The organism is uncultured Roseovarius sp. (assembly GCF_913057115.1).
Classification (GTDB): domain Bacteria; phylum Pseudomonadota; class Alphaproteobacteria; order Rhodobacterales; family Rhodobacteraceae; genus Roseovarius.
On sequence record NZ_CAJXNN010000002.1, the window covers coordinates 1 to 57,001 of the forward strand.

At 57.7% G+C, this 57,001-nt stretch carries 55 protein-coding genes, 1 tRNA gene and 3 pseudogenes (1 of these 59 cut by a window edge); 23 read left to right on the plus strand and 36 right to left on the minus strand.

What is annotated here, in order from left to right:
• The 3 genes from QZ498_RS01125 to QZ498_RS01135 form a co-directional block, all read right to left on the minus strand.
• The coding region (locus tag QZ498_RS01125; protein WP_294619387.1) for an HlyD family type I secretion periplasmic adaptor subunit at positions 1–1,293 on the minus strand (1,293 nt) is incomplete at its 3' end.
• A 14-nt stretch (positions 1,294–1,307) separates the two neighbouring features.
• Positions 1,308–3,038: a calcium-binding protein gene (locus tag QZ498_RS01130; protein ID WP_294619389.1), complete on the minus strand. Its 1,731-nt coding sequence runs from the start codon at positions 3,036–3,038 to the stop codon at positions 1,308–1,310.
• Positions 3,035–4,807 carry a type I secretion system permease/ATPase gene (locus QZ498_RS01135; protein WP_294619391.1) on the minus strand — a complete coding sequence of 591 codons (1,773 nt, stop codon included), beginning with the start codon at positions 4,805–4,807 and terminating at the stop codon, positions 3,035–3,037. Before QZ498_RS01135 ends, QZ498_RS01130 begins: the two co-directional genes overlap by 4 nt.
• Before the next feature lie 266 nt (positions 4,808–5,073).
• On the opposite strand from QZ498_RS01135, the gene QZ498_RS01140 reads away from it, so the two are divergent.
• Positions 5,074–6,933: an ATP-binding protein gene (locus tag QZ498_RS01140; RefSeq protein ID WP_294619393.1), complete on the plus strand. Its 1,860-nt coding sequence runs from the start codon at positions 5,074–5,076 to the stop codon at positions 6,931–6,933.
• Positions 6,934–6,970: 37 nt separating this feature from the next.
• Positions 6,971–7,363 carry a response regulator gene (locus tag QZ498_RS01145; protein ID WP_294619395.1) on the plus strand — a complete coding sequence of 131 codons (393 nt, stop codon included), beginning with the start codon at positions 6,971–6,973 and terminating at the stop codon, positions 7,361–7,363.
• 114 nt (positions 7,364–7,477) lie between these two features.
• Here QZ498_RS01145 and QZ498_RS01150 read toward each other — a convergent pair whose 3' ends face one another.
• The 5 genes and pseudogenes from QZ498_RS01150 to QZ498_RS01170 all read right to left on the minus strand — a co-directional run.
• Positions 7,478–7,657: a helix-turn-helix transcriptional regulator gene (locus tag QZ498_RS01150; protein WP_367117613.1), complete on the minus strand. Its 180-nt coding sequence runs from the start codon at positions 7,655–7,657 to the stop codon at positions 7,478–7,480.
• Positions 7,654–8,007, minus strand: coding sequence for a response regulator (locus QZ498_RS01155; RefSeq protein ID WP_294619398.1), 354 nt, complete (start codon positions 8,005–8,007; stop codon positions 7,654–7,656). Before QZ498_RS01155 ends, QZ498_RS01150 begins: the two co-directional genes overlap by 4 nt.
• 312 nt (positions 8,008–8,319) lie before the next feature.
• Positions 8,320–8,546 (minus strand): annotated as a pseudogene (locus tag QZ498_RS01160) (transposase); the annotation flags it as partial.
• Positions 8,547–8,677: 131 nt separating this feature from the next.
• Positions 8,678–8,821 (minus strand): annotated as a pseudogene (locus QZ498_RS01165) (IS3 family transposase); the annotation flags it as partial.
• Positions 8,822–8,862: 41 nt separating this feature from the next.
• Positions 8,863–9,266 (minus strand): annotated as a pseudogene (locus tag QZ498_RS01170) (transposase); the annotation flags it as partial.
• Positions 9,267–9,581: 315 nt separating this feature from the next.
• On the opposite strand from QZ498_RS01170, the gene QZ498_RS01175 reads away from it, so the two are divergent.
• The gene (locus tag QZ498_RS01175; RefSeq protein ID WP_294619400.1) at positions 9,582–10,337 is read left to right on the plus strand and encodes a winged helix-turn-helix domain-containing protein; all 756 of its coding nucleotides are present in this window, start codon (positions 9,582–9,584) and stop codon (positions 10,335–10,337) included.
• A gap of 34 nt (positions 10,338–10,371) precedes the next feature.
• Here QZ498_RS01175 and QZ498_RS01180 read toward each other — a convergent pair whose 3' ends face one another.
• The gene (locus QZ498_RS01180; protein ID WP_294619402.1) at positions 10,372–11,001 is read right to left on the minus strand and encodes a response regulator transcription factor; all 630 of its coding nucleotides are present in this window, start codon (positions 10,999–11,001) and stop codon (positions 10,372–10,374) included.
• A 277-nt stretch (positions 11,002–11,278) separates the two neighbouring features.
• Between QZ498_RS01180 and QZ498_RS01185 the strand changes: the two genes are divergently transcribed.
• Positions 11,279–11,785 (plus strand): oxidoreductase, encoded by a 507-nt coding sequence (locus QZ498_RS01185; protein WP_294619404.1) that lies wholly within the window; start codon positions 11,279–11,281, stop codon positions 11,783–11,785.
• 9 nt (positions 11,786–11,794) lie between these two features.
• Complete coding sequence (locus tag QZ498_RS01190) at positions 11,795–14,386, plus strand: ATP-binding protein (RefSeq protein WP_294619406.1); 2,592 nt, start codon at positions 11,795–11,797, stop codon at positions 14,384–14,386.
• Here the strand turns inward: QZ498_RS01190 and QZ498_RS01195 are convergent.
• The 4 genes from QZ498_RS01195 to QZ498_RS01210 form a co-directional block, all read right to left on the minus strand.
• The gene (locus QZ498_RS01195) at positions 14,355–14,852 is read right to left on the minus strand and encodes a hypothetical protein (protein WP_294619408.1); all 498 of its coding nucleotides are present in this window, start codon (positions 14,850–14,852) and stop codon (positions 14,355–14,357) included. The two genes, QZ498_RS01190 and QZ498_RS01195, sit on opposite strands and share 32 nt — an antisense overlap.
• Before the next feature lie 460 nt (positions 14,853–15,312).
• A complete protein-coding gene (locus QZ498_RS01200) occupies positions 15,313–15,741 on the minus strand; it encodes a BLUF domain-containing protein (RefSeq protein ID WP_294619410.1) in 429 nt (142 codons plus the stop codon).
• A gap of 233 nt (positions 15,742–15,974) precedes the next feature.
• The gene (locus tag QZ498_RS01205) at positions 15,975–17,240 is read right to left on the minus strand and encodes a GAF domain-containing sensor histidine kinase (RefSeq protein WP_294619412.1); all 1,266 of its coding nucleotides are present in this window, start codon (positions 17,238–17,240) and stop codon (positions 15,975–15,977) included.
• Positions 17,241–17,478: 238 nt separating this feature from the next.
• Positions 17,479–17,751, minus strand: a complete 273-nt coding sequence (locus tag QZ498_RS01210; protein WP_294619414.1) for a hypothetical protein — start codon at positions 17,749–17,751, stop codon at positions 17,479–17,481.
• 171 nt (positions 17,752–17,922) lie between these two features.
• Here QZ498_RS01210 and QZ498_RS01215 point away from each other — a divergent pair, with 171 nt between their 5' ends.
• The gene (locus QZ498_RS01215) at positions 17,923–18,165 is read left to right on the plus strand and encodes a hypothetical protein (protein WP_294619416.1); all 243 of its coding nucleotides are present in this window, start codon (positions 17,923–17,925) and stop codon (positions 18,163–18,165) included.
• Between the two features lie 357 nt (positions 18,166–18,522).
• Here QZ498_RS01215 and QZ498_RS01220 read toward each other — a convergent pair whose 3' ends face one another.
• From QZ498_RS01220 to QZ498_RS01240, 5 genes are all read right to left on the minus strand, one after another.
• The gene (locus tag QZ498_RS01220) at positions 18,523–18,657 is read right to left on the minus strand and encodes a hypothetical protein (protein ID WP_294619418.1); all 135 of its coding nucleotides are present in this window, start codon (positions 18,655–18,657) and stop codon (positions 18,523–18,525) included.
• 511 nt (positions 18,658–19,168) lie between these two features.
• Entirely contained in the window at positions 19,169–19,753 is a 585-nt protein-coding gene (locus QZ498_RS01225; protein ID WP_294619420.1) for a GNAT family N-acetyltransferase, read from the minus strand.
• Entirely contained in the window at positions 19,750–20,148 is a 399-nt protein-coding gene (locus QZ498_RS01230; RefSeq protein WP_294619422.1) for a ketosteroid isomerase-related protein, read from the minus strand. The genes QZ498_RS01225 and QZ498_RS01230 overlap by 4 nt, the downstream gene beginning before the upstream one ends.
• Entirely contained in the window at positions 20,145–20,606 is a 462-nt protein-coding gene (locus tag QZ498_RS01235; protein ID WP_294619424.1) for a low molecular weight phosphatase family protein, read from the minus strand. Before QZ498_RS01235 ends, QZ498_RS01230 begins: the two co-directional genes overlap by 4 nt.
• Before the next feature lie 7 nt (positions 20,607–20,613).
• Positions 20,614–21,093, minus strand: a complete 480-nt coding sequence (locus QZ498_RS01240) for a UPF0262 family protein (RefSeq protein ID WP_294619426.1) — start codon at positions 21,091–21,093, stop codon at positions 20,614–20,616.
• Positions 21,094–21,340: 247 nt separating this feature from the next.
• Between QZ498_RS01240 and QZ498_RS01245 the strand changes: the two genes are divergently transcribed.
• Positions 21,341–23,635, plus strand: coding sequence for a DUF1963 domain-containing protein (locus tag QZ498_RS01245; protein ID WP_294619428.1), 2,295 nt, complete (start codon positions 21,341–21,343; stop codon positions 23,633–23,635).
• Positions 23,636–23,962: 327 nt separating this feature from the next.
• Here QZ498_RS01245 and QZ498_RS01250 read toward each other — a convergent pair whose 3' ends face one another.
• The 13 genes from QZ498_RS01250 to hisD form a co-directional block, all read right to left on the minus strand.
• Positions 23,963–25,507 (minus strand): trimethylamine methyltransferase family protein, encoded by a 1,545-nt coding sequence (locus QZ498_RS01250; protein WP_294619430.1) that lies wholly within the window; start codon positions 25,505–25,507, stop codon positions 23,963–23,965.
• Positions 25,508–25,642: 135 nt separating this feature from the next.
• Positions 25,643–25,795 (minus strand): hypothetical protein, encoded by a 153-nt coding sequence (locus QZ498_RS01255; RefSeq protein ID WP_294619432.1) that lies wholly within the window; start codon positions 25,793–25,795, stop codon positions 25,643–25,645.
• A complete protein-coding gene (locus QZ498_RS01260) occupies positions 25,792–27,159 on the minus strand; it encodes an MmgE/PrpD family protein (protein ID WP_294619435.1) in 1,368 nt (455 codons plus the stop codon). The genes QZ498_RS01255 and QZ498_RS01260 overlap by 4 nt, the downstream gene beginning before the upstream one ends.
• Before the next feature lie 3 nt (positions 27,160–27,162).
• The gene (locus tag QZ498_RS01265) at positions 27,163–27,963 is read right to left on the minus strand and encodes a crotonase/enoyl-CoA hydratase family protein (protein ID WP_294619437.1); all 801 of its coding nucleotides are present in this window, start codon (positions 27,961–27,963) and stop codon (positions 27,163–27,165) included.
• Between the two features lie 97 nt (positions 27,964–28,060).
• A complete protein-coding gene (locus QZ498_RS01270) occupies positions 28,061–29,617 on the minus strand; it encodes a class I adenylate-forming enzyme family protein (RefSeq protein WP_294619439.1) in 1,557 nt (518 codons plus the stop codon).
• Between the two features lie 14 nt (positions 29,618–29,631).
• Positions 29,632–30,822, minus strand: a complete 1,191-nt coding sequence (locus QZ498_RS01275) for an acyl-CoA dehydrogenase (RefSeq protein ID WP_294619441.1) — start codon at positions 30,820–30,822, stop codon at positions 29,632–29,634.
• 10 nt (positions 30,823–30,832) lie between these two features.
• On the minus strand, positions 30,833–31,702 hold the full coding sequence (locus QZ498_RS01280) for a nitrilase-related carbon-nitrogen hydrolase (protein WP_294619443.1): 870 nt from the start codon (positions 31,700–31,702) through the stop codon (positions 30,833–30,835).
• 69 nt (positions 31,703–31,771) lie between these two features.
• Positions 31,772–32,653 carry a glycine betaine ABC transporter substrate-binding protein gene (locus tag QZ498_RS01285; protein ID WP_294619445.1) on the minus strand — a complete coding sequence of 294 codons (882 nt, stop codon included), beginning with the start codon at positions 32,651–32,653 and terminating at the stop codon, positions 31,772–31,774.
• Between the two features lie 39 nt (positions 32,654–32,692).
• On the minus strand, positions 32,693–33,421 hold the full coding sequence (locus QZ498_RS01290) for an ABC transporter permease (protein ID WP_294619447.1): 729 nt from the start codon (positions 33,419–33,421) through the stop codon (positions 32,693–32,695).
• 11 nt (positions 33,422–33,432) lie between these two features.
• Positions 33,433–34,569 (minus strand): ABC transporter ATP-binding protein, encoded by a 1,137-nt coding sequence (locus QZ498_RS01295; RefSeq protein ID WP_294619449.1) that lies wholly within the window; start codon positions 34,567–34,569, stop codon positions 33,433–33,435.
• A gap of 18 nt (positions 34,570–34,587) precedes the next feature.
• Positions 34,588–35,238 carry an ABC transporter permease gene (locus QZ498_RS01300; protein ID WP_294619451.1) on the minus strand — a complete coding sequence of 217 codons (651 nt, stop codon included), beginning with the start codon at positions 35,236–35,238 and terminating at the stop codon, positions 34,588–34,590.
• A 91-nt stretch (positions 35,239–35,329) separates the two neighbouring features.
• A complete protein-coding gene (locus tag QZ498_RS01305; RefSeq protein WP_294619453.1) occupies positions 35,330–36,319 on the minus strand; it encodes a GlxA family transcriptional regulator in 990 nt (329 codons plus the stop codon).
• A gap of 388 nt (positions 36,320–36,707) precedes the next feature.
• Positions 36,708–38,012: a histidinol dehydrogenase gene (hisD, locus tag QZ498_RS01310; RefSeq protein ID WP_294619455.1), complete on the minus strand. Its 1,305-nt coding sequence runs from the start codon at positions 38,010–38,012 to the stop codon at positions 36,708–36,710.
• Positions 38,013–38,167: 155 nt separating this feature from the next.
• Here hisD and QZ498_RS01315 point away from each other — a divergent pair, with 155 nt between their 5' ends.
• A complete protein-coding gene (locus tag QZ498_RS01315; RefSeq protein ID WP_294619458.1) occupies positions 38,168–38,566 on the plus strand; it encodes a c-type cytochrome in 399 nt (132 codons plus the stop codon).
• Here the strand turns inward: QZ498_RS01315 and QZ498_RS01320 are convergent, their stop codons facing one another.
• Entirely contained in the window at positions 38,567–39,037 is a 471-nt protein-coding gene (locus tag QZ498_RS01320) for a DUF2948 family protein (RefSeq protein ID WP_294619460.1), read from the minus strand.
• Complete coding sequence (gene murA, locus QZ498_RS01325; protein WP_294619462.1) at positions 39,034–40,302, minus strand: UDP-N-acetylglucosamine 1-carboxyvinyltransferase; 1,269 nt, start codon at positions 40,300–40,302, stop codon at positions 39,034–39,036. The genes QZ498_RS01320 and murA overlap by 4 nt, the downstream gene beginning before the upstream one ends.
• Positions 40,303–40,553: 251 nt before the next feature.
• Between murA and QZ498_RS01330 the strand changes: the two genes are divergently transcribed.
• From QZ498_RS01330 to QZ498_RS01360, 7 genes are all read left to right on the plus strand, one after another.
• Positions 40,554–40,628: transfer RNA gene (locus tag QZ498_RS01330), tRNA-Thr, on the plus strand.
• A gap of 152 nt (positions 40,629–40,780) precedes the next feature.
• A complete protein-coding gene (locus tag QZ498_RS01335; RefSeq protein WP_294619464.1) occupies positions 40,781–41,827 on the plus strand; it encodes a rod shape-determining protein in 1,047 nt (348 codons plus the stop codon).
• A 38-nt stretch (positions 41,828–41,865) separates the two neighbouring features.
• Positions 41,866–42,792 (plus strand): rod shape-determining protein MreC, encoded by a 927-nt coding sequence (gene mreC, locus QZ498_RS01340; protein ID WP_294619466.1) that lies wholly within the window; start codon positions 41,866–41,868, stop codon positions 42,790–42,792.
• Entirely contained in the window at positions 42,785–43,357 is a 573-nt protein-coding gene (locus QZ498_RS01345; protein WP_294619468.1) for a rod shape-determining protein MreD, read from the plus strand. Before mreC ends, QZ498_RS01345 begins: the two co-directional genes overlap by 8 nt.
• On the plus strand, positions 43,354–45,273 hold the full coding sequence (gene mrdA / locus QZ498_RS01350) for a penicillin-binding protein 2 (RefSeq protein WP_294619470.1): 1,920 nt from the start codon (positions 43,354–43,356) through the stop codon (positions 45,271–45,273). Before QZ498_RS01345 ends, mrdA begins: the two co-directional genes overlap by 4 nt.
• Positions 45,270–46,409 carry a rod shape-determining protein RodA gene (gene rodA, locus QZ498_RS01355; RefSeq protein WP_294619471.1) on the plus strand — a complete coding sequence of 380 codons (1,140 nt, stop codon included), beginning with the start codon at positions 45,270–45,272 and terminating at the stop codon, positions 46,407–46,409. The genes mrdA and rodA overlap by 4 nt, the downstream gene beginning before the upstream one ends.
• Positions 46,410–46,413: 4 nt before the next feature.
• A complete protein-coding gene (locus QZ498_RS01360; RefSeq protein ID WP_294619472.1) occupies positions 46,414–47,349 on the plus strand; it encodes a glyoxylate/hydroxypyruvate reductase A in 936 nt (311 codons plus the stop codon).
• Here the strand turns inward: QZ498_RS01360 and QZ498_RS01365 are convergent.
• The 3 genes from QZ498_RS01365 to QZ498_RS01375 are packed head-to-tail and all read right to left on the minus strand — an operon-like array spanning position 47,343 to position 49,595.
• Complete coding sequence (locus tag QZ498_RS01365; RefSeq protein ID WP_294619473.1) at positions 47,343–48,671, minus strand: MATE family efflux transporter; 1,329 nt, start codon at positions 48,669–48,671, stop codon at positions 47,343–47,345. The genes QZ498_RS01360 and QZ498_RS01365 overlap by 7 nt on opposite strands.
• Positions 48,664–49,173: a PaaI family thioesterase gene (locus tag QZ498_RS01370; protein WP_294619474.1), complete on the minus strand. Its 510-nt coding sequence runs from the start codon at positions 49,171–49,173 to the stop codon at positions 48,664–48,666. The genes QZ498_RS01365 and QZ498_RS01370 overlap by 8 nt, the downstream gene beginning before the upstream one ends.
• Complete coding sequence (locus tag QZ498_RS01375; RefSeq protein WP_294619475.1) at positions 49,173–49,595, minus strand: PaaI family thioesterase; 423 nt, start codon at positions 49,593–49,595, stop codon at positions 49,173–49,175. Before QZ498_RS01375 ends, QZ498_RS01370 begins: the two co-directional genes overlap by 1 nt.
• A gap of 119 nt (positions 49,596–49,714) precedes the next feature.
• Between QZ498_RS01375 and QZ498_RS01380 the strand changes: the two genes are divergently transcribed.
• The 8 genes from QZ498_RS01380 to QZ498_RS01415 all read left to right on the plus strand — a co-directional run.
• A complete protein-coding gene (locus tag QZ498_RS01380; RefSeq protein WP_294619476.1) occupies positions 49,715–50,083 on the plus strand; it encodes a MerR family DNA-binding transcriptional regulator in 369 nt (122 codons plus the stop codon).
• A 209-nt stretch (positions 50,084–50,292) separates the two neighbouring features.
• Complete coding sequence (locus QZ498_RS01385; protein WP_294619477.1) at positions 50,293–50,697, plus strand: MerR family DNA-binding transcriptional regulator; 405 nt, start codon at positions 50,293–50,295, stop codon at positions 50,695–50,697.
• Between the two features lie 27 nt (positions 50,698–50,724).
• Positions 50,725–52,521, plus strand: coding sequence for an acyl-CoA dehydrogenase C-terminal domain-containing protein (locus QZ498_RS01390; protein ID WP_294619478.1), 1,797 nt, complete (start codon positions 50,725–50,727; stop codon positions 52,519–52,521).
• A 21-nt stretch (positions 52,522–52,542) separates the two neighbouring features.
• Positions 52,543–52,755, plus strand: a complete 213-nt coding sequence (locus QZ498_RS01395; protein WP_154150026.1) for a hypothetical protein — start codon at positions 52,543–52,545, stop codon at positions 52,753–52,755.
• A gap of 18 nt (positions 52,756–52,773) precedes the next feature.
• Positions 52,774–53,910, plus strand: a complete 1,137-nt coding sequence (locus QZ498_RS01400; RefSeq protein WP_294619479.1) for an acyl-CoA dehydrogenase family protein — start codon at positions 52,774–52,776, stop codon at positions 53,908–53,910.
• A gap of 295 nt (positions 53,911–54,205) precedes the next feature.
• Positions 54,206–54,841 (plus strand): glutathione S-transferase family protein, encoded by a 636-nt coding sequence (locus tag QZ498_RS01405; protein WP_294619480.1) that lies wholly within the window; start codon positions 54,206–54,208, stop codon positions 54,839–54,841.
• 15 nt (positions 54,842–54,856) lie between these two features.
• The gene (locus QZ498_RS01410) at positions 54,857–56,068 is read left to right on the plus strand and encodes an acetyl-CoA C-acetyltransferase (protein WP_294619481.1); all 1,212 of its coding nucleotides are present in this window, start codon (positions 54,857–54,859) and stop codon (positions 56,066–56,068) included.
• A 25-nt stretch (positions 56,069–56,093) separates the two neighbouring features.
• On the plus strand, positions 56,094–57,001 hold the 5' portion of the coding sequence (locus QZ498_RS01415; RefSeq protein WP_294619483.1) for a 3-hydroxyacyl-CoA dehydrogenase NAD-binding domain-containing protein. 1,288 nt of this gene lie beyond the right edge of the window; only the first 908 of its 2,196 coding nucleotides appear in the window; the start codon lies at positions 56,094–56,096; its stop codon lies off the right edge, out of view.

A 57,001-nucleotide genomic window follows, 5' to 3' on the forward strand; every position in this document is an offset into this window, starting at 1 on the left:
GAAGGGCTTGACGAGATAGGAGAGCGCCGTGCGTTCGGCGGTGGTGACATAGACTTCGACCGGCATGCCCGGGCGCAATTCCTTGCCCCCCAAGAGGGCTAGCTGTTCGTCGGACACATCCACCTTGATAGAGTAGAAATCACCCGGCATCTTGGGGTCACTTGTTGCGGCAGCGGCCACGTAGGACACGGTGCCCTCGATCTCGGGGGTTTCGTTTTGGTCGAACGCGACAAAGCGCATCCGGGCCGTATATCCGGTTTCGACCTGTTCAATGGACACTGCCGGGACACGTGCAGTGAAGACCAGCTCGGCCTCTTCGGGGACAATCGTCGCCAAGATCTCGGCGGGGCTGATGACGCCGCCCACGGAGTTGACGTTAAGATCGTTGATCAGGCCCGAGATCGGTGCCCGGATTACGGTGCGCGAAAGGGTATCTTCGATCACGAAGCGCTTTTCGTTGAGTTCCGATAGCTGTGTTTCGATCTCGCGCAGTTCGCGCTGAGCGTCAGTGCGTAGTTTTTCCTGCATGGAGAGGATTTCCAGTTCAAGTTCGCTGACCCGGCTGCGAGCACGACCGAGCGCCGAGAGGATCTCGCCACGTTCGCCGCGCAGCCGTACATTGTCACGCTCGATCGAGAAGGCGACGTTGCGCACGGTCAGGCGACGCTCGGAGAGGTCTTCGACGCGAGCGCTTTCGGCCTGCACCAAGGTGATTTCATCCTGCTTGGCGTCGAGGCGCGCTTCGAGGCCGTCGATTTCGGTGCGGACCTGCTCGATCCCGAGCTCGATCTGTTCCTTGCGGCTGAAGAAGGACGAGACGTTGCCCTCGAAGATCCGATGCTCACCGACATAAATTGCTCGTAGTGCGGCGGGAGGCACAATCAACTCGTCCAGACCCGTAGGCATCGAGAATTCCTCGCGCAGATCGCGCTGCGCCTCAAGCCGGCTTTTGCGAATGGCCAGTTCAGCGATCTTGCCATGAAGGATGGCACGTTCGGTCCGGGCGGATGTATCATCCAGTCGCAAGACGATGTCGCCCGCCTTGACGTGATCACCGGCGCTGACGGGAATGTCCTTGACGATGCCGCCATCGCGATGCTGGACCACACGCAGGTCGCGATCAACGGAAACCTCACCGCTGACGACAACCGCGCTGACCAAATTGGCATTTGCAGCCCAGCCGAACACGGCGGCGACCAGAAGCCCGGCCATTAACATACCGACGATGACGCGGCCACGGATGGAATAAATCGCATCTTTGGCGGCACTCGGGTCTTTGATCATACGTGACATCGATTCTCTCCTGCTCACGACGTGAAGTCGTCTGATTGCTTGTGGCCCAGGTCACTTGAGACCCAGAGTTCTATTTCGGCGTCGCCCGCATCTTGCTCGAGACGCAGATCAATCCTGCGGATCATCAGCTCATCCTGCTCATCCTGGCGGAAGCCGGGACGCCCATTTTCCTCGGCCGCGGCTTCCGGCTCGAAGGACGTGATGCGCGCCTCGAAATCAGAGCCATCGTTCTTGAAATCGCGCTTGTCATCGACCTGTTGCAGGTCGGACAGAGCAAGACGGATATCGTCGGCAAGAACCAACGTATCCTCGTGACTGAAGTCGCGGATCTGGAAAACGGTTTCAGATACGCTGGCGCTCGAAGGCGTGAAGAAGCCGGAAAGATCGAAAACCTCTGCCCCATCACCCGCCGTAAAAATCTCGATACCATCGAAGGTATCAGTGGGGCCGTCAGCCCGCGTGACCGTGCCGGCCGCCATATCCACATGTGCGTCCCGAGCCGAGGCTGCCAGGTCAAGGATGTCGTCACCCGTACCCCCGTAAACCTGATCAGCCTCCAGATCATCAGCGAGGAGAATGGTGTCATTGCCCGCATCACCGAAAAGGAGGTCTGCACCGTGCCCGTCCTGGAGAACATCATTATCCAATCCGCCGGTCAGGATGTCATCCCCGGCCCCTCCATGAAGGCGGTCTTCACCATGGCCACCTGCAATGCGGTCATCCCCGTCACCACCATTTACGGTGTCGTTGCCATCTGCGCCGATCAAGAAGTCATCGCCCGCATATCCGACTAGATCATCGGACCCCTCGCCTCCGTAAACGAGATCCGCGTCCTCGCCGCCTTCGATATGGTCAGGCGTATCCAAACCATAGACGATATCACCACGCGCCATCATCGGATCGTCGAGGCAATCGTCATTGGCTGCATCGTGCTGGTCGCAGGTTTCGGACGCGTAGTCGTCCTCGGCGGCATCATCGCAGGATGTCTCGTCATGGGCGTTGGAGCCATCCGAGTGGTCATCCTTGTCGCCGCAATCCGTGGCGTCATGGCAGTCCGCATCTTTCTCGCATTCCTCTTCTTCGCGCTCCTCTTCCTGGTTGACTACTGGGTCTTCAGCTGGCTGATCGCCGTCGTCTTCCACCCCGGGCAGATCATCATCATCTTCTTGCTCGTCAGGTTCATTGTCTTCCTGCGGAGATGGGGTAGTGCCCCCGCCGCCACCGCCCGGACCTGCCGGGCCGTTGCCTCCGCCGAATGGCGGTATTACGCTGCCCGTACCGCCGCCAGGTTCAGTACCGGACGGGGCGGCGGCTGCAGATGACGAGAACTGGAAAGTAGGTAGTGTGGGTTGAAGACTGGAATTTGATGGCGACAAGACCGATGATGGCGTAGATTGTGCCAACGCCGGAGCCGCGCCGTCCTGATCAGCCCGAGCAGAGGCCTCAAACAGATCGGCGTTTCCATAGGACATACGACCGCTGTTGTCGGCCGACGAATTGTCCGTCTCGCAGATGGGTGCCGCGCCATCGTCACCTAGAAGGGGCTCCTCAGATGCGGATTGCGCCGCAACCTCGGACCCGCCGAACAAGGTTTTGATGTAGGCGACCAGGCCAAACAGCACCGTCACACCCATGCCGATCTTGCGCTTGGGAATGGCCGTCACCGTCTGGCGGATTCCCTCCATCGCGGTCAGACGCTCTTTGCCTGGCGTCAGGACCTTTTTGGCTGAGTTTACCTCGATCATGTCCCGGTGTCCTCTGGCGTCGGGGCAGCCTGCATGGTGGCGCTCGTTTCACGGAGGGGCTTGGCGGAATGCACAGGGGCCGGCTTGACGCGCATGATCTCGGATTTGGGGCCAAAGCGGCTGAGCGCGCCATCCTGAACAACACCCACCAGATCGACGTTCTCGAGCGCGCTCGGGCGGTGGGCGACGACGATCACGATACCGCCACGATCACGAATGCTCTGGATCGCCTGGCTGACCGCGCGCTCACCCTCGGCGTCGAGGTTCGAGTTCGGCTCGTCCAGCAGCACAACGAACGGATCGCCATAGAGGGCCCGCGCCAGGGCGATACGCTGGCGTTGACCGCCCGACAGGCTAGTGGCGTTCGACCCCAGTTCGGTTTCGTAGCCGTCAGGCATGGCGAGGATCATCTCATGAACGCCCGCTGCGCGTGCCGCCGCAATGACCTTTTCGGGGTCGGGATCGGCGAGGCGCGAAATGTTTCGGGCAATCGTCGTATCGAAGAGAGTGTAGTCTTGCGGCAGGTAGCCGAAGCTGCGCGAAATCGCGTCTTCGCCCCATTGCACCAGATCCGCACCATCCAAGCGGACATGGCCGCGCAGAACAGGCCAGACACCAGCCATCGCCCGCATCAGCGAGGATTTACCGCCGCCACTGGGACCGATTAGGCCAAGCGCTTGCCCTGCTTCGAGCTGAATGGTCACATCCGACAACAGCACACGACCGGATCCGGGGGCCACAACAGTGATTCCTTCGGCCGAGAAGCACCGCTTGGGATCGGGCATCTGCAGAGGGTTTGTTTCCTCGGGGAGGGCCGCCATCGTTTGGCGAACCGTAGACATTGCGTTGCGAGCGGCGATCAAGTTCTTCCAGTTCGCGATAGTCGAGTCAATCGGCGCAAGAGCACGGGCCGAAGCAACCGAGGCGGCGATAATCGCGCCCGCTGTCATCTCGCCCATGATCGTGAGATAGGCGCCCAGGCCCAGCACTGCCGATTGCAGCATCATGCGCAGCACCTTGGACAGGGCGCCCACGGTGCGGGTCACGTCGCTGGAGCCGGACTGCAGAGACAGGTGCGCTTCGTTGGCCTTTTCGAACTGGGCCAGAGCCTGCGACGAGAAACCCATCGCCTTGATAACATCCGCGTTGCGGGCGTTGGCTTCGGCCACCGAGCTGCGCTGGACGGCGGCGCGGCTGACCTGGGCATTGGCTTTGCGGGTCATCAGTTCGGTCAGGACAGTCATCAGCGTCAGTACCACAGCACCGCCGATGGCCAGCGCCCCGAGATACGGGTGGAGCACGAAAACAAAGGCCAGAAACACCGGCATCCACGGCAGATCGAACAGCGACACGAGCGCAGGTCCCCCGAAGAAGTTGCGCAGGGTGTCGACGGTGCGGCCGCGCTCCATCGCCTCTGCCACGGAAAACCCATAGCGCGGCATGTCGATACTCATGCGGTGTATATCCGGCGCGACCTTGGTATCGAAGCGCGCCCCGACCCGATGCAGGATTTGCGACCGGATCACATCCAGACCCCCTTGGAACATGTAGAGGCCCAGTGCCAGCACTGAGATCAGCGCGAGCGTGGGTATGCTGCCGCTCATCAAAGCGCGATCATAGATCTGCATCATGTAGAATGCACCGGTCAGCGCCAGGATGTTGATGATCCCGGACAAACCAAAGACGTAAAGAAACACCGGCCGCAGCCCTGCTGTCAGGCGGGCAAGGCGTGCATCCTTTTCAGACTGTCGTGCAGAGGATCGGGCCATGTCATGTGCTCCTTTGGGTTAGACGTTTCCCAAAGCTTATGACGCAAAGCCGGGGATCAGCCCTCCACGCTATGTCGGATCAAAGTTCCGACTTTCGTCGGTGACGGCACTGGGACCGTCGACAGGGCGCGACCGGGTCTTTTGGACAGAAACTGGTACGAGCACAAAGGAGTATGGGACTTTGGTCTAATACAGCATCAGACCGTCCGCTCTGTTCGAACAACACCTATAGTTTATTGAAAAGCTAACAAATCGCAGGAGGCGTCGTGAGCGCGCATATAAAAAACCCCAAACGCCAGATTTCCGAATTGTCTAGCCGCGGCGCGGAATTGACCCGTACCAAGAGATGGATCTGGCCACTGCAACGACAAATTGCAGCGATGCTTGTGATGGCGATTGCTATTTTCGCGACGGTTATCCAGTTATGGAACTATCGCACCTTTATGAGTACCGAAATTGAGCGGACGCAGGAAAAGCACCTTGTGATCGCGCAAAACATGTCGCTATCGCTATCACGCTATGTCACCGACGTTGCGCGCGTGTTTGCTCATGCAGCCCAAGAAATCAGCAACAATGACAGTCAGATCACGCGAGACATCCATCTAACTTTGCTGAATACGCTGAATGTGGAGAGCATGGTTCTATTGCCGGCTTTCGGGGAGGTGTCAGCGCCACGCATTAGGGTTGGTAAGGATCTACCTCTGCCGGAGGAAGTGGTACTGGATGATCTGCGCTTGTCCCCCGACGCGATGCTGAACGGGGTTCAGATCTCGGGGCTGCAGCAGATCCGCGGCGAAAGATACTTTATTTTGGGATACGAACTCCCAGATCAGCGGTTGGCGATCGGCTATATGAATACCGATTATATCAAGGAGATTCAGCAGGCGATCGCCTTTGGCGAATTCGGACATTCGGCGATCTTTGACCAGTACGGGCGCGCCGTTGCGCACCCATCCCCCAAGGTCGAAGAGAACATGGTGGATGCCTCAGGTATCTCGGCAGTGCGGCGGATGCTGAACCGCGAAACCGGCGTCGAGGTTTTCTTTTCACCTCCCATGCAGATGGACATGATCGCGGGGATCACCTTTGTTCCAGAGACTGGCTGGCCTGTGATGGTCCCGCAGCCGATCTATGAATTGTCGGACGCAGTGAATGGCAGCCTGTCGAAATCTTATCTATTGGCGTTGTCGATGGCCGTCCTTCTGGGTAGCGCAGGATGGGTGGTATCCCGCAGACTTGCTCGTCCGGTCCGGCGGTTCACCGAGATAAGTAGCAAGATCAGCGACGGGGATTACACCGTCACCCTGCCCTACGAGGAAAGCTCTTCGACCGAGATGTGTAAACTCAACGAGTCGCTGAAGTCGATGATCAACCAAGTGCGCAGCTCGGACAACAAACTGCGGGAGGCGCTGAGGCTGGAAGAGGAAGAGAATAAGCGCAAGAGCGACTTTCTGGTGATCGCCGGGCATGAACTGCGCACGCCGTTAAGCGGAGTGTTAGGCATGCTGACAATCTGCCGCGAGCAAAGGGACGACGAGGACTTTGACAAATATCTGGATGTGGCGTGGACGTCGGCAAGAGCATTGAACGGGCTGGTCGATCACATGGTGGATTTCGCCGAGGGCACAACCGGGTCTATCCAGCTTAAGAAGATGCCGTTCGATATCGAAGCAAAGTTGCGTGAGATGGAGGCGCTCTATAAAAGCCTTGCCCGGAATGCCGGACTGGATTTCCAGCGCACAGGACTTGGCGATGGCAGCACGATGATCGTATCTGATCCTGAACGCCTGTCGCAGATAATCTCGAAGATTATGGAAAACGCGATCAAGTTCACCAAGGACGGCGGGATTTCGCTGAATTCAGAAATTCTACAGCAGGACGAGCGCAAATTGCTTAAGATCACTATAAGCGATACAGGTATCGGGATCAAAGAGTCAGAGCTAGAGCGTATTTTCATGCCCTTCGAACAGGTTGAAGCGTCCTTTACAAGATCCTATTGCGGAATGGGAATTGGGCTGTCTGTGGCGCAGGAAATCTCAAAAATGCTTGGAGGCAGCATCACCTGCGAAAGCAAACTGCACGAAGGAACACGGTTTGAGATATGGATCCCTATCGAGTTGGCATAACCTCTCGCTCGACGCGATTGACGGATCGATAACGCCGATGGTTAATCAGCGAAAGATCCTTGTTGTCGACGATGACGCTATCAACCGAATGGTTGTCCGCGTTCTGATGGAGCGCCGGAATTACAGTGTGGTCGAAGCCGCGAGTGGCCCCGAGGCGCTGGAACTGGTAAAGGACGAAACCTTCGATGTTGCGCTTATGGACCTGAGCATGCCTGGCATGGATGGTCTGGAAACAACACGCCACATTCGCAGCAATGCCGCGGGCAGCCAATTGCCTGTGGTGGCGCTGACCGCTCATACCAGCCAAAGGGATCAGAGGATGTGTCTTGAGGCAGGCATGAACGCCGTCCTGCGCAAACCGTTCGATTCTGAACAGGTGGACATGCTTTTGGGGTTACTGGATCATTCCACCAAGGGACCGGGCATCTAAGCCTATAGACGCTTCACGATCAAGGCCGGTAAGAAACCACCGGATATGGCGGAATTTTCAACTCTAATACGGGATGCAGTGCAAGCCCGCAGGATAACTGGGATCAGAAATCGATCACGGCATTGTTGCGGTGATGACAAAGGCCTGCACACGGTTGGACGCCTTGAGTTTGCGGTAGATGGCGCGCATGGGTATCTTGACGGTTGTCTCGTTCAGACCGATCTGACTTGCGATGCTTTTGTTGGTCATCCCTTCACCCGCAAATTTGAGGATCAGCCGCTCGAACTCAATCAGGGCTTAGCTGCCCGGCCAGTGGCTGGCGCTTCGATCAACGAAGAGTGCAAAAAGGTCTGACCAGACAGGATTAGGCGCAGCACGCTTTCGATAGAATTGAGCGGTATCGTATTCTGGATGACAGCATGCACACCCAATTCGGTCGCACGCCTGACGATGTGGCGATCAGCATTTGCAGTGAATAGGGTGGTCCGCGCCCCGCTGCCTATGTCAATCACCCGCTTCAGACTGTCGAGGCCTTTTACACCGGGCATCCGCGGATCCAGCAAAACCAAATCGAAATTCGGGCCATCCGTCATGGCGGCAATCGCGTCTGGCAGATTTTTGGACGTGTTGCGTATTTGTGCCACCCTAATCGTTCAGACGTTTGTGCGCGAGAACTTGGCCACCGTTGAACAACTACTTACTCTCTTAAGATTTCCCTTTTATCTTTTTACTGCATCGACGCGGGTCTGTAAAAATCGGACGCTATTGGTGTCCCCTGCTAGCTCCCCAGCTTGGGACGGGGCTGGCTTCAATGATCGTTTCACCCCCTAGACGAGAAATGCCAGCCCCTTTTTCGTCGGCGGGTTAAAAGGATGGAAGCGAAAATTGTTCTATTTTGACCGGCTCCCATCCGCGCCCGAGGCATTGTCCGGAACCGTGCGACGCTTTGTGATAAAGCGCTTCTTTCCAGCTTCGAGGAATTCCTTGGACCAGCTGTAATATAGGCTCTGGACAATGCCTTGGCGGCGGCACAGCTCTGCAATACTGTCCTCACCCTTCAGGCCGTCCAGCACGATCCTGATCGTCTCTTCTGCAGAATACTGTTTGCGGGTCGCACAGCGGATGTCCTTAGCTTAACGGCCTTCTCGCCGTGGCTCTGCTTGATTCCGGGTTTCTGTCTCATATCCACTCCTTGGTGGTTACGACGTGCCAGAAACCCTCTCTTATCAAATCACCCTCAACTTTCCCATTGCCGCTGACGTCAGACAAGGTCCAGTTCCTTGTCCGACACCACATCAGTTCCAGATGTGCCGTCACCCATTTGTTCAGCGTCGACAGGCCAACACCCAAATCTGAAGCAACCCGCCTGCGTGTCAGCCCGCTCGTCAGCGCGAACCGCACCGCATCAGCGCAGCATTCGTTCGTTTCGTTCCCATAGTTCGTCTCCTTTGCTGCAATAAATGCTATCAAATGAGCAGCATCAAACTGTGACAGGTTCAGTCCGGCTGGCGTTCACGCCGGACCGTCTTCGGATCGCCCCCGCTCTCGGGACAATGGACAAGTCGGCAGGCCCGTCGTTGCGAGATATCATGATCCCACATCGCGAGACGCCCTGCCTCTCGCCACGCATTCGGCGTCGCCAGCTCTTTCCCAGCAAATTTTTCAGGACCACGTTGTCCCGCATCGAATCAGCCAGCAGTCGCTTGAGCTTGGCATTCTCGTCTTCCAACGACTTGATCTTGGCAATGTCGGAAACCTCCATGCCGCCATACTTAGGTTTGTATTTTTAAAAGATGCCCTGACTTAGGCAATTCTTGCGGCGCACCTCGGCCGTCGGCATTCCAGCTTCCTGTTCCTTGATCATCCAGATGATCTGCGCGCCGGTAAAACGGTTCTTTCGCATTCGTTTGCTCCTTCAAAAGGTTCAGCAGACTCTAAATCAGAACGCGGAGAGTTTCGGGGGGCGGGTCAGCCGTCACGCACGAACCTCTGGGGCTGCGGGGACGCCAATGCTTGCGGCACAAACGATAGCCCTAGATTTGAAAGAATGTGCCCACACCATACAGCCAGTCAATCACTCTGAGCATGGTAACTTTTGCGCAATAGCGACCCCATTGATTTCCGATTCTCTCATGAGAGTGCACACAATAATTCTGCCTTTTGGTATCCGTAAATAGCCAAATCAATAGCGCACGACCTTTGGTAAGGAAGCAATCTAATGTCGGTTCAACCTATCAAGCATCACTACAAAAATGCTTCAAGTTCCTATGAATCAAACAGCAAGATTTCGGAAGCAATAAATCGTGCGCGTTGTCTTGTTCAGGTTGGGACAATCCCGACTGAACCTGGTCTAAATGATGTAGGAAGCCGCGGTGGAAGGGTGGACGTCAGAGTTCTGGTTGCGAATGAGTACTCTGATGTCAACGACGCTCTCCGAGGATGTTTGACGCGGTCCACGGAGGAACCCATCGTTGTGTACCTTGCCGAATATGATGAGGTGACGGAGCTTTTGGCGCTGAGGGCTGGCGCCGTCGATGTGTTGCGTGCGGACATGACAGTGCGCGTCATGGCAGAGCGTATAAGTCGAGCTGTAACCCTTTTCGTGAATACGGAACGGGTTGAGGAGGGCAACATGACACCTGCCTCAAACCGTCCACCGGCACTTAAGTTAGATGACGGAACTCTGATTGCGGAGTTGCTTGGACAGACAGTTCAATTGACCAAGATGGAACTTTCTGTGCTAAAAGTCCTGAATGAAAATTCCTATCGCCTTGTATCGCGTGAGGAGCTTATGGAGGCAGTCGGTACCAATACGTCGCGGTCAGATAGGCGGGCAGTTGATACCCAGGTAAAAAGACTGCGCCGAAAATTTGGCGAAGTTGGCTTCGGACCGGAAATAATTAAAACAGTATATGGTGTGGGGTATAGGCTCAATACCGAGAGCGTAGTTTCCAAAAATTTGTCGCCGCACTAAGATTTCACCGTAATGTCGCCCATTTAGAGGCTGGTCAGAGCAATCCGACTTCTCGAGCTACAATGACAGCGTGTGTTCTGTTTCGCGCTCCCAATTTGCGGCACAGAGAACGAACACGCATTTTGACTGTAGATTCCGTCAGGCTCAGCAAGGCCATGATCTCTTTATTTGCCAGTCCTTGGCCCAGCTTTTCAAGGATGGCAAGTTCATCGGCATTAAGCCCGCTCTCACTCTCGGTATGCGTATAGCTTTTCGTCGAAAAAAAACCCGCTGGCACAAACGGCTCACCAGAGGCGACCAATGTAATCGAACTAGCAAGAGACCTGAGTGAAAGAGTTTTGGGGATGAAGCCCAATGCGCCCACATCAAGGCATTTGTGGACAAACTCCTCCGTTACGTTCCCTGAAAAAAGGACGACCGCGCCTTCAGCGTTGGCTTTTACAATTTCGCTAACGCCATCCAAAGAGAGTCGTTCCGGCAAAAGAATGTCGAGCAGTACAACATCAAATGCACCCATAGATTTAATTTTTTCATGACATTCTCGTGCCGACCCAACCACATCAATCTCAAAAGCACCTTGTAATGGCAAATACTTTGAGATCAATTCCGTGACCAGTGAATGGTCATCAACAAGAAGAATGGAGATTGGGTTATTTTCGGCCATCAGTTAACCACTTTCTCGTCTTGCCCGCTTTAAGTTTGATATTATTTGCGCGCCTCATCTTATTATTTAAACCTTGAAGTGGAGCGGGACTTCAAGTCGTCAAATCCCGTTTGAATCTATATAAAGTGCTTTAGGTATCTTAAGATATATTGAGCACCATTAGGTTTATGTGCAATGTTATTTCGAGCAATTTACTTTCGCAAAACGATTGTTCATGCGGATGGGCACTACTTCAGCGCGCGATGTGCTGGCGGCATTAAAGTTAGGAACATGTGTTATGATGGACACCTTCGCCCGGAGACTAAAGCGTAGCTATTATGCGCTTCTTTCGTCTATCCTGATTTGCTGCGCGTCTATTCCGATGCTTCATGCCGAGGAGCTGACGTTGCTACGGGTAGAGAATGGCAATAAAGTTATCGCACTCAGCCGATCAGATTTGGAGCACCTCACCCAAAACAGTTTCACAACCACAACAATTTGGACTGAGGGTAAAATCGCATTTTCCGGGCCCTCTTTGAGGGACGTTCTGGCAACCGTTGGCTTGGACGGCCAGTCAGTGGAGGCAGTTGCTATCAATGATTACAAGGCCATCATCCCCGCAAAGCTAATTGGCGACAGGTTCCCAATCGTGGCCACCCGACGAGATGGTGAAACCTTTAGTCGTCGCGAGAAGGGGCCTTTGTGGATTGTGTTTCCGTTTGACCAATCGGAGGAGTTCCAGCGCGAACTTGTTTTCTCCAGTAGCGTTTGGCAGGTCATCGAACTGCACGCGGTTAAAGACTGACTAAGTTCCATGTTTAAAAATCTCCGCCCTGGCACTCGTAATGCGCAGGTTTGGTTGTCTGTTTCCGTCATTCTATTGATCGTACAAATCTTGGCGTTCGGATTCAGTCAGGCAGCTTTGTACCGCTTCTACGCTTTGAACGCAGGCAACGTCTCCGATAATCAAACATGGGTCGTCTCGCAGCTGGAGGTTGACTACCAAAAACTAAGAGCCAGTCTTTTGCAGGCTGAACTTGAAGCTGAAAAGCCTGGCTTGCAAAAAATCCCATCTGAGCAATGGTCGGATGTGATTTTGGCTTTCGACATCTACTACAGTCGCGTCGATATAGTAGCAAACCACGCCAAACTTTTGGAGGCCAAAGAGGACGTTCCAGCCAACTATGAGAACTATATATCTCTTATAAAAAATAATCGGACTGAAGTCTCGCACATCCTAGATACTGTCGACGTACCAGATAGACAAACGCTTCAGCGGACAATGACCTTACTTGCAGAAGTTGAGGTCCCCATACGTGAACTCGCAGTGGATACCTTGCTCGTTCTATCACAGCGTGCGGATTTTGAGAGCCGTACCGCTCGCAACTACCTGCAATTCAACATTGCTGCATCAGTCTTGGCCATTGCGCTTCTTATTGCCGTTAGCGCCACATTCTTGGCTATGCTGAAAGATTCACGCAATCAATACTCAAGATTGCAAAAAGTCTTGTCTTCGCAGGATCAGCTTATCCGTCAAATTCCGCGTGCCTTCTTGTTGACTGATAAACACGGAACAATTCTTCGCTCGAACAGAATTGTCGAAAAACTTTTGGGTTGGTCCGAAACCGAAGCTTTGGGGCGCAAGATATGGAAGATTTTTCCTCGAAAGCGCCGCAAGTATTGGAAGGCAGAGCATCAGGCATGCATACAAATTGACTTGGAGCCTGGTCACAGCACAACAGTGAGGGACATCGCTGTTGACAAATACGGCAATCGATTTCCGGTCGAAATATTGGTGATGCACCTACAAGACGCAGGCAGAAGCGCATACCTCTTCATCGTTCAAAGCATTGCTCTTGAACAACGCGCAATGCGTGCTTTGCGACGCGACCGGATAGCAGCCCATAAAAAGGCAACGCGAAATTCGCGGGTGCTCAGTGTTATGAGCCATGAAATGCGTACCCCTTTGCACGGCGTGATCGCTGCACTTGATCTCGCAAAGCAGCAAAATCTCACCTCCGAAGGTGAGAAGTTGATCGATGTTGCTTTAGAATCTTCAAAAGCCGCTTTGAGTTATGCAGACGATGCTATGAAGCTTGTCGGAATAGAGCTTAACCCACTGGTCGCGGAAAAAACCGAATTCTCACCGCGCGATGTCATTCGCGAAGTCGTCGAGATGCTTAGACCTGCAGCCGCTAATCAGGGAAACAGGATCTTAACCGAGTTAGGTAGCGATGTTGACATGACCATTTTGGGACAAGCCGAATTGTTACGACACTCTGTAAGCAATTTGCTTAGTAATGCGATAAAATTCACCAAAAACGGGACGATAACTGTCAAACTGCTCTCAAGTGGCGAGCCGAACACACTACGCGTAGAAGTTATAGACACAGGCATCGGAATAACCCCTGAACAACAAGGAATGATTTTTTCTGACTACATGACACAGTCGGATCAGGTCAGTGCGAGCTGGCAGGGTGCAGGGCTTGGTCTGGGGCTATTCAAACGTGCTGTTTCGGTAATGGGAGGAAACTTTGGCGTTGAAAGTGCGCTTGGCAAGGGAAGCAGCTTTTGGTTCACCTTTCCCATACAGCTAGCTGTGTCTGGAGAAAGTTCAGCTGAAAAAGCGGAAGCTCCCTCAGAGATTGCTCTCCCCAAAACACTGAAGCTATTGGTCGTCGATGATAACAACCTTAATCTTAATCTGCTGGGCCGAATGCTTGATAAGCTTGGTCTCAGTTACGAATTAGCCAGTGGTGGCAAGGAGGCTTTGGAAAAAGCCTCAAGGACTTTCTTTGACGTTATCCTCCTTGATATTGGTATGCCCGAGCTTGATGGCTACGCTGTCGCACGAGAGATCCGGAAAGAGAGTTCTTCTCAGAACGCGCATATCATTGCATTCACCGCCGATTCCTCAGTCGATCAAAACAGTGAATTTTTCAAAAGCTCCGGGATGAATGACCTTCTATTAAAACCTTTAACAACTCAGGGTCTACATACGAAACTAATCCAATTTTATAATGATAAAATTAAGAATGATCCAACTCCTCCCGCTACTTCAACAGGTGTTTTGGACACGGACATCATTGACCAACTTCTAGCATTGGACGGATTTTCAGGCTTAGCGCCTTTAATACAATCTCTTGTGGATCAAGCAATGGATGCTCATAAATCTCTCGAAGCATCCAGCAACGAAGATTTGCTTGAATTGTCACACCTATTTCACGACCTTGCGGGCGCTGCAGCTATGATGGGAGCAACGCGCCTTGCGGAAATCGCACGTATATACGAAACAATATTGAGCCAAGAGGCCGCACCACCTATTGAGCTCAAACAGAATTTGCGTGATGCAGTTGAAAGCACTAAAGCCGAGTTCACAACGCTGCGAATGCGCTTCTGCGAGTGACAACCTCTTGAGAACTCACATCAAGAGGTGTCGGAGAATGTGCCTGAGAAGCGACACGCTCTCTCCAAGTCGAAAGGTTGACTGGTGCTTGGTTCAAAGCGAATAAAAGTGACGACTTGGAGAACGGAAAGCGAAGTGAAACGTCTGCCAGCATCAAACGATGAGTTCCAAATTCGTCAACGGCAAATTCACTGGATACCAATATGACTGCTGTGTTTGGCATGTTTTGACGAAGGCCACGAAGCTGGTTGTACACAATGGTCGGACCGCCAAAGTCATCAATGCTGACAAAGACATAGGTAGCTTGATAGTCTCGCAGAAAATCGTACGGAACCGCCTCTAGACTGTCCGCGAACATAAAGGGAATATCGAATTCGGGGAGGTACTCATTGAAATCCGATAACACATCCCAAGTTTTGGATACAACAACCGCAGTGGCTCTATCAGCGGCAAATCGAGTTTTCATTATTACACCTCTTTCACTTTATCTCAGGATAAGCGAAAGCTATGAGCGCGGCAGCACGGCAAATGGCGACAGTCAGAAGAAATATATTACAAACGTGCGAAATCAACTTAGCAAATGCGCTTTAGATACAAACATCCGCCAAAAGTTTTCGTCATGATCTGGCCCAGCTGGGCCTGTCACGAAATTGTTCCGCTCCTCTGACTTGGTTTTTACCATGAAGGAGAAACATCATGGCAGACCAATCAAGCCCTAAATTCCGCGCCACGTCAGTAATACGGTGCACGAGCAAACGCGAGCCGGCATCGGTTGTCAAGACTATCCCGGGCAAAACTGAAATGGGCCGACTGGTTCAACCATTGTCGCCTGCTGCAACCCATCAAAACCAACCCGTCAGCAGAGGCCGAGGACAAATTCTATGAACAGTGCAACGAGTTGGTTAACATCTCATAGAACAGAGTAATCAGCCTCCGCGAAGACCGGGGCGGTTAAATTGCTCTTCCCGCTGCCGTGCCATTTGCTCCATATAAGCAATCAGAACCTCACCAAATCCCTCACCCTCGTGTAACCAGCTATAAAACTCATCAAGGTCCTTATCGGACATAAGGTGATAACCCATAGTCCAGCTACTAAAGCGTCGCTGCGCGATAACTCCGTCCTGGATCAGCTCGAAATCAGTGTGGCGCACATCAGACTTGATATCCTGCAGCAAAGCATCAAGCTTTGCACTGGGACCCTCCAAATATTGGTAATATTTGTTTGGCGTACGGACCAAATACCCCGTTATCTGGTCCGCGCGGTTGCGGTGATATGCGGTTTCCAAAATCTTATGATCCTCATCGCTGGGAAAATCTGTGGTCGCATCGCTTTGATAGAGAACGAAAAAGATCATAAAACGCCTCTTGATTATTCGATCAAACCACTGCCCAAGGCAGCGATTCGATGCTTTGATCCTGCGCACACCATTTGCTACGAAACAACAATCAAGCTGTTTCAGGTCATCAATATGACTTCTGCGTCTCTGTCCACCGCTCAATCTAGTGAATGCCTTTCAGACCATAGTAAGTCAATGGGTTGTTAGATTGCGGCGATGGCACAACCGGTAGTCACGTCCTGTGCGACGCGCTAACGTGCCAATGCACCACAGCGCCAACCCGGCAGGACAATTTCCACCCAGGATTGCTTTGTGTCTTTCCCGGTTTGCAGCATTCCGCCGTGTAGCTCGGCGATCTTGTTGGCCAAAGGCAGCCCCAAACCGAGGCCGCTGACCGAGCGCCTATCTAGATCACCGCCAACCGAAAATGGTTGACCTGAACGCTTTATTTGTTCCTCTGAACAACCCGGGCCTTGATCAGCGCATGTCAATCGTAACTTGTGCCCCTCACCCAGCCCCGCGAATAACTCGATGTCTCCTTCGCCATGCTTGGCCGCATTAACAACCAATGAAGACAAGGCCAGAAGCAGTTGTTCCCCGTCCCCGTGGATCGCCGGAACTTCATCAGAGCACCGTGTTTCGACCGTGCGTTGCTCCGCTATGACGACGGGTTCGACGGGTTCAACAACGGACTGAAGAAAATCAGAGCAAGGGATGGTTTCTTCTGCGAGGAATAGCTCTCCATTCTGCAAATTGGCAAAATGAATGACGCGTTCGATCAATCTGTGCAGGTGGTCACCCGATGAGACAATTGCAGCAAGTGATCGATGTGTAAACTCATCTCTTTGCTGAGGCTCTATGTGAACCTCCCCCGAGAAGTATCCTGCCAGAAGCTTGGCGTTTCCCAAGAGCACCGTCAGAGGCGTCCTGAATTCGTGCCCTACCAAAGCCAAAAAGTCCTGCCGCGCATCATTAACGATTTGATCCCGCCTGCTTTGGCTTCCACCTGATCGACTGGCATGTTGCCGCTCAAGATGTGTCACGACTTGGTCTGCGAGTTCCTGAAGCTCTTGGATAGCCTCTTGTGATGGCGTGTCATGGGGCGAGACATCAATCGCGCATACGCACCCAACTCGAAATCCGGAACTCAGGATTATGGGAGCCCCGACAAAAAACCGTACCTTGGGCGACAGCATGACGGCAGGGTGATTGGCGAACTCAGGATGCTCAAGCGTATCAGGAAGTATCAACGGCTGATCCGACATGATCGCGCGCGAACAGATCGAATAATCACGCGGCATCGTCTCCAAGTCGATACCCGTTTTGGCCAGAAACCATTGGTGGTCGGACTCGACGACAGACACCAGCGACGACGGCGTACCAAATAGGTTCGAGACCCGTTCTGCGATTTTCTGGACAAAGCGATCACCACGCTGTTCCGGATCGACGACCTCACGCACCTCTCTCAGGCGGGCGTGTTCGTTTGACGCGAACGGGAACGTGATATTCGACTGCATTTTGCGATGCGTCATTAATGTACGGGTAACATAAACGTCGGGTCGGACGCAATGGGTTGCAGCTCAAGTGCATTTTGCAATAAGTCTTGTGTCGAGTTGAGCGATCAAACGAACTTAGGTACTTCAAGTGCTCTGACTAGGCTTTAACTATAGAAAAAACCCGAGCAAACGATGACGCGTCAACGGTTGGAAAAAGTCAAGGATAGAGACGTTGGGCGGAAAGACAGTAGCAAGGCGATCATTTCGCCAACTTACTCCCCAGAGATGACAGCGCCCCTGCCTTTTTTACAGCGATAAATTCGAACAAACCTTTCTTTCCGCGAACATCTCTGCGCTGAACAAGCTCAACATGGCCTGATTCAAAAGACTTCAGAGCGATGCGTGCCAAGCGCGATCCTCCAAGAAATTCGCCGCGGCAATATATTATTCGAGTACCAGGAGGACTGTTCCGCACAGCGTCTTGGAACGCATCAATCGCGGAGGTTTGTTTAGTCAAATCAATATCAGGCATCAGAAAGCTCACCTCGCGGTTAACAAGTAGATTTATGCAAGCGGTAAACGGTCAACCAAGCGCGCATGAGACGGAAACCAGATCTTTAGTCGTTTGCGACACCCATTAGATTAATTGACTCGCGCGCGCAGATAACGAGTTTTACGGAGCTGTTAACGGTTTGAGGCCATTATGGTTTATCACGCTAAAACAAGTTCTGATTTCGTGGGCTTGCGAACCTCCTTTGGGGGGCGCAAACAAGTGGTATATGATGCGGAAAACGGGCGCCGGGTTATTTTGGAGATATGCGACTCATCAATTCCAGATGCCGAAATCGACGAAGCCCTCAAAGAAGGTATCGTCAACGGTAATGTACTGCGCGGCGTAATTGCAGCGTTACACTCCCGAAATATCCAGATTAACTTCGCAAACTGATTGATCCGAAGGCACATAATGCAAGCCTCGACATTTTTCGACCGGGCAAAACTGTGCACACGAGACCGCATGCAACCACTCATACATAAGACATCCGTTAAGCTCACAGCGGACAAAAATTCCGCAATCAGCACGTCTTGGTGATAGCGTCAAACTTAGCTTCAACGGTGGCGGGAACATCACCGTTGTCGATACAAATCAACTTGGCTTTATCTCAAACTACGGAAAAACCCGGAAATTAATTCTAGGGTCTGTGGACATTCATCTTGATGCAATCAAGACAGCGGCGAGATTCCAATTGGCTGTATAGCTGCAATCTGTTTTGTCATAACGTGTCGCTATGCCTCTTGTCCGTCGTCAGGGCCAGAAGACAGCTTCCAGAAACAGTCGATTGTCTTTTGCCGTGGCACCCGCGTCGCTGGCCTTTCCCGGCAAATGTGGCTCAATCCGCTGCCATACATGATCCATCACTACAAAGCGCTGTTCGTTCATTCAAACCGCCATTTTGGAAGCTTGAATCAGAAATCAGACCAGATGGGAATCCTGATTGTCCACAGACCCTAGTAGAAATCAGTGACAGCTTCCAAGCCCGTTGGATGATAAAGGAATGGATGACCTTCTAAAATACCTGACGCCCTTATTCCGCATTGCGCACTTGGCCGACAGACGCTCGACGACGCATTTCTGCTGGGCTTGGAAGAACAAAAAGCAGCATGAAACCTAAACCTGATACACCTTAGAAACGCCGCAACTCGTCCAAAAAATGGGACCACTTCACTGCCTGTGGCTGGGTACCAAATCAATCGAGCGGAACAATGCCAATTACAAATCCACTCAATAACAAAACGTGGGTGGAAATGTGGTTTAGAAAAGCACATCTTCGCCATGTAACTGATAAAAATTGACTATTTGCCTTGACAATACTCCCGCCGGAGGCACCCGAGGAAGAGGCCAAAGGCCGATGACGAGATATCAAGCGCGCGCGACAGCGCGCTCAATCAGGTCACAGGCGGCGCATCCAGAATTGCAGGGGGTGGTCGGTTTCAACCTCTTGGTCGATGTCTTTCCACGCGAATTGGGCTACGGCGCCCTCAACCGGCGCATAGCCGCGCTTGCACCAGAAGGGGTCGAGCGGTTGGTAATCCATCGGTCGCAAGGGGTGATCTATGGGCCGTTCCACGCCGCAGAAGGCAGAGTAGCGATGGCCCAACGCGCGGGCGTGATCTTCGCGGGCATCGAAAAACGCATGGCCAATGCCTTGGCCGCGGTACTCGGGCAAGAGCACGCTTTCGGCACAGTAAAAGATATCGCTGAGCGGGATATCCTGCCCCGTAAAGGCCGCCGCGAAATCCTCGGCATGGTCCTGCATCGGTGTGCCGGTGGACGCGCCCACCAGACGATCCCCGTCAAAGGCGCCCACAAGGATCGCATCCTCGCTGTCGCGGTAGGTTTGCAGATAAGCCTCCTCATAGGCCGCATCGCCGTCGTACAAATAGGGCCAGGCGCGGAACACCTTGATCCGCAGGCGCGCCACATCCCCCAGCGCGCGGGCCAGCGCAGCACCAGTCAGCCGCTCCACCCGGATCATTCGGAAACCTGTCGCATCCAATCGGCAAGGTTGTAATAGGTCACCACCCGCGTGATCAGCCCATTCTCAAGCGAGAAAAACGACCCCGCCGGAAGGCGATAGGTCTGGCCCTTCGCATCGGGCAGCCCCTCATCGGTTTCCAGATAGGTGCCATTCACCACGTATTCCGCCGCCCCGCGCGTACCGCCCTCCGCCTCGAAAATCACCATATCGGTGAGGTTCTCACGATAGCAGCGGTTCATATGCTCGCAAAACGACCGGAAAGCCTCCTTGCCGGTCCGCACCTCGCCTTCGTTGACGTAATGCGCGATATCCTCGGACAAACAGGCCAGCATCGCGGCCACGTCGCCACGGTTGAAGGCATCGAAATAGGCTTGGATCGTTGCGGTGCTCATGTATCGCTCCTTGGGTCGCCCCAGCGGTCGGTGAGATGGGAAATGATCTGATCGCGGGTCTGCCGGTAGGCATCCAGCTTGGCCTCCCGGCTCTCGCCAAGGCCCGTCGGGTCCATGATCGGCCAATAGACCACCTCAAGGTGAAACACCCGCGTCAGCTCCAGCGCGCGGCGCTGGCTTGCCGGGCTCAGCGCCACGATCAGGTCAAAGGATGACAGGTCATCGCCCCATTGCTCCATCTCGTCAAAGCTGCGGGTGCGGTGCCGGGCCAGCTCCACGCCGATCTCGTCACAGACCGCGATGGAAAACCCGTCAATCTCCATATCGCTTTTGACACCGGCCGATTGCACATAGGTATCGGTGCCGTAAAACTTCTTCATGATGCCCTCGGCCATGGGCGAGCGCACGGCATTGTGGTCGCAGCAAAAGAGCACCGATTGAGGAAGCTCCTGCACCATCCCCGCCTCAGCCCCCGAAATGCAAAACGCAGATCAGGGTGAACAGGCGCCGCGCGGTGTCATTGTCGACACTGGCCTTGCCCTCAAGCCGCTCCTCAAGGATGCGCGCGCCCTCGTTGTGGATGCCACGGCGGGCCATGTCGATGGTTTCGATCTGGCTGGGCGGCATGTTTTTCACCGCATCGAAATAGCTTTCGCAAATCGCCCAATAATCCTTGACCACCTGCCGGAACGGGCTGAGCGACAGATGAAACTCCGCCGCTGGCTCGTCGCTTTCGGTGCGGATGTCAAAGACCAGCCGCTTTTCCCGAATCGACAGCGCCACGCGATACGGCCCTTTGGGCACCTCTCGACCCTCGCGTTCGGGCAGCGCGAATGAGTTCTCTTCGATCAGATCGAACATCGCCACCTTGCGCTCCTGCTCGATCTCGGGCGTGGGCGGCGGCAGGTTGGCATCATCCAACTCGATATGGCTGATATAGGACATGGGTATCCCTCGCGGCAGGTTTTGGCAGCTTCCCTAGCGCAGGGCTGGCCATTGGGCAATGCAGGGCCGCGACAGGGCAAGGGGATTTTGCGGCGCTGTGGCTTGGCGGGCGCGGGGGAGAAGAGCGGGTATTGCGCCATCGGCGACATACTCCCTGAAAACGCCATAATCCAATCATCGAATGGCCAGTTTGAAATACAACCTATGAGAAAACAAACTAAGCGAACACAATATTGGTGCATGCGTAATGATTTTAGACAGGTATTATCAAATCGCGGCTGGCATTCTGGCTTTCATTCTATTTCGGGAACACATGATGACGGCGGTGGCAGCCCTACTGCCCTTCCTTTTTCTGGCAATCCCGTTGCTCATCGTCCTGCTGCTCCGTCAGTCAATCGCGCAGACACTAGGCCGCAAACAGCAACGTAGCCTCCTGCGGCTCCGCTGGACACTCAGCCATCAGCGCGCGCCGATGTTCGAACGGCGCCGCGACACGGCAGCCAAGGCGGTGATCACGGCCTACAACCTTGCCCCCCAAGCGGGCCTTCCCGAACAGGCCAAACAGATCGCGGCCATGATGCAGGAAACCCAGAGGATCAACCGCGCCTATCCACCGATTCTGCAACGCCGTTTAACGGCGGATACCTTGGGCAAAGCGCTGGCCGAGGCCGCTGGTTTGACGGGTGCACCGCGCACCGCCCTGATCGACGCATTGCGCAAGGCTGTTCGCGAAACCCGGCACCGCGGATGGCCGGGGCGAATAAAGGCCCGCCTGCGCGCCCTCTTGTCACCACTGGCCGGCACGTCCAAACAGCGGCGGCGAATTGGCGTGGCCTTCTATCAAACTCTTCTTTCCGGTCAGGCCCAGAAGAACGCGCGCCTCTTGGCGCTCTGCGACCTGATCCAGACAACGCGCCGGGGCCACGGATTGAGCCAGAACCCGGACAATCCACTTGACCCGATTGAAGGTCTGCCACTCCGGGTGCAAAGACGGATCGTGCTTTTCTCGGAGCTGGCCTTTGGCACCGCGAACATCGGGCGCATCGCATGGACCGACCCAAGTCAGATCAAGACCCTGCGACAGCTCAAGGATCGGCTGGATGACGCGCCCGTGCCCGACCCCCGGTTTTGGGACGCCACACCGACAAACGATCAGCCAAAGCCCGCACCGCAGACCACCCAGCCGGCCACACCCGCCTCTGAGGACGATCTACGGGACATGGTCACTGACTCGGCTGTGCCGGCACTCCTGCTCAAACGCGCCTGGCCCATTGGGGAGGATGTAGAGGGCCGCTCATGGTTGGGCGGCTGCCCCCTGCTGCCGACCAGCATGGAATGGCCCAAACGTCCCGAAACCGGGCAACCGTTGCACTTTCTGGCCCAAATCGACTGCGCCGACCTGCCCCGGATAGCAGGCGGTGAAGCCCTGCCAAACAATGGCCTTCTGTTGTTCTTCGCCTTCATCGACGAGGAAATGCTCTGGGATGACGAAACCGGCAGCGGTCAAGTGCTTTATGTCCCGCCGCAGATCGTGCCCGAGCAGCCCGCCAAGCCACCACGCGATCTGCCCGACCTGAGCTACACACCCGGACAGCTGAGCGGCAGTTCCGCCCGTGCAGGCATACGCGGCTATCCGCGCTGGCCTGTCACGATCCATGAAACCCTCAGCTTCCAAGACAATGACCTGCCCCCCGCTGGCCTCCAGATCGCGGGCATGGCCCAGATGGACGCGCTAAAGCCGCATTTCCCCGAGCCTGTCGAAACCACACGAAACGCCGTCTTCCAAAGGATCGTGCGCACGGATCCGGAAACCGGCGAACCGCTCCGCAACGAAAAGGGCGGAAAACTCTATGAGCACGTCGTCGCGCCCGATCTGATCAAGGCCGGATTTCCCTTTTGCGGCGCGGTTATGTCGCGCTTCGCAACACGGCTGGAAAACAGCCTTGTGCAGAAAATCACATTGGATCGCTGGATCAAGCAACGCTGGCAAGACGACCTGCAAACCGAAACCGAAGCAGAGGCCGAACACCTGCAAAAATGCATCGACAAGATAACGACTGACCTTGGCGAAATGTCCGATGGCGTGTCGCGGTTGCAGAAAATTTCGGCTGCGCTGAACGCTTGGGACGACTATGAAAAACCCTCCGACAACGCGTCGCGGCAGTTTGCCGCTTGGCTGACCACGGTGCGAAACGCCGAACTCCCCGCACTTGAAGGTGCGCTGCGTGGGGCGCTCAAATCGGTTGCGCAACAAGCTGTGACAGACCCACAGATGCGCGCAATTCTGCCACAGGCCCTTTTCGACTTTTTCGAGTCCGACCTGCGCCCGAATCCAGATCAATCGCAGCACATGATGCTGGGCCACCCGCAATTCAAAACCAATTCAACCGCCGGCCCGGGCATTCGCCTTTTGAGCCTCGACAGCGACAGTGGCCTCGACTTCGAATTTTGTGATTGCGGCATGGCGGAGTTCTGGATTGATCCCGAAGATCTGGCGCGGCGCGACTTCAGCAAAGTCCTTGCCCGGACAGCCGGAGGGTGAGGGGCAAGACAGCCTCGTGAATATCTCCGCAAGGCCGGGCTGTTCGCGGAATGAAACCGTACGAAACTCGCGTACGTTTTGTACGTTTCTCACCGCGCGCCCTGTTAATTTCGGGGGGTGCCGTGAAAAATACCGACGCGATACCGCACAAATGCCGACGCGATACAGACAGCGGTTTTCCTTGTTAACCAATGAGTTAGAAGCGATTCGCTCGCTTCGTCCCGCGTTCAGCCGTTTCCCCCCGCCCGCACAAGGGGCGGGGGTTTTTTTGTCAGCCCGACTTGCCCTGACAAAGCGCGATGCCCTCCTGAGTCCTGGCTTGGTCGATCAGGGTTCATTATCCCCGATGTCCTCCTTTCGCTTGGCAATATATGCGTCAAGCTCTTCACGGATGGCGGGGTCCATCGGCGGTTGCTGATACTCTTTCAGGGCTTGCTGCCATATCTCGGTGGCACGTGTCGTGGCATCCTTGGCGCCGGCCATTTCCCAGTTTTCGTGGTTGGTCCAGTTCGACACAAGCGGTTGATAAAACGCCGTTTCGTAGCGCTCCATCGTATGGGACGAGCCAAAGAAGTGGCCGCCTGTCGGAACCTCGCGCATTGCCTCGAAGGCCAGCTCGGCCTCATCGACCTTGATCGGCTCCAGAAAGGCCATCTTGTGCTGCAGCATCTCGACATCAAGGACCAGCTTCTCGAACGACGCGCAAAGCCCGCCCTCAAGCCAACCCGCGGAATGATAATACATGTTGGCATGGCCCAACATGCAGCCCCATAGCGCCATTTCCGTTTCATAGGCCGCCTGCGCATCGGCCGCGTTGGACGCATTGGTCGGCGAGGCGCGATAGGGCAGGCCATAGCGCCGGGCAAGCTGCCCGCTGGCGATATTGGCCTTGGTGTTTTCCGGCGTCCCGAAGGCGGGAGCCCCCGAGCGCATATCGACATTCGAGGTATAGGATCCATAAAGCACCGGCGCGCCCTTGCGGGCCAACTGCGTAAGGGCAATACCGAACAGGGCCTCGGCGTTCTGTTGCGTCAGCCCGGCGGCCAACGTCACCGGCGTCATGGCCCCCATCAGGGTGAAGGGCGTCACCGCCACGGCCTGCCCGTGCGATGACATGGCAATCAGCCCATCGGCCATATCGCCGTCAAACCGGCGCGGAGAGTTGACCGAGATGATCGTGGTCACGCCGGGGTCGTCAGCCATTTGATCAAGCGTCATTCCCTTGGAAATCGCCATCATGTTGATGCCGTCCACTGCCCGGCCTTTGCCGATGGCGGTACAGTGGAAACACAGGTCGGATAGCGTCAGGTTGGCGTTATAGGTATCCAGATGTCGGTTGTTCGCCGGAAGCTCCATCGGCGCGCAGACCTGATTGCCGATGATATGGATCGCGTTGAAGTGATGCGCCAACCGCGTGAAGTTCTCGAAATCCTGCATGTTGCCGGAACGGCGCCCATTGATGTTGTCATGCACCGAAGGCGGCCCCGCGACCAAGCCAAACGCCATGTGGTCGCCTCCGAGGGTCAGGCGCTTTTCCGCATTGCGCGACGTCAGTGTAAATTCGCGCGGTGCCGTTGAAATCAGCGACTCCACCAACTCGGGCGCAAGCCGCACCACCCCGGTTGTATCGTCAACCTCCGCCCCGGCATTGCGAAACAGATCGCGCGCCTCGGCGCTCATCAGTTCGATGCCCAGCTCTTCCAGCACCCGCAATGAGGCATGATGGATCGCCTCGACCTGATCGTCCGACAACACCCGCATCGGCGCATAGGGGTTGCGTGGCTGTTGCCATCGCAGTTGCGGCAGAAGATGCGCGCCCGCCTCCCGGTCGCGCGGGGAAGCAGATCGTCGGCGTCGTGCTCGTGTAGCCATGGTTCTCATCCTCTTTCGATTTGCTAGGGCGGGGCGGTCACGCACCCGTCAAATTTGGTTTTTGTTTCTCGACAAAGGCCTTCGGCCCTTCACTCGCGTCATCCGAATCCTGTACTTTTGCCCAAGATAGATCGGTCAAGGCTCAAAGCCCGTTGTCCAACCGGGACTGCGCAGCGCAGCACGCAACGCCTCGGTCCTCTCAGCGTTGATCCCGCTGTGAGCCTCGGGCCGGCTCAGCGTCAGCGTCGCGATGCCCCCCGCAACACCGTCGTCCATCAGTGCGGTCATGGGTTTACCCCTTTCACATCGCTCAGGATCAGGTCAGTCAGCCGTGACAGCGGTGCCGCGCCAAGATCATCGACAGAGGCCTCGATCCGCCCGGCCCGCTCGGCGCCAAGCACCGGCGTTGCATAGGCGTGGAACTTCGCGCGCACCTCCGCGTCGGGGGCCGGATTCTCGGGATCACCACCCGCCTCGGTCGGCTCCGATGTCACCTGCCCGCCCGCATGCAAATGCAGTGTCACCTGCGAAATCCGCCGCGCCGGGAAGGCGCTGTTGAAGGCGTCGCTTTCCGAAATCCGCATATCCCGCGACAGACGCAGGACCTCCTCATCGTGCAGGGCCGCGCCGCTGATATCCTCGGGGTCCACCTTGCCACGTGCGATGGCCACGGCCACCGGGAACGAAGTGGAATATTGCGCGGCCTCGGTGCTCTGTGGCGCGCGCGTCGCCAGACGCAGAGATTCGTGAAAGGTGGTCACCTCGATCCGGTCGACATCCCGCGACGACAGTCCATGCCGCTTGCGCAGGTCAAGCGCGGCGCGCACCGCAGGTTGCGCCCAGCGGCACACCGGAAAGGGTTTGAAATATTGTTCAAGGATGAACCAGCGCTGCCCAAGGTCGGCCCAGATATCCGCAACCTCGTCTGCCTCCACCGTGACCGCCGGCGCACCGGTAAAGCCATCCGCCGCCAGATAGGCCGCTGACACCCCCGCCATCGCGCCCCAGCCCGACCCATCCTTGAGCATCGTGGGATGGTCGATGCAACGCATCATCTGACTGCGTGGCCCGTGATACTCGGCTATCCCGATGGCCTCGCGGGTTTGCGCCTTCGACAAGCCAAGCGCCCGTGCGCCCAGCGCCGCACAGGCTACCGCCACCCAAGCCCCCGAGGTATGGTAATCACAGGCCGTGCGATGCAGGGCGATACCCGCGCGTGTGCCAATCTCGTACCCCAGAACAAGCGCCGTCAGAAAGGCCTCGCCGTCGTCCAACCCTTCGGCTTCGAACAAAGCCAGAGCGGCAGGCAACACGCCGCAACCCGCATGCCCCTTGGTCAACTTATGACCGTCATGGCCATCAAGCGCATCAATGGTCATCCCCCCGGCAAGGGCAGCGCCCGCCGGACTGACGGCGCGTCCATCGAATAACATCCGCGCCCGGCCCTCGCCCGCGCCAAAATGCTTGTGGGCATGGCCCCGGATGATTCCCGAAAGGTCCGTGCCAGACCCGCCCGCCGCCACACCAATCAGGTCCAGCAACCAACGACGCGCATATTGCCGTGCCTCGGCCGGAATATCGGTGAACCGCAGGTCATGCACAAAACCGGTTGCACCATGCGATCCTGCGCGAGGTCTGCCGCTTCGGGTCATGGCCTATCGTCCGGTGAAATCGGCATCACGCTTTTCCAAAAGCGAATTGACCGCTTCCATGTGATCTTCCGTCTGATGGCACGCCCCCTGATAGGCCGCCGCCAGTTCCAATACCGTATCCAGCCGGGTGTTCAGGCCTTCCCGCAGCAGCCGCTTGGCCATGCGCAGTTGGCGCGGCGGATTCTTGGCGATGCGTGCGGCCAGCTTGCGGGCCTCGGGCAATAGCTCCTCCGGCTCAACCACCTTTGAGACCAGCCCCCATTCCAAGGCCGTCGCCGCATCCACCGGATCGGCGGTAAAGGTCATCTCCGCCGCCCGCGACAGGCCCACCTGACGCGGCAGCAACCACGCGCCGCCATCCCCGGAAATCAGGCCCACACGCACGAAATTCTCGGCAAATGTTGCCTGTGTCGAGGCGATGCGGATATCGCATAGACAGGTGGTATCGCAGCCTGCGCCATAGGACGGGCCATTGACCGCCGCAATCAGTGGCACCTCGCATTCCCACATCGCCTTGGCGACCTGCTGAATCCCAGCCCGGTAACCGTCCTTGGCATCCACCGCATCGCCGCCGAAAATCGACTCCTTGTCGCGCATGTGCTTCAGGTTCCCACCCGACGAAAACGCCTTGCCCGCGCCGGTCACGATGGCACAGCGAACCGATTGGTCGGCGTTGATCCGGTGCATCGCCGCCACGATGGCCGAACACAGATCACGGTCGGTCAAGGCATTGCGGGTCTCGGGCATGTTGAAGGTGAGGGTGACGACATGACCGTCTTGGTCATAAAGCAGTTTTTCAGTCATTGGCTCTTTCCGTTTCTGCGCGTCCCGGGGCCATGGGTCGGCCCCCAAGGGCGTCGCTCAATATGTCGATGCAACTCTCCGGGTCGGGCGCTGTCGCCTAGCCGCCTCGGGTCATTTCATGCGCGGCCAGCAACTCTCGTTTGAGAACCTTGCCGCTTGGATTGGTCGGCAACTCGTCCATGAACACATAGCGCTTGGGCCGCTTGTATGGCGCAAGATCGTCGCTTTGCTTGCAAAAGGCGTCCAGATCCTCCGCCGTCAAACCTGCGTCGGTGACAACCACATAGGCGGCAACCACCTGTCCCCATTTTTCGTCAGGCAGGCCAAGCACGGCGGCCTCTTGAATACCGGGGTGGGTGTACAGAAGCTCTTCCACCTCGCGCGGATAGATGTTCTCGCCGCCCGACACGATCATGTCGTCGCCGCGACCGTGGAAGTAATAGAAGCCCTCCTCGTCCTGCGAGAACAAATCACCCGAATAGACCCAGCCAGCCCGCAACTTCTTCGACGTCTCCAGCGGATTGTTCCAATAGCCGCTCATCGCCTGCGGTCCGCGCACGATCAACTGACCGATCTCACCGGGGGCCAAAAGGTCCCGCGGCGTGGCATCGGGCTTGCGATCAATAACGCGACATTCCGAAATCAGGGTCGGCTTGCCGCAGGATCCAAGTTTGCTCAGCGCGTCCTCGGGGTGCAGGATCAGCGCCAAGGACGCCTCTGTCATGCCATAGCCATTGAAAATCTTCGGGCAGAACTCCTCGATCACCTTTTGCATCGTCGCCGAATTGATCGCCGCCCCGCCGGTGGTGATCAATCGCAGGCTGGATGTATCGATCCCTGAGAACTCTGGGTGCAACAGCATTTCCTGAATCTGGGTCGGTACGGCGAACAATGTGGTGATCTTTTCCGAGGCGATGGTCTCAAGCGTTTCCAACGCGTTGTAGCGGCCAAGCACGACATTGGTGCCCCCGACCATCATGTGTGGCAGGAAATAGGCCTGCATCCCCCCCACATGATAAAGCGGGGCGATGTGCAGGGCATTGTCGCGATGGTTCAGCCCGTATTCCATGACGCAGTTCATCGCGATGGCGATATCGTTGGCATGGGTATGGATCACACCCTTGGGGCGCCCCGTTGTGCCCGAAGTGTAAACCAACGCCGATACATCCGACCCCGCCGGCGCGGGCCGCAGAATATCACGGTCCTCGGTGTCTTCGGCCAGTTGTTCGAACTGGCTATGATGGCTGGGCACCGCGGCGGGATCGTAGGAACAACTGATGAAATCATGAACCGATCTCACCTGCTCTTCGATCTTGAGGGTGTTCTCGGTCAGGTGCCGCCCATAGACAAGCACCCGCGCGCCGCTGTCGCTGATGATATAAGCCGCCTCGCCCGGGCTCAGGCGATAATTGAGCGGAACCGCCACCGCCCCGAGAATCTGGCAGGCAAAATAGGTCGTGACCGAGTTTTCCGAGGTCGAGACGTAAAATGCCACCCGGTCTCCCGGACGCACGCCCATATCTGAAAGCGCCTGGGCGAACCGGCGCACGCGGGCATACCACTCCGCATAGGTCCAGCGGCGCTCACCAAAGATCAGCGCGGTATGCGTGGGGTACCTCTCGTAAGAGGCTTCGAGGACTCGGGCGATATGCATTGGACAGCATCCAGTCAGAGGTTGGGTTTAATCGCGGGCATTTCGCGCGCCGCGATCAGGTATTTCGCCATTTCAGAAGACCCGCCGACGATCGGCAGGGCACGAGCATCGCGGTAAATCTGTTCCGCCCGGCCAAACTGCCGCGTCACGCCATCCCCGCCGAGCACCTGAACCGTCCGGTCCGAGCAGAAAACAGCGGTCTCCGTCGAGACCAGCTTGGCCTGCGCGGCCTCGCGCATCAGCTCCTTGCCGTCGTGCCCCGCGTCATACATCTTGGCCGCGCGATAGGTCAGCAATTCCGCCGCATCAATCCGCCAGCTCATCTGCGCGATCATGTCCCAGATCAACTGCTTCTGGCCCAGTTTCTGACCGAAGGAATCGCGCTCCTGCGCATGGGCCTTGGCGATATCAAAGGCCGACCGCGCCACCCCGAGACCCGACCCGCCAAGGATCACCCGCTCGAAATTGAAGGCACCCAGCATGATGCGGAACCCCTTGTTTTCCTCGCCCAGCAAATGGTCTTCGGGAACGCGCACATTGTCGAAGGTCACCTCGCCCACCGCGCACCCACGCCGCCCCATGAAATCATAGGTGCGCGGAAAGCTGATGCCGGGCGTGCCGGCGGGCACGGCAATCGCCGTCATGCCCTTCTGCGGGGCCACATCGGGGTCGGTGATGCCCCAGACGATATAGACATCCGATTTCGTCGCGTTCGAGATATAGCGCTTGAACCCGTCGATCACCCATTCGCGGGTGGTGCTGTCAAAGCGCACCCGTGTCTCCATCCCCGCACTGTCTGATCCGACATTGGGCTCGGTCATGCAGATGGACCCAATCGCCGTACCATCCAGAATGGGCGTCAAGAACCGCTCGCGCACCTCCGGCTGCGCATAGGCGTGCAAGGGGAAAGCACAGGACAGCGCCGTCGCGATGGTCGTCTCGAAAGCATAGTTCAAATACGCCGCTTCTTCCGACAGCATCGTGGCATGGGTCAAACCCGGCTTTGGCAAGGACCCTTGATAGAGGTCGGGAAACATCAGCCGCATGTACCCGGCCTGCCCAAGCGCGCGCACCACCCGCTTCACCGCTTCCCAATCCTCATCGCGTTCGATGGCCTCGGCATGAGGGGCCAGTTCGCGCTGCAGAAAATCGCGAATTTCCGAACGGAACACGCGGTCCTCGTTCGACATGAAAAAGTCTTGCATAGGGCTCTCCTTAAGGCGTGTCGTCCCGAACCAGATCGGGCACGCCAAGTGTTTCGAGAAGTCGTGTGGTCTCGCGGTGAACAAGGCCCATGTTGCTGTCGCGCACGGTCGGCAGCAAATGCCGCGCCCGTCGGACCTGATCGTAGTTCAAGTCAGCGACAATCAATTCTTCGCCGGTACCCGCTGTGGCCAGTTCCTTGCCGAAGGCATCGACGATACGCGACCCGCCCCAGAAGGTCAGGTCGCGTTCCGGTCCACAACGGTTGGCCATGATCGACGGCGCGCCGTACATCATGGAATAGAACCGCATGGTCAGCCCCCAGCCACCGGGGTTGTCAAAATCCGCGCCCACGGCCTCGACCCCGGAACTCACCGGGCAAATCAACAGGGTCGCGCCATGCAAAAAGGTCAGATGTGTCAGCGCCGGGTTCCAGAGGTCGGCGCAGATCAATAGGCCCGCGGTCCACTGATCACGCAAATGGCAGGTGTCGACAAACCGGCCCGTGGCGTAATGTTTGCCTTCCTCTAACTTGCCGTAGCTAGGGATGTTTATCTTCCGGTGCAGGTACTGCACCCGGCCGTTTTGAAGGATCGCGCTGCTGTTGTAGAACTGTGCCGCCGGGCCTTCCTCGATGAAGCCGACAACCACCGCCATGTCTCCGGCGGCCTCGGCCAGCCTGCGCAGGCGTTTATCCCTGCGATCAACGGCAGTGTCCAAAAGGTCTTCGCAGCCGTGATGCCCGGTCAGTGACAACTCCGGCATCACCAATAGGTCTGTATTCTCCGCGTGCGCCTTTGAAATCCAATCCAGATGGATTTCGATATTTGCGTCGAAGTCGCCGATTTCGCTGGCGAATTGCGCAACTCCGGTTCTAAGCATTTGCTTTGTGGCCTTGTCGCCTTGTGACAAATTTGGCCGGAGCAGGCAGCCCGCTCCGGCCGAGGGTGTTTAGATCATGCCGACTTCGGCAAGGAAATCTTCGGCCACCTGTTCGATCGACACCCGCTCGACATCAACGCGTGCGTTGAGGCGGGCCATGGTTGAATCGTCCAGCTTTGCCGACAGCTCGTTCAACAGCTCACCGATCTTCGGATTGGCCTCAAGCACCTCGTCACGCACAACCGGCGCCAAGGCATAAGCCGGGAAGTAGCCTTTGTCGTCTTCAAGCGTGACGAAATCGAAGGCCGGGATGCGCCCGTCGGTGGCAAACACCAAGCCCACATTGACGTCACCGTTCTTCAGCGCCTCGTAGACCAGGCCGGAATCCATTCGCTTGACCTGACTACGGCTCAGCTCGAAACCATACTCTTTTTGCAGCGGCTTCAGGCCGTCGGGGCGCGCGTACCATTCCGCGTTCGATGCCAAGGTCAGGTCGTTCTCGGTATTGATACGTTCGGCGAGGTCTGAAAGCGTGCTGATCCCAAGCTCCTCGGCCTCGCCCGATTGCATGGCCAGCGCATAGGTGTTGTTGGCGTCCGATGCATTCAGCCAGACAATGCCTTTCTCGGCATCAAGTTCCTTCACCCGGTTATAGGTTTCTTCGGCGTTCAGCTTCTCGGTCACCTTGTTGTAGGTGATCAGCGAGGTGCCGGTGTATTCCCAGTATACGTCGATCTGGCCATTCTCCATGGCCTGACGCAACGCGGCCGAACCCATCCCGGCGCGGTTGTCCACGTCGAAACCGTTGCTCGAAAGCAGTTGCTCGGTCATCGAAGACAGCAATTGCTGTTCGGTAAAGTTCTTGCCGCCGATGGTAATCTCGTCAGCATGCGCCACCGAAGCCAGCATCGCCGCACCCGCAGCGAACATTTTGGCAAAGCGTAGATACATAACATCGTTCCTTTCATACGTGAGTAAAGAAGCGCTGGTTCAGCGCAGGGGGTTAACACCTTTCGGGATCAGCCAAAGCTGCGCCTGCCCGATCAGGAAATCGACCAACACGGCCAGCGCCGCCGTCGGGATTGCCCCCGCCAGCAACATGCCGGTGTCCATCAGGTCGATGCCGGTAAAGATAAGCTCGCCCAAACCGCCGCCGCCGATCAGAAACGCCAAGGGCGTGGTGCCGACATTGATGGCCAAGGCCGTGCGGATACCCGAAAAGATCACGAACAGGGCATTGGGCAGCTCCACCCTGAACAGGATTTGCATCGGGCGCATGCCCATCCCGTGCGCCGCTTCCTTCAAATGCCCGGGAACCGCCAGCAGACCGGCATAGGTATTGCGCACAATCGGCAGAAGCGAGGCCACGAAAAGGCCGAAGAAGGCCGGCGTGAAGCCGATGCCCAAAAGGGTCATCGACAGCGCGATCACCGCCAGCGTCGGAATGGTCGTCCCGATGTTGAAGACCTGCATCACGGTTTCGGCCACGCCCGCCATCGACGGACGCGACAGCCAGATACCAACCGGAACACCAACAGCTATCGCCGCCAGACCAGAGGCGAGAACAAGCACGACATGCTGCTTGGTCAGATAAACGATATCCTCCCAATAAGTGATCATCTGGTCGATCAGCCCCGAGAACCCGATCAGGATACCGATGGCCAGCATCAGCCATGGCAAGATGCGAAGACTTGGCGCGGATGCGGATGAATTGGCCATTGCGCTCTCCCTTACCGCTCGGCCTTCGCCGACGCCCGGCGATAGGTCTCGCCCAGGGCCGCCGTCACGGCGGGCTGGGTAACCACGCCGGTGTAGCGCCCGCTATCATCAACGCTGGCAAGCCACATGACGTCGTTCGCAAACATCTCCGAGACCACGGCGCGCAAATCGGCATGATGCGGCACCACGGCGGGCAACGGCCTGGCCAAGTCCTGAACCAGACCGCTGGCTCCTTTGAGCATCTCTGCACTCACGTATCCAACCGGGTGGTGATCCCCGTCGATCATCACCGCGACCGTGGCAGCGCTGTCGTTGAGGGCGGTCAAAGCGTCCTTGGCCTTCGAATGGCGCGACACGGCGGGCGCATCCTGATCGGTGATCTCTTCGACCGTGACCAGCCGCAGACGTTTCAACGTCCGGTCGGCACCGACAAAATCCGCCACAAAGGCGTTTGAGGGATGCGCAAGAACATTGTCGGGGCTGTCATACTGTTCGATCACCCCTTCTTTGAAAATCGCGATCTTGTCCGCCATCTTCACCGCCTCGTCGATATCGTGGCTGACGAACATGATGGTTTTCTTGATTTCCGCCTGCATCTTGAGGAATTCGTCCTGAATGACCTCGCGGTTGATCGGGTCAATGGCGCCAAAGGGCTCGTCCATCAACATCACCGGGGGATCGGCGGCCAAGGCCCGGATCACGCCAACCCGCTGCTGCTGCCCACCCGACAATTCCTTCGGATACCGCTTCAAGAAAAGCGAAGGATCCAACCCCACCAGATCCAGCAACTCCGAGGCCCGCGCTTTCGCTTTCTTGTTGTCCCAACCCAATAGCTTGGGGACGACACAGATATTCTCTTCGATCGTCATGTTGGGAAACAGACCGATCTGCTGGATGACATAGCCAATATTGCGGCGCAATTCGACGTCGTTCAGCGTCGAGGTGTCCTCGTCATTGATGAAGATCTTGCCCGAGGTGGGCGCGATCAGCCGGTTGATCATCTTGAGTGCCGTTGTCTTGCCGCACCCCGAAGGCCCCAGCAACACACAGATTTCTCCCTCGGGCACCTCCATATCGACATCACGCGCAGCCACGATTTGGCCATTCGGCGTGTCAAAGATCTTGGTGAGTTTTTCGAGTCTGATCATTAGGAAGTACTCCGGCGCTTAACGTCTCAAACCCTCTGGGGTCAGCCGTTTCTGAATTTTGAGGAGGGCGTAATCCGCCACGATGGCAAGAAGCGAGACGGCCACCGCACCGGCGATCAACTGCCGCGGGTCCGTTTGGCTGATACCGCGAGAAATCAAGACCCCCAGCCCGCCAGCACCAATGTAGGCGGCAATCGCGGCAACCCCGATGTTCATCACAACGGCCGTGCGCACACCCGCCATGATCACCGGAATGGCCAGCGGGATTTCCACCTGCCACAACCGTTGCAGGGGCGTCATGCCCATACCCCGCGCCGACTCGCGCAGCGCCGGTTCGACGTTGGTGATCGCGGTATAGGTGTTTCGAATGATCGGCAGTTGCGAATACAGCAAGATCGCGATCACCGCCGGCAACCAACCGATCCCCTGCCCAATCAGCGAGAGAACGGGGATCATCAAACCAAACAGCGCGATGGACGGCACCGTCACGATAATGGATGCCACGTAGAGCACGCCATCCGCCACCGCGCGGTTTTGCGTAATGGCAATCCCGATGGGCACCCCCGTCAGGATGGCCAGACCAACCGCAACCGTGACAATTGAGATATGCTCGATCGCGAGTCCGCCAATCACATCCAGGTTGGCGAAAATAAACTGAAGCGTCTCCAAAAAACCTCCTCCCGGCTATTTTGGGCAACGAATTCCAGCTTAGGTTTCGAACTGTGCAAGGGCGCTACATTGTGTCGACATTTTTTTGCACTTATCCGACACAATGGCCATCATATCCCTTGCGAATAGCTTTCGGAGAGACGCCGCTCCATGATTTGAAGGCCCTGCTGAAATGCGCCTGACTTGAAAAGCCGGTCGTTTCCGCCACCGTTTCCAATGATTCGGTCGTTGCAAGCAAGCGCTCACGGGCGCGTGCCAGACGAAGGTTCAAATAGAACCGCGACGGCGTTTCGTTCAGCGCCGCAAGAAATTTTCTTTCAAGCTGGCGTTGCGACAGTCCGGCCAACTTTGCAAGATGGGCCACTGTGACCGGCGACGACAGGTTCTCGTCCATCACTCGGATCACGCGCTCCAGCCGCTTGTCATGCAGGCCATAGCGCCAGCCTATGTCGCTGCGCTGGCTGACATGACCGGGCCGCAATTCGCCATGCAGGAACTGCTCGGCCACATCCTTGGCCACGGATGGGCCTTCCCGTCGCGCGATCAATTCAAGCATCATATCCATGGAACTGGCTCCACCAGCCGCAGTGAATATCTTGCCATCGATGCAGAAAAGATCCGTGCAGGCGATGACGTTGGGAAACGAGTCCGCCAGTGTCTCAAGCCGTTCCCAGTGGGTTGTGACACGGCGGTTGTCAAGAACACCCGCCGCGGCAAGAAGCAGGGCACCGTTGCTTATCGCACCAATCATTTTGTCCTGCCGCCGTAGCTTGCGAATATGCCTCAGAAGCCTCTTGTTGTCGTATTTCGCAAGTTCAAGACTTGCGACAATGATCGTAAGGTCACAACTCGGCGCATTGTCCAGATCAAAATCCGCTTGAATTTCCAAACCGTTACTGGCTGGTACGGGGCCTTCCTCGGTGCCCACGATGCTCCAGCGATAGTGGTTGCCCCCCAATAGCCGGTTGACCGATCGCAGAGGCTCGATTGCCGAACTCAAGGCAAGCATGGAGAACTCCGGGATCAGCACATAGCCGACATGAAACGGTTGAAGAATGCCCGCGTTCTCGTTTGCTGTCATCCCACTCAACATACAATCACCGTAGCTAAAGCCGCTCATTTGTCCAGATATCACACCGCTGCCAGATCGACCTCAATCTCCGCATGGCGCGGCACTCTCGCAGCTTGTCTGAAGTAACCGGGACGATCCCTTGCCAAGGCGAAACCTGCCGCGTCCAGGTGGTTTCATAGCGCAGGAAAAAGCAGCTTGAACGAGAGAGGAATGCGTCGCGCACAGCTGTGACCGAAAACGTACGAAACTCCTGTACGTTTCGTACAAAACCCTGCGGACGCTCCGTTAATCTGCCGGGTTACAGATCAAGATACCGACGCAATACCGACGTTATACCGACGTGTTACCGAGCGGGGTTTTTGTTGTTAACCAATGGGTTAGGGGCGATTCGTCCGCCCTACCCCTCGTTAAGCTGATTCAACCGCGCCCGTACACTCAATCCATGCGCCTCCAGACTCTCGGAAATGGCGAGAGTTTCGGCAGCGGGGCCAATAGCGCGCAGGGCTTCCGGGGTCATCCGGGCCAGCGTTGTACGCTTCACGAAATCCATGACCGACAGCCCCGATGAGAACCGCGCCGAGCGCGCCGTGGGCAGCACGTGGTTCGGCCCACCGACGTAATCGCCAATGGCCTCGGGCGTCCAAGCGCCAAGGAAAATGGCCCCCGCGTGAGTGATTTTTTCGGCCAAACCTTCGGCATCCGCCACGCAAAGCTCAAGGTGTTCAGGCGCGATACGATTGGACAATTCCGCCGCTTTATCAATGTCTTGCACCGTGATGATTGCACCGAAGTCGCGCCAGCTTGCCCCGGCAATCTCGCGGCGTTCAAGGCTCATCAGGTTGCGTTCAATCGCCGCCTCCACGGCTTTGGCCATGGCCGGGTCATCGGTGATCAGGATGGCCTGCGCGCTCTCATCGTGCTCGGCTTGGCTCAGCATATCCAGCGCCAGCCAATCGGGGTTGTTGTCCCGGTCCGCAATGACCAGGATTTCCGACGGCCCCGCGATCATGTCGATCCCCACCTTGCCGAACACCCGGCGCTTGGCCGCGGCGACAAAGGCATTGCCCGGCCCAGTGATTTTATCAACTGGATCAATAGTTTGGGTGCCATAGGCCAAGGCCGCCACTGCCTGCGCCCCGCCGATACGATAGATCTCGTCAACGCCTGCGATCTGGGCCGCCAGAAGGACGAGCGGGTTGGCCTGACCGTCCGGCGTGGGCACCACGATGGCGAGCCGCTCCACCCCTGCCACCTTGGCCGGAATGGCGTTCATCAGCACCGAGGACGGGTAAGACGCCAAGCCCCCCGGCACATACAAACCCGCTGCCGAAACCGGCGTCCAGCGCCAACCCAAGGTGGCGCCGCTTTCGTCGGTCCAGCTTTCGTCGGCGGGCATTTGCCGCTCGTGATAGGCGCGGATACGTTCGGCGGCCAGTTCCAGTGCGTCCCGTTCATGCGCCGGAACTTGAGCAACCAACTGATTGATTTCATTATCAGAAAAGCGCAGCGTTTCGGGCGTCAGGTCCAGCCGGTCAAACTTGGCGGTCAGCTCGATCAACGCCGCGTCCCCCCGTTCACGCACATCCTTGATGATCGCGGCCACGGTCTCGTCCACATCAGGGGACTCTTCGCGCTTGGCACTCAGAAGAGCGGTGAACTGCACTTCGAAATCTGCGGCATCCGCATCAAGAAAAACCGGCATTTGAAAGCCTCCGTTGGTTGGTGCGTTCCCCTTAGACCGATGCGCCGCCAGCCTCAAGGCGCAGGGCGCGTTGACGATCATCAACACAATCCCGGCAAAGTTCTTCCAGGATGCTCTGGGAACGCGCGACTCCCTCATACACACGGAGAGGCACTATGATGTCATTCAAAAAGATCACCGCAACCACCCTTCTTGTTCTACTCGGGGCCGGGTTCGCCCAAGCCCAAGATTTGGGCAAGGAAGAATACATGAACAGCTGTGCCACCTGCCATGGTGAGATGGGAAAAGGGGCGGGTCCGCTGGCCGAATTGATGACCGTTCCGGTCCCGTCACTCACCAACCTAAGCGCCCAGAATGACGGTGTTTTTCCCATGTTGAGAGTCATTCATACTATCGACGGGCGGCCCGGCATCAAGGGGCACGGATACCCAATGCCCGTTTGGGGCAAACGGTTCGAGGCGGATGTCGAAGATGCCGGACCATATGGTTCCGAAACCCTGATACGGGGCCGGATTCTATCCTTGGCGCTTTACCTTGAGTCGATACAGGAGTGATCAGAGGTCATGATTGGGTGCCCTCCCCGAGGGCGCACGATAAGGGCGCGTGACATCCTTCAGCGTGACTTCAAGCGCCTCGATCTCAAGCCGGATCGCCCCATCGCCCGCCAAAGTCAGGATCAAATGCCCGCTGCCTTCCTCGCCCGGCTCAAAGGTGACAGACAGCAGCGAAAGAACGGTATCGCGGTCATTGCGGTCGATGCCCTGACTGGCGACGCGCAGAACGTTGTCGATCACCAGAAGCGATTGCACGCGCTCAGGGGCGTGGCGGGTGCGGCCTTGGTCTTCCCAACGGAAGCGATTGATAAGAATGGCAAATCGCTGCTCGCCCGCGCGCCAGGTCATCTCAGAGATCGGGAAAACGGCGTCTTGGGAAAGCGACGAGATAACCTGCAAATCCTCGGGGTCCATGGCCCCGAGGTTCAGCGGGGCCTCGGCCCCGTCTTCGAACTTGGCGTCTTCGCTCACTGGCCTGAAACCCTTTCGATATGGGCGCCGACATTGCCCAGTTTTTCCTCGACCCGCTCATAGCCGCGATCAAGGTGATAGACGCGGTTGACGATGGTTTCGCCCTCGGCCGCCAACCCCGCAAGGATCAGCGAAACACTGGCGCGCAGGTCCGTGGCCATGACGGGCGCCCCCTTGAGGCGCTCGACCCCAGTGACAGTCGCGGTGCCGCCCTGCACGTCGATCTCGGCCCCCATGCGCATCAGTTCAGGCGCATGCATGAACCTGTTTTCAAAGATTTTTTCCTCCAGAACGCTGGTGCCTTGCGCGGTGCACATCAAGGCCATCATCTGCGCCTGCAGGTCTGTCGGGAAGCCGGGGAATGGCTCGGTCGTCACATCCACGGCGCTCACGCGACCGTTGCGCCGGGCCACCTTGAGGCCTTTATCCGTTTCCGCCACCTCGATACCCGCCGCATCAAGTTTTTCGCAGAAGGCCCCCAGAAGGTCGATGCGCCCGCCAAGGCACTCCACCTCGCCGCCACAGATCGCCGGGGCCAGCATGTAGGTGCCGAGTTCGATCCGGTCGGTGACAACCGGGTGCGTCGCGCCGCCCAGACGATCTACCCCTTGGATGGTGATCGTGTCAGTGCCATCCCCCTCGATCTGCGCGCCCATACGGCGCAGGCAAACGGCAAGGTCAACGATCTCAGGCTCACGCGCGGCATTCTTCAGAACCGTTGCCCCCTTGGCCAGCGTTGCCGCCATCAGGGCGTTTTCCGTGGCCCCCACGGAAACGACGGGAAACTCGAAGGTGCCCCCCTTGAGGCCGCCCGGAGCTTTGGCATGCACATAGCCTTCTTTCAATTCCAGTTCCGCGCCCATGGCCTCAAGTACCTTGAGGTGCAGGTCAACAGGCCGCGCGCCGATGGCACAACCGCCGGGCAGTGAGACCACCGCATGACCGTCGCGCGCCAGCATAGGCCCAAGCACAAGGATGGACGCGCGCATTTTGCGTACAATATCATAGTCAGCCACGTGGTTGTTGAGGTCATGGCTCGACATCACCAGAACTTGCCCACCTTGCAGCTGCGACACCTCGCAACCAAGCGATTGCAGCAGGGCCGACATGGTCTTGATATCCGACAGGCGCGGCGCATTGGTCAGCGTCAGCGGTTCATCGCTGAGAAGCGTGGCAGGCATCAACGTGAGACATGCATTTTTCGCCCCCGCAATCGGGATCTGGCCGTTCAAGGGGCCATTGCCCTTCACGATAATCGAATCCATCGGTTATTTGTCCTTCTGCTCGGGCGTCTCAGCCTTGTCGGGTGCCGTGCGGGCACGCGTTTGCGCCTTACGCCTTGAAAGGTTGGCCTTCAAGGCTGCTTTGAGGCGTTCTTCGCGTGCATCGGCCCGTTTACCGGGCGTTTTCTGGGACGTCTTTTTTTCCATACCCCCTTCCTACAGCACCCATAAAAAAGCGTCCAGATAACCCTTGCGCAGAACCAAAGAAGGGTCTAAGGAGCGCGCCACGAGTTGCTGCTGTAGCTCAGTGGTAGAGCGCACCCTTGGTAAGGGTGAGGTCGGGAGTTCAATCCTCCCCAGCAGCACCATTTCTCCTTTTTGGCGGATTGACGCGCATGCAATCCGGGGCGAGCAAAAGTGTCCCTTTCGCAGGGCGCGGAGCCACTCTATAAGGGCGACGGCCCTTCTCATGCCGAGTCGCGGCCCGATTATCTATTCGGATCACAGGACGCCGACGCAAATGCCGATTTTCAATAATATTCCCAGCTTGTTCTCGTCGGACATGGCAATCGACCTCGGAACCGCGAACACGCTGGTCTATGTCAAAGGCCGTGGCGTCATCCTGTCAGAGCCATCCGTGGTGGCCTATCACGTCAAGGATGGCGTGAAAAAAGTACTGGCGGTGGGCGAAGACGCCAAGCTTATGCTGGGCCGGACACCGGGCAGCATCGAGGCGATCCGCCCGATGCGCGAAGGCGTGATTGCCGATTTCGACACCGCCGAGGCGATGATCAAGCACTTCATCCGCAAGGTGCACAAACGCTCGACCTTTTCGAAGCCAAAGATTATCGTTTGCGTTCCGCACGGCGCAACGCCGGTTGAAAAACGCGCCATTCGTCAATCGGTTCTATCCGCCGGCGCACGCCGCGCAGGCCTTGTGGCCGAGCCGATCGCCGCCGCCATCGGCGCGGGGATGCCGATCACCGATCCCACCGGCAATATGGTGGTCGATATCGGCGGCGGCACAACCGAAGTTGCGGTCCTTTCGCTGGGCGATATCGTTTACGCGCGTTCGGTGCGTGTTGGGGGCGACCGGATGGACGAGGCCATCATCAGCTACCTGCGCCGTCAGCAGAACTTGCTTGTCGGTGAATCCACCGCCGAACGCATCAAGACTTCTATCGGGACGGCACGGATGCCCGACGACGGGCGTGGCGCCTCGATGCAAATCCGGGGTCGCGACTTGTTGAACGGTGTGCCCAAGGAAACCGAGATAAGTCAGGCCCAAGTGGCCGAAGCCTTGGCCGAACCGGTGCAAACCATCTGCGAAGCTGTTATGACAGCTCTTGAAGCAACACCGCCCGATCTGGCCGCGGATATCGTGGATCGCGGTGTAATGCTGACCGGTGGCGGTGCGCTTCTGGGGGACTTGGACTTGGCCCTCCGCGAGCAAACCGGGTTGGCCGTGTCGATTGCCGATGACAGCCTGAATTGCGTGGCGCTTGGCACTGGCAAGGCGCTCGAATTCGAAAAACAGCTCCGTCCGGCGATTGACTACGATAGCTGACAGGCGCAGATTCTAGTTCCACAGGCGAAGGGAAGACTTTGGCCAGGGACCGCGCACAACAGGACGACTACACAGGGCCCCTGAAGCGATTGCTGATCGGGCTCCTTTTGCTGTGTCTTGTCGGAATTTTCCTCGTTTGGCGTATCGACAGCCCCCGGGTGGAACGCTTCCGCGCGCAGGTGGTCGACCACGTTGTGCCCAGCTTCGATTGGGCCTTGGCCCCTGTGACGGGGGCGGTGAATATCCTGCGGGATTTCCAAAGTTATCAGCGGCTTTACGAGCAGAACCAAGAACTGCGCCGCGAATTGAAGAAGATGAAGGCGTGGAAGGAAGCGGCAGTTCAGTTGCGCGATGAAAACGCCCGATTGCTTGACCTGAACAATGTCCGGGTCGACCCGCGCCTGACGTTCGTGACCGGCGTGGTGATGGCCGACAGCGGCTCGCCCTTCCGGCAGTCTGTCCTGATCAACGTCGGCGCGCGTGACGGAATAATGGACGGATGGGCGGCGATGGATGGCCTTGGTCTTGTGGGCCGCATTTCCGGCGTCGGGCAGAATACTGCGCGGGTCGTTCTGCTCACGGATACCTCAAGCCGCATGCCGGTCACGATCCAACCGTCCGGTCAGCGCGGTCTTGTCATTGGCGACAATACCATCGCTCCGCCGGTCAGCTTTATCGAAACGCCGGATCAGGCCCGGCCCGGCGACCGCGTGCTGACATCGGGTGATGGGGGCGTTTTCCCCGCGGGCCTTGTCGTAGGCCGTTTGGCCGAAGACCCCGGTGGCCGGATGCGCGTGCGCCTCGCCGCGGACTATGAACGCCTGGAGTTTCTCAGGGTTCTGCGCAGCTATGGCTATGAAACCATAGAGGACCCCGGTGCCCTGCTCGTACCGCAAGACGCGCCCCAAACTGGCGAAACCGCGGGTGCAGAAGGTACCGCCGAGGAGGAACCGGCGGATGGCTGAGCGCAACACGACACGTCTATGGGGCAAGCGCCTGGTCTATATCGTGTTATGGCTGGTGCTCATATTTCTGCATCTGTTGCCGTTGGGAATGGTGCGGCCTTCTCCCCTCTCTTCACCCTCCCTGCTGGAAAGCATCTGGGCGGGGCCGGACCTGCATTTGGCCATCACCTTCGCCTGGGTCCTCAGGCGCCCTGAATACGTGCCCTCGCTTTTGATTGCAGGCACCTTTTTGATGTCGGACCTGCTTTTGCAGCGTCCGCCGGGATTATGGGCCGCATTGGCCTTGTTGGGCAGTGAGGCCCTGAGGTCGCGTGCCCGCGCGCTTCGCGATCTGACCTTTCCCATGGAATGGCTGAATGTCACGACAATCCTGATTGCCATGTTCCTTGGCTACCGAGTTATCCTTGGTGTTATGATGGTAGAGACCGGTCCGCTTTCCCTGACCATGGTGCAGGCCATTGCGACGATCGCGGTTTACCCGGTGGTTGTCGTCCTTTCACAAGTACTCTTCGGGGTGCGTAAGCTCGCCCCCGGCGATATCGATGGCATGGAGGCACGTACATGAGGCGGCCCGGGCGCGATAACGCACAAAGCCAGAAGGCAATCACCCGGCGCGGCTTGATCATTGCTGGCGCGCAGGCTCTGTTCATGGGAGGGCTGGCGCTTCGCATGCGATACATGCAGGTGGATCAGGCTGACGAATTCCGCCTTCTGGCCGATGAGAACCGTATCAGCATCCGACTACTGCCGCCCGCGCGCGGGCGCATTTTCGACCGCAATGGCGAGGTCGTGGCGGAGAACGTACCAAGTTATCGCATCACGATTGTTCCCGAGGAAGCCGGCGATTTGGACGATGTCATCGCCCGCCTTGCCCGGCTTGTGGAGCTGGACCCTGAAGAACTCGAACGCGCGCAGCGCGATTTGAAGCAAGCGCGCGGCGATACGGCGGTGACAGTGGCCGACCGTGTGAGTTGGGACGACATCAGCCGGGTTGCTGTCAATACCCCTGCCCTGCCTGGCGTCGCGCCCGAGGTGGGCCTGTCTCGGCGATATCCGCACCGCGGGGACTATGCCCACATCGTGGGCTATGTCGGACCATTCGCCGACCGTGATCGCGAGCGGCTTGACGCACCTGAACAACTTTTGCGCATTCCGCGCTTTCAGGTTGGCAAATTCGGCATCGAAGCGGCACATGAAAACCAACTACGCGGCAAGGCCGGTACAAAGCGCGTTGAAGTCAATGTGCGTGGCCACGTCATGCGCGAACTGGAGCGCCAAGAGGGCCAACCCGGGACCGATGTCCAACTGACCCTCGACTCGGGCCTGCAATCCTATGTCACTGCGCGGCTCTCCGGCGAAAGTGCGGCGGCCACGGTGATGGATTGCGAGACAGGTGACATAGTTGCCTGCGTTTCCTCCCCCAGTTTCGACCCTAACCTTTTCGTGCGGGGTATTTCCGTTCCCGATTACCGCGAGCTTTTGGAGAACAAGTACCGGCCACTCCCCAACAAGGCGGTTCAGGGCATTTACCCGCCCGGGTCGACCTTCAAGATGGTCACGGTTCTGGCCGCCTTGGAAGCCGGCACGGTAGATCCGGAGGAAACCGTATATTGCCCTGGGCACCTTGAGGTGGCGGGTCGCCGTTTCCATTGCTGGAAGCGCGCAGGCCACGGAAACGTCGATTTGCACCGCTCACTACGAGAAAGCTGCGACGTTTATTATTACGAATTGGCATTGCGGACCGGGATCGAGAACATCAGCGCCATGGCCAAGCGTTTGGGCCTTGGGGTCAAGCATGACTTGCCGCTGACCTCGGTCGCCGCCGGTCTGGCCCCGACAAAGGACTGGAAACGCCGTGTACGTGGGGCCGAATGGGTTATCGGCGACAGCGTGAACGCGGCCATCGGTCAAGGCGACGTGCTGGCGTCGCCGCTTCAGCTTGCGGTCATGACAGCGCGTCTGGCCACCGGGCGGTCGGTCACCCCGCGTGTCATCAAGTCCATTGACGGTGTCGAAAGCCCGACGGGCCATGGCGACGATATGGGGCTTAATGAGAATAACTTGCGGCGGATTCGACAGGCGATGTACGCGGTGTCCAACAACCGCAGGGGCACAGCCTATGGCAGCCGGATCATCGAGGATGCCTTCCGCATGGCGGGCAAGACCGGCACCAGTCAGGTTCGTTCGGCCGTGGTCGACAACAATTCCGTGCCTTGGGAAGAGCGTGACCATGCGCTCTTCGTGAACTACGCGCCCTTCGACGCCCCGAAGTACGCGGTATCCGTCGTCGTCGAGCATGGCGGCGGTGGCTCGAAAGCGGCAGCACCGATCGCCCGCGACATCACCCTTCAAGCCCTATACGGCGAGGACCCGCCCTTGGCGGCTTACCCATCGAAAGATCGCGGGCGTATCCGTTCGCAGCAAGAGGAACTGCGGCGCGTCCGTACCCGGCCCGACGGCGATGGAAGTGATCGGGCATGAGTTATCTTGAATACACCGTCAAGACGACACCAACCGGCCTGCGCAAGGTGCTCTATCTCAACTGGCCGCTCGCAATCCTTTTGACGGCCGTGGCCAGCGTCGGCTTCCTGATGCTGTATTCGGTTTCCGGCGGATCCTTCAGCCCATGGGCCGAGCCGCAAATGAAACGCTACGCACTTGGCTTTGCCGTCATGTTCATCGTTGGCCTGGTCCCGATCTGGTTCTGGCGCAACATGGCCGGGGTTGCCTATGGCCTCTCGGTCTTGCTTTTGCTGGTGGTGGAATTCTTCGGAACGAGCGCCGGCGGGTCGCAACGCTGGATCGACCTTGGATTCATGCGGCTACAGCCCTCAGAATTGATGAAGATCAGCCTGGTCTTGTTCCTAGCAGCTTATTACGACTGGCTACCTTTGAAGAAAAAATCGCATCCTCTGTGGGTTCTCATCCCCGTCTTGATCATCCTTTTGCCTGCCGGACTCGTATTTGCACAGCCCGACCTTGGGACCGCGCTTTTGCTGATCTTCGCGGGGGCAACGATGATGTTCTTCGCCGGCGTACACTGGGCCTATTTCGCCGTCGTTATTTCGATGGGTGTCGGGTTGGTCGTGGCGGTTTTCCAATCGCGTGGCACCTCGTGGCAAATCCTCAAGAATTACCAGTATGACAGGCTGGACATTTTCCTTGATCCATCCTCGGACCCGCTCGACACCGGATATCACATCACGCAGTCCAAGATTGCCCTTGGGTCCGGCGGATGGACGGGCAAGGGTTTCATGCAAGGCACACAGTCCCGGTTGAACTTCCTGCCTGAGAAGCACACGGATTTCATCTTCACGACCTTGGCGGAAGAGTTCGGGTTTGTTGGAGGTTTCTCCCTGTTGCTGCTATATGCGCTGATCCTGCTTTTCTGCATCTCGACAGCGCTTGCCAACCGTGACAGGTTCTCATCCCTGATGACGCTTGGAATCGCGACAACCTTCTTCCTTTTCTTCGCGGTCAACATGTCGATGGTCATGGGAATGGCCCCGGTTGTGGGCGTGCCCCTTCCGCTGGTCAGTTATGGCGGTTCGGCGATGTTGATCTTGATGCTGGGGTTTGGCTTCGTCCAAAGCGCCCATATTCACAAACCGAGGTAATTTCATGCCGCTCAACATCCTGTTTGCCGCCAGTGAAGACCGCTGGCAGGCCTACGAGGCCCCCTTGCGTGCCGCCTTGTCCGAGGTCGGTCATGGTGATGCCAATCTGGCCATGAGCATTCCAGCCGCTCAGGTCGATTATATCGTCTATGCGCCAAGTTCGGATGTGCAGGATTTTAGGCCGTTCACGCGCACGAAGGCGGTGTTGAACCTATGGGCCGGCGTCGAAGGGGTGGTTGGCAATGAAACCCTGACCCAACCCTTGGCGCGGATGGTGGATGACGGGTTGACCCAAGGCATGGTGGATTGGGTCGTAGGCCATACCCTGCGGCATCATTTGAACACCGATCTGCATGTGATGAACCAAGATGGGGAGTGGCGCAGCTATGTGCCGCCACTGGCCACCGATCGCCCGGTCACCGTTCTGGGCCTTGGCGCACTTGGTCAGGCTTGCGGAAAGGCATTGGCCGGGTTGGGCTTTCCAGTTACCGGGTGGAGCCGAACACAAAAAGATGTCGACGGGCTGCGCTGTCTTTCGGGTGAAGAAGGTCTGGAACAAGCGCTGTCCGAGTCCGAAATCGTGATCCTTTTGTTGCCGCAGACACCGGGGACCGAGAACCTTCTGAACGCCGAGCGACTGGCAACGCTGCCCAAGGGTGCCATGATCATCAATCCGGGTCGTGGACCCTTGATTGACGACGACGCGCTCTTGGCCGCCCTGGATCGCGGCCATATCGGCCATGCCACTCTGGACGTTTTCCGCGAGGAGCCTTTACCGGCCGAGCACCCTTTCTGGTCACATCCCAAAATAACTGTCACACCGCATATCGCCTCGGAAACCCGTCCGCAAAGCGCCTCGCGTGTGATCGCCGAAAACATCCGGCGCGGTGAGGCGGGGGAGCCCTTTTTGCATCTGGTGGACCGCGATCTGGGCTATTGACGCCTGTCGGCGGCCCGCTCAAGCGCCGGGTAACGCAAGCCGAGGGTCACAGCCCGCGCCACGAAACTAATCAACAGCGCCAGCCAAAGGCCGTGGTTGCCAAACAGTGGGATAAGCAGTGCCGCCGTGATGGCGTAGGTCAGCAGGCTCAGGGCCATCATGTTGCGCATGTCGCGGGTGCGTGTCGCGCCGATAAAGATACCGTCCAGCATATAGGAGCCAAGGCCCAAGACCGGTGCGATCACCATGTATGGCAAATAGATGCGCGCCTCAGCTTGCACGGCGGGGACCTTGGCCATGATGTCGATGATGTACCCCCCCATGACAGCGAAGCCCGACGACAGGATCACGACGCTGACAAGCCCCCAAAAACTGCTGATCTTGGCCGCATGGCGAAGATGGCGGCTATCCCGGCGACCAAAAGCATTGCCAACCAAGGCCTCCGCGGAAAAGGCGAAGCCGTCTAGCGCATAGGCGGTGATGTGCAAGAACTGCAAGAGCACCTGGTTCGACGCGAGGGTAACATCACCAAAATCCGCACCAATGAACAGGAACGACAGGAAAATGGCCTGCAACATCAGGGAGCGTAACAGGATATCGCCATTCACCTGTCCCATGTGGCGCAACGCCTGAGGGTCGAAGACGCGCGGCCAATCGCGCCATGCCGGGACATTGAATGCGTCCCGGCACAGCCACAGGCCAAGCGCCACGCCACCCCACTCGGCAAGGAAGGTCGCAAGGGCTACGCCCTGCACACCCCAGCCAAGGCCCAGCACAAACCACAGATCCAAGCAGATATTGACGCCGTTCATCAACAACTGAATCGCTAGAACGGCCCGCGTCCGCTCAAGCGCGATGAGCCAGCCGGTGATGCCATAGATGGCGATCATGGCCGGCGCACTCCAAACCCGGATGCTCAGGTATTCGTAGGCGAGGCTTTCAACTTCGGCACTTGCAGGCGCGAGGAGAAAGGCCCCGGCGAATAGCGGCCCCTGAAACACAATGATGGCAAGGCCACCGGCCAAGGCAATCATCAGCGCGCGGGTCAATAGCGCGGCCACCTCGCCGCTTCGCCCACTGCCATGCGCCTGGCTGGTCAGGCCTGTTGTGCCCATACGCAGAAAGCCGAAAATCCAATAAAGCGCCGAAAGGATGATCGCCCCGATCCCTACCGCACCAATTGGCGCGGCCTCACCCAATTGGCCGACAACGCCAGTATCGACGGCACCGAGAATCGGAACCGTGATATTGGCCAGAAGAATGGGCAGGGCGATTTTCAAAACCCGTTTGTGGGTGATCGCTCCCGGGCTCGGGTCAAGCATCCGGCCGCGGCATCAGGAAATGCCCCGAGGCCTGCGCAAAGGGGCGTGCGCGATTGTCTTGCCACGCCTCGACATGAACACTGGCATATCGGCGACCGGAACGCGCCACTTGGGCGCGGGCATAGGCATCGCGCGGCAGACCAGAGCGCAGGTAGTCAACGGTAAAGTCGATGGTCTTGGGCAATCGCGGCAGTTTGCCGTGGGCAAGCAGTTCCGGATCAAGCCGACCGCTTTCGATCTCATCCCAAAGCATGGACCAACTTAACCCGATGATCGCGGTGACCTCCAGAAAGGCGGCTGTTGCCCCACCATGAAGGGCAGGCAAGAGCGGGTTGCCGATCAGTTTGTCCTGAAACGGCATCAACGCCGTGAGTTCGTCACCGCGCCGGTCGAATTCGATCCCAAGAAACTGACTGTATGGGATACCGTGAACAAGCGCATTCAGCGCCGCATCACGTCGCTGCTTGACCACTTGGACGGGCTCGGGACGGGCGCGCGCCATCACTTGGCCTCCACGGTAAAGGTTCCGGTGGCCGTGGCGACGGGACGGTTTTCGTCATCATCCATGGCCCGCGCACGCACGAAGGCGACAGAACGAGTGATGTGATAGCATTCAGCCCGCGCCTTGATCCGCTGGCCGGGTGTGGCCGGGCGCATGTAGTCGATACGCAGATCAATCGTGGCCGTGGCACCCGGGTTCTTGGGGTGACTCATGGCCGCCGCACCGCAACATGTATCCATGAGCGCCGAAACCGCACCACCATGGATCACACCGGTCTCCGGGTCGCCAATGAAACGCTCGTCATAGTCCATTATTATTTCAGCAGCCCCCTCACCGATCTCGGTTAGTTGCATCCCGAGGGCCTCGGAATGGGGGATAGCGCCAATGAATTGCTCGGCGATTTTTGTCTTGTCGGGGCTCATGCCTGTATCCGCTTGGTGGTTTCCCTCCCTTTATGGGCCTTAAGACGGGCGGGCTGCAAGGCCAGCGGTTGCCCTTGCCGCTTCGGCGTCCTACGGTTTGAACAAGGGAGGCTTGAGCGATGTCTGAGAACCGCCTGTCGTTTAAGGAGATGTGCGCGAAATTCGACGTAACGCCGCGCACCTTGCGATATTACGAATATATCGAATTGCTTCACCCTGACCGTGAGGGACGGTCACGCTACTATGGCGCGCGCGAAGTGGCCCGGATGACCCTTATCTTGCGCGGACGGCGGTTCGGCTTCTCACTGGAAGAAATCCGCCAATGGCTTTTGATCTATGAGCATGAAGGCACCGCGGCCCAAATGCGCAGCTGGATCGAACTGGCAGACCGTCAGTTGGCCGAACTGGCGGAACAACGGGCGCAGTTGGACGAAGCGATTGATGAACTGCAATCCCTGCGGGACGAAACGGCGAAGAGTCTGAGCTAGACCTTCTTTGGCCGACGCGAAGGCTTGCAAGATCGGTTGTCGTTATGACGCCACGGCAACGAAATTTCGCCTGCCGGCGACTTACCTTTATTGATCTTACGTAAACTTTAAAGTGACGTGACGTATCTCTTACGTCAAGCGCGCAGCGTGTTGTATCGAATCCGAAAGACGCACAAATCAGCCTTGCTGACCAAGCAAGAGATATAGCGATGACACATGAGAATACGATGACAATCCGCGAGATGTGTGACGCCTTCGACGTCACACCGCGTACCCTGCGGTTTTACGAAGCCAAGGAACTCCTGTTCCCTCTGCGCGAGGGACAGAAACGGTTGTTTACCAAGCGAGACCGCGCGCGCCTCAAGCTGATCCTGCGTGGCAAGCGCTTCGGCTTCAGCCTTGAAGAGATCCGGCAGCTTTTGGACCTTTACGACAAAGGTGACCAGCAACTGACCCAGCTGACCCAGTCATATGAGATCGCGCAGGAGCGTCTGGTTGATCTGGAGCGTCAACGCGACGAACTGGAAACCGCGATTGCCGATCTGCGCGACCAAATGCGTTGGGGCGAGAAAATGATCGCCTCGATCCGTCAGTCCAAGAAAGCCGCCGAATAATCCGGCACCACGTCAAGGGAGAGAGCCATGCCAACCTATACCCCGCCCACGAAGGACATGCAGTTTGTGCTGCACGATGTGTTGAATGTGTCGGACTCGGATATTCCGGGCTATGACGAGCTTGACCGCGATTTCACCAATGCGGTTCTGGACGAAGCTGGCAAACTGGCCTCTGAAGTTCTGGCGCCGCTGAATACGGTTGGCGACAAGCAGGGTTGCACCTTGGAAAACGGCGTGGTCCGCACACCCGACGGGTTCAAGGAGGCCTTTGACCAAGTGCGCGAAGGTGGCTGGACCGCCCTTGATTGCGACCCCGAATACGGCGGCCAAGGCCTGCCCTATTTGATGTCCACGGCTGTTGGTGAAATGCTCTCGGCGGCGAACATGGCCTTCAACATGTATCAGGGTCTGACCCACGGCGCCTATAACGCCCTCCACGCCCATGGCTCGGACGAGCAAAAGCAGAAATATCTGCCCAAGATGGTCACCTGCGAATGGGGCGGCACCATGAACCTGACCGAGCCGCATTGCGGCACCGATCTGGGGCTAATTCGCACCAAGGCCGAACCGGCGGGTGACGACACCTACAAGATCACCGGGCAGAAAATCTGGATTTCGGCGGGTGAGCACGACATGTGCGACAACATCATTCACCTTGTGCTGGCCAAACTGCCCGACGCGCCCGAGGGCGTGAAAGGCATCTCTCTGTTCATCGTGCCCAAGTTCATGGTGAACGACGACGGCAGCCTTGGTGAACGCAACTCGCTGTCCTGTGGCGGCTTGGAAGAGAAGATGGGCATCCACGGCAACGCCACCTGCGTGATGAACTACGACGGGGCCACCGGCTTCCTCGTGGGTGAGCCGCACAAAGGCATGCGCGCCATGTTCACCATGATGAACGAAGCACGCCTTGGCGTGGGTCTGCAAGGCTATGCCCAAGGCGAGGTTGCCTATCAAAACGCGCTTGGCTTCGCTCTGGATCGTTTGCAGGGGCGCGATGTTACGGGCGTGCAAGCGCCTGACAAACCCGCCGATCCGATCATCGTGCACCCCGATGTGCGCCGCAACCTGATGGATCAAAAGGCCTTCGTCGAAGGCGCGCGGGCCTTCACCTTCTGGGGTGCCTCGATGATCGACGCCAGCCACCGCAAGGGCGACGAAGACGCCGAGCAGATGATCTCGCTCCTGACGCCAGTCATCAAAGGTTTCCTGACCGACAAGGGTTTCGAGACCACGGTCCTGGCGCAGCAAACCCTAGGCGGCTCGGGCTTCACCCAAGAATGGGGCCTGGAACAGTTCGTCCGCGATGCTAGGATCACAATGATCTACGAAGGCACCAACGGCATCCAGTCGCTTGACCTCGTGGGGCGTAAGCTGGCGCAGAACGGCGGCAAGGCGATCATGGCCTTCTTCGATATGATGAAAGCCTACATCAAGGACAACGCAGGCCAGGATGAGGCCTTCGATGCACAATTCCTTGAGCCGCTGAAAGCCGCCAGCAAGGATTTGCAGGCCGCTGGCATGTACTTCATGCAAAACGGCATGAAGAACCCCAATAATGCGCTCTCAGGCTCTTACGACTTCATGCACCTTTTCGGGCATGTCTGCCTCGGGCTGATGTGGGCCAAGATGGCCAAAGCCGCGAAAGGCGCGCTTGACGGCGGGGCGGGCGATGCGGCCTTCTATGAGACCAAGATCGCAACCGGCCGCCACTACATGGCCCGCCACCTGCCGATGACCGCAACGCACCTGAAGCGGATCGAAAGCGGCGCGGATACCGTCATGGCGCTTGAGCCCGAACAATTCGCAAGCGCGGCGGGCTAAACACACAAAGGAAGGACAGACATGCCAAAACGCTTTCGCCTCACACGCCGCTTCAACGCCGCGATGACCGAGGATGGATACCGCCGCCTGCGCCGCTTTGCGCAAGAGGCCGGTTTGGACGAAGGCGAGGCGCTGTCCTTCCTGTTCGAGAATTTCGACAGCGTGATCAACGAAGATACCTTCGGGCACCGCCTGCGTATCTTCAATTCCGAGCTGGAGGCGCGCAAACGCTGACGACGGGAGGAGGGCCCAATGTCCGCATGGATGACTGACGAGCACCGGATGCTCGCCGATATGACCGCCGATTTCATCGGCACCGAATGGGCGCCGCATTTCGAACGCTGGCGCAAAGCCGGTGAGATGGATCGCGACATCTGGCAGCAAGCCGGGGAACTGGGCCTGCTTTGCCCCTCGATCCCCGAAGAATACGGTGGCGCGGGTGGTGATTTCGGCCATGAGGCCGTGATCTGTATCGAACAAAGCCGCGCCAATCTGGCCAGCTGGGGCAACCCGATCCATTCCGGAATCGTGGCGCATTATATCCTTGCCTACGGCAGCGAAGAGCAAAAGAAACGCTGGCTGCCAAAGATGGTCTCGGGCGATATGGTAGGGGCTTTGGCGATGACTGAACCCGCCGCAGGCTCGGATGTGCAAGGCATCAAGACCAAGGCCATTCGGGACGGCAATGCCTATCGGCTCTCGGGCCAAAAGACCTTCATCACCAATGGCCAGCACGCCGATTTGATCATCGTGGCGGCCAAGACAGACCCCAAGGAAGGGGCCAAGGGAACGTCGCTCGTCGTGGTGGAAACCGACGGGGCCGCGGGCTTTTCTCGCGGGCGGAACCTCGAGAAAATCGGCTGTCACGCGGCTGACACCTCGGAGCTCTTCTTCGACAATGTCGAAGTGCCGCCCGAAAACATCCTCGGCGGCGAAGAAGGCAAAGGCTTCTATCAGATGATGGAGCAACTGCCTCAAGAACGCCTTATCATCGCCTGCGGCGCACAAGGGGCAATGGAAGGCGGCGTTGCCCGCACCATAGCCTATACCAAGGAAAGGCAGGCCTTCGGCGGGCCGCTGACACAGTTCCAGAACACCCGCTTCAAGCTGGCCGAATGCCAGACGAAAACCACCGTGGCCCGTGCCTTCTTGGATGAATGCATCGCCGAACACCTGCGCGGTGAACTAAGCGTCGAAAAAGCCGCCATGGCCAAGTATTGGATTACCGATACACAGGGCGAGGTTCTGGACGAGTGCCTGCAACTGCACGGCGGCTATGGCTACATGGCCGAATATGACATCGCGGAAATGTGGACAGACGCCCGCGTGCAGCGCATCTACGGCGGCACCAATGAGATCATGAAAGAGTTGATTGCGAGGGCGCTATGACTTGGCACGCCGCGCATATTTCCAAGGTCGAACCGGGGGTTTCACACCCCCGGACCCCCGTGGAGTATTTCTGGAAAGATGAAGGGCTACGGTCCACCCTGCCCGGCGCACGGGCCTACTGGCATCAGGCGCCGGAACAGGGCTTCACCTTTCACGGCCATCGGCTCTCCAGCCTGTACCGCATCCAGAATGGAACTCGAAATCCGTTAAGGAAAAGTGAAACTCCATCCGCTTCATCTTTCCCAAAATACTCACATTCGACAGGTGCCAAAAGCACCGCATTAGGAGGGACGGCATGACCATCAAACTCTATTGCATGGGCGAGTCAGGCAATGCCTATAAGGCCGCGCTTGCACTTGAACTCGGCGGTCTCGACTGGCAGCCGGTCTTCGTCGATTTCTTCGGCGGCGAAACCCGCTCGGACGCGTTCCGCAAGATCAACGTCATGGGCGAGGTGCCGGTGATGGTGGATGGCGAAGAAACCTTCACGCAATCGGGCGTCATGCAGTTGTATGTCACCGAGAAGACCGGCAAGTTCGGCGGCGCGATACCTGCCGAAGCGCGAGAGGTCATGCGCTGGATGTTCTGGGACAATCACAAGCTCAGCTCCCAAGCGGGCATGACGCGCTTCTTGATGAACTTCCTGCCCGAGAAAAAGCGCCCTGCCGAGGTGATCGGCTTCATGCAGGGCCGCCTCAAGGCCGCTTACATGACGCTGGACGCGCATCTTGTGGGCCGCGATTGGATCGTGGGTGATGCCATCACCAATGCCGACATCGCCTGCTGCGGATACCTCTTTTACCCCGAGCCTTTCGGTTTTGACCGCAAGGATTGGCCGAACATCGACCGGTGGCTTTCGAACATCGAAGCGACCCCCGGTTGGAAACACCCCTATGACCTGATGCCCGGCGCCCCCGCGGACCGGGCCTGACCCAAGGAGATCACGATGACCGACGCCTATATCTATGACGCCGTCCGCACCCCGCGCGGCAAGGGCCGCAAGGATGGCGCCCTGCACGAGGTGACCGCCGTTCGGCTGTCGAGCCAAGTGCTCAATGCGCTGAAGGACCGCAACGGCCTTGAAGGTCACGCCGTCGAGGACGTGATCTGGGGCAATGTCACGCAGGTGATGGAACAGGGCGGCTGTCTTGCCCGAACTGCCGTTCTGGCCTCGGAGCTTGACGAGTCGATCCCCGGCTTGGCGATCAACCGGTTCTGTGCCTCTGGCATGGAGGCCGTGAACCTTGCCGCGAACCAAGTCATGGGCGGCGCAGGCGAGGCCTATATCGCCGGCGGAGTCGAAATGATGGGCCGTGTGGCCATGGGCAGCGACGGCGCGGCGATTGCCGTGGACCCAAGCGTTGCTATGGAAACCTATTTCGTCCCACAGGGTATTTCGGCCGATATCATTGCCACCGAATACGGCTTTAGCCGCGATGATGCGGATGCATTGGCTGTCGAAAGCCAAAAACGCGCGGCAGCGGCTTGGGAGGACAACCGCTTTGCCAAGTCGATCATCGAGGTGAAAGATCAAAACGGCCTGACCATCCTTGACCACGACGAATACATGCGCCCCGGCACCGACATGCAGGCGCTTGGCAGTCTCAACGCCAGCTTCCAGCAAATGGGCGAGGTGATGCCCGGCTTTGATGCCGTGGCCAAGCTGAAGTACCCGCATCTGGAAAAGATCAACCACATCCACCACGCCGGGAATTCCTCGGGCATCGTCGATGGCTCGGCGGGTGTGCTGATCGGCAGCAAGGAGTTCGGCGAGAAATGGGGCCTCACGCCCCGCGCCCGCATCCGCCAGACCACCAAGATCGGCACTGATCCCACGATTATGCTGACCGGCCCGGTCCCTGCTACACAGAAAGCGTTGAAAGACAGCGGCATGGCGATCTCGGACATTGATCTCTTTGAGGTGAACGAGGCCTTTGCCTCGGTCGTGTTGCGTTTCCAGCAGGCCTTCGATGTCGACCCAGGCCTTGTGAACGTCAACGGCGGCTCGATCGCCATGGGCCACCCGCTGGGGGCCACGGGCGCCATCATCATCGGCACGCTGCTGGATGAATTGGAGCGCACCGACAAAGAGGTTGGCCTTGCCACGCTCTGCATCGCATCCGGCATGGGTGCCGCCACGATCATCGAGCGCGTGTAAGACGCCGACAACAGGAGATTGAGACATGACTGATTTCACCATGGAAAAAGGCGCCGATGGCGTCGCCATCATCACCTGGGATGTGCCGGGCAAGTCGATGAACGTGATGTCGATGGAGGCATGGCCGGTTCTGGAAGGCCTTGTCGATGACGCGCTGGCCGATGATGCGGTCAAGGGGATCGTGATCACCAGCGGGAAAGAAGGCTCCTTTGCCGGGGGGATGGACCTGAACGTCATCGCCAAGATGAAGGAAATGGCCGGTGACAACCCCGCACAGGGCCTGATGGATGGGCTGATGAACATGCACTCCATCCTGCGCAAGATCGAGCGCGGCGGCATGGACGACAAGAACAAAGGCGGCAAGCCGATTGCCGCCGCTTTGCCCGGTACTGCCCTTGGCATCGGCTTGGAAATCCCTTTGGCCTGCCACCGTATCTTCGCGGCCGACAACCCAAAGGCCAAGATCGGCCTGCCCGAGATCATGGTCGGCATCTTCCCCGGCGCGGGCGGCACGACGCGACTGGTGCGCAAACTGGGTGCTATGGGGGCTTCGCCTTTGCTGCTCGAAGGGAAACTCAACGACCCAAAGAAAGCCAAAACCGCCGGGGTGGTGGATGAGGTCGTCCCTGCCGACGAACTGATCGCCAAGGCCAAGGAATGGATCTTGTCAGAGCCTACATTCGTCAAACCGTGGGACGAAAAGGGCTACAAGATGCCTGGCGGTGCGCCGTATCACCCCGCTGGATTCATGACCTTCGTGGGTGCCTCGGCCATGGTCAACGGCAAGACCCAAGGTGCCTTCCCCGCCGCCAAGGCTTTGCTTTCGGCGGTCTACGAAGGTGCGCTTGTGCCTTTCGACACAGCCCTGAAAATCGAGGCGCGTTGGTTCACCAATGTCCTGATGAACCCCTCGTCATCCGCGATGATCCGCTC

Coding starts and splice junctions, on each gene's coding strand:
- QZ498_RS01130 (WP_294619389.1), bottom strand. CDS start 3,038: ATGATCGAGGTAAACTCAGCCAAAAAGGTCCTGACGCCAGGCAAAGAG.
- QZ498_RS01135 (WP_294619391.1), bottom strand. CDS start 4,807: ATGGCCCGATCCTCTGCACGACAGTCTGAAAAGGATGCACGCCTTGCC.
- QZ498_RS01145 (WP_294619395.1), top strand. CDS start 6,971: ATGGTTAATCAGCGAAAGATCCTTGTTGTCGACGATGACGCTATCAAC.
- QZ498_RS01175 (WP_294619400.1), top strand. CDS start 9,582: ATGTCGGTTCAACCTATCAAGCATCACTACAAAAATGCTTCAAGTTCC.
- QZ498_RS01180 (WP_294619402.1), bottom strand. CDS start 11,001: ATGGCCGAAAATAACCCAATCTCCATTCTTCTTGTTGATGACCATTCA.
- QZ498_RS01185 (WP_294619404.1), top strand. CDS start 11,279: ATGATGGACACCTTCGCCCGGAGACTAAAGCGTAGCTATTATGCGCTT.
- QZ498_RS01190 (WP_294619406.1), top strand. CDS start 11,795: ATGTTTAAAAATCTCCGCCCTGGCACTCGTAATGCGCAGGTTTGGTTG.
- QZ498_RS01195 (WP_294619408.1), bottom strand. CDS start 14,852: ATGAAAACTCGATTTGCCGCTGATAGAGCCACTGCGGTTGTTGTATCC.
- QZ498_RS01200 (WP_294619410.1), bottom strand. CDS start 15,741: ATGATCTTTTTCGTTCTCTATCAAAGCGATGCGACCACAGATTTTCCC.
- QZ498_RS01205 (WP_294619412.1), bottom strand. CDS start 17,240: ATGCAGTCGAATATCACGTTCCCGTTCGCGTCAAACGAACACGCCCGC.
- QZ498_RS01210 (WP_294619414.1), bottom strand. CDS start 17,751: ATGCCTGATATTGATTTGACTAAACAAACCTCCGCGATTGATGCGTTC.
- QZ498_RS01215 (WP_294619416.1), top strand. CDS start 17,923: ATGGTTTATCACGCTAAAACAAGTTCTGATTTCGTGGGCTTGCGAACC.
- QZ498_RS01220 (WP_294619418.1), bottom strand. CDS start 18,657: ATGAACGAACAGCGCTTTGTAGTGATGGATCATGTATGGCAGCGGATT.
- QZ498_RS01225 (WP_294619420.1), bottom strand. CDS start 19,753: ATGATCCGGGTGGAGCGGCTGACTGGTGCTGCGCTGGCCCGCGCGCTG.
- QZ498_RS01230 (WP_294619422.1), bottom strand. CDS start 20,148: ATGAGCACCGCAACGATCCAAGCCTATTTCGATGCCTTCAACCGTGGC.
- QZ498_RS01235 (WP_294619424.1), bottom strand. CDS start 20,606: ATGGTGCAGGAGCTTCCTCAATCGGTGCTCTTTTGCTGCGACCACAAT.
- QZ498_RS01240 (WP_294619426.1), bottom strand. CDS start 21,093: ATGTCCTATATCAGCCATATCGAGTTGGATGATGCCAACCTGCCGCCG.
- QZ498_RS01245 (WP_294619428.1), top strand. CDS start 21,341: ATGATTTTAGACAGGTATTATCAAATCGCGGCTGGCATTCTGGCTTTC.
- QZ498_RS01250 (WP_294619430.1), bottom strand. CDS start 25,507: ATGGCTACACGAGCACGACGCCGACGATCTGCTTCCCCGCGCGACCGG.
- QZ498_RS01255 (WP_294619432.1), bottom strand. CDS start 25,795: ATGACCGCACTGATGGACGACGGTGTTGCGGGGGGCATCGCGACGCTG.
- QZ498_RS01260 (WP_294619435.1), bottom strand. CDS start 27,159: ATGACCCGAAGCGGCAGACCTCGCGCAGGATCGCATGGTGCAACCGGT.
- QZ498_RS01265 (WP_294619437.1), bottom strand. CDS start 27,963: ATGACTGAAAAACTGCTTTATGACCAAGACGGTCATGTCGTCACCCTC.
- QZ498_RS01270 (WP_294619439.1), bottom strand. CDS start 29,617: ATGCATATCGCCCGAGTCCTCGAAGCCTCTTACGAGAGGTACCCCACG.
- QZ498_RS01275 (WP_294619441.1), bottom strand. CDS start 30,822: ATGCAAGACTTTTTCATGTCGAACGAGGACCGCGTGTTCCGTTCGGAA.
- QZ498_RS01280 (WP_294619443.1), bottom strand. CDS start 31,702: ATGCTTAGAACCGGAGTTGCGCAATTCGCCAGCGAAATCGGCGACTTC.
- QZ498_RS01285 (WP_294619445.1), bottom strand. CDS start 32,653: ATGTATCTACGCTTTGCCAAAATGTTCGCTGCGGGTGCGGCGATGCTG.
- QZ498_RS01290 (WP_294619447.1), bottom strand. CDS start 33,421: ATGGCCAATTCATCCGCATCCGCGCCAAGTCTTCGCATCTTGCCATGG.
- QZ498_RS01295 (WP_294619449.1), bottom strand. CDS start 34,569: ATGATCAGACTCGAAAAACTCACCAAGATCTTTGACACGCCGAATGGC.
- QZ498_RS01305 (WP_294619453.1), bottom strand. CDS start 36,319: ATGACAGCAAACGAGAACGCGGGCATTCTTCAACCGTTTCATGTCGGC.
- hisD (WP_294619455.1), bottom strand. CDS start 38,012: ATGCCGGTTTTTCTTGATGCGGATGCCGCAGATTTCGAAGTGCAGTTC.
- QZ498_RS01315 (WP_294619458.1), top strand. CDS start 38,168: ATGATGTCATTCAAAAAGATCACCGCAACCACCCTTCTTGTTCTACTC.
- murA (WP_294619462.1), bottom strand. CDS start 40,302: ATGGATTCGATTATCGTGAAGGGCAATGGCCCCTTGAACGGCCAGATC.
- QZ498_RS01335 (WP_294619464.1), top strand. CDS start 40,781: ATGCCGATTTTCAATAATATTCCCAGCTTGTTCTCGTCGGACATGGCA.
- QZ498_RS01345 (WP_294619468.1), top strand. CDS start 42,785: ATGGCTGAGCGCAACACGACACGTCTATGGGGCAAGCGCCTGGTCTAT.
- mrdA (WP_294619470.1), top strand. CDS start 43,354: ATGAGGCGGCCCGGGCGCGATAACGCACAAAGCCAGAAGGCAATCACC.
- rodA (WP_294619471.1), top strand. CDS start 45,270: ATGAGTTATCTTGAATACACCGTCAAGACGACACCAACCGGCCTGCGC.
- QZ498_RS01360 (WP_294619472.1), top strand. CDS start 46,414: ATGCCGCTCAACATCCTGTTTGCCGCCAGTGAAGACCGCTGGCAGGCC.
- QZ498_RS01365 (WP_294619473.1), bottom strand. CDS start 48,671: ATGCTTGACCCGAGCCCGGGAGCGATCACCCACAAACGGGTTTTGAAA.
- QZ498_RS01370 (WP_294619474.1), bottom strand. CDS start 49,173: ATGGCGCGCGCCCGTCCCGAGCCCGTCCAAGTGGTCAAGCAGCGACGT.
- QZ498_RS01375 (WP_294619475.1), bottom strand. CDS start 49,595: ATGAGCCCCGACAAGACAAAAATCGCCGAGCAATTCATTGGCGCTATC.
- QZ498_RS01380 (WP_294619476.1), top strand. CDS start 49,715: ATGTCTGAGAACCGCCTGTCGTTTAAGGAGATGTGCGCGAAATTCGAC.
- QZ498_RS01385 (WP_294619477.1), top strand. CDS start 50,293: ATGACACATGAGAATACGATGACAATCCGCGAGATGTGTGACGCCTTC.
- QZ498_RS01390 (WP_294619478.1), top strand. CDS start 50,725: ATGCCAACCTATACCCCGCCCACGAAGGACATGCAGTTTGTGCTGCAC.
- QZ498_RS01395 (WP_154150026.1), top strand. CDS start 52,543: ATGCCAAAACGCTTTCGCCTCACACGCCGCTTCAACGCCGCGATGACC.
- QZ498_RS01400 (WP_294619479.1), top strand. CDS start 52,774: ATGTCCGCATGGATGACTGACGAGCACCGGATGCTCGCCGATATGACC.
- QZ498_RS01405 (WP_294619480.1), top strand. CDS start 54,206: ATGACCATCAAACTCTATTGCATGGGCGAGTCAGGCAATGCCTATAAG.
- QZ498_RS01410 (WP_294619481.1), top strand. CDS start 54,857: ATGACCGACGCCTATATCTATGACGCCGTCCGCACCCCGCGCGGCAAG.